General features: G+C 69.9%; 36 protein-coding genes and 2 pseudogenes. 20 read left to right on the top strand and 18 right to left on the bottom strand.

All coding sequences use genetic code 11. From position 1 onward, the window contains the following. Positions 1-207: 207 nt before the first annotated feature. Positions 208-975, bottom strand: coding sequence for a hypothetical protein (locus ACFCY1_RS32495; protein WP_375876897.1), 768 nt, complete (start codon positions 973-975; stop codon positions 208-210). Positions 976-1053: 78 nt separating this feature from the next. Beyond that, positions 1054-8646, bottom strand: coding sequence for a ricin-type beta-trefoil lectin domain protein (locus tag ACFCY1_RS32490; protein WP_375876896.1), 7593 nt, complete (start codon positions 8644-8646; stop codon positions 1054-1056). 371 nt (positions 8647-9017) lie between these two features. Here ACFCY1_RS32490 and ACFCY1_RS32485 point away from each other — a divergent pair, with 371 nt between their 5' ends. Further along, the gene (locus ACFCY1_RS32485; protein WP_375876895.1) at positions 9018-13070 is read left to right on the top strand and encodes a ricin-type beta-trefoil lectin domain protein; all 4053 of its coding nucleotides are present in this window, start codon (positions 9018-9020) and stop codon (positions 13068-13070) included. 193 nt (positions 13071-13263) lie between these two features. On the opposite strand, the gene ACFCY1_RS32480 is transcribed toward ACFCY1_RS32485, so the two are convergent. The 7 genes from ACFCY1_RS32480 to ACFCY1_RS32450 all read right to left on the bottom strand — a co-directional run bounded on the left by ACFCY1_RS32480 (position 13264) and on the right by ACFCY1_RS32450 (position 19443). Further along, positions 13264-13497, bottom strand: a complete 234-nt coding sequence (locus ACFCY1_RS32480; RefSeq protein WP_375876894.1) for a hypothetical protein — start codon at positions 13495-13497, stop codon at positions 13264-13266. Positions 13498-13560: 63 nt separating this feature from the next. Further along, entirely contained in the window at positions 13561-14481 is a 921-nt protein-coding gene (locus ACFCY1_RS32475) for a hypothetical protein (protein ID WP_375876893.1), read from the bottom strand. Between the two features lie 161 nt (positions 14482-14642). Further along, positions 14643-15974, bottom strand: a complete 1332-nt coding sequence (locus ACFCY1_RS32470) for an IS110 family transposase (RefSeq protein ID WP_117486982.1) — start codon at positions 15972-15974, stop codon at positions 14643-14645. A 239-nt stretch (positions 15975-16213) separates the two neighbouring features. Further along, the gene (locus ACFCY1_RS32465; RefSeq protein ID WP_375876892.1) at positions 16214-17296 is read right to left on the bottom strand and encodes an IS110 family transposase; all 1083 of its coding nucleotides are present in this window, start codon (positions 17294-17296) and stop codon (positions 16214-16216) included. Positions 17297-17524: 228 nt separating this feature from the next. Continuing rightward, positions 17525-17953, bottom strand: a complete 429-nt coding sequence (locus tag ACFCY1_RS32460) for a hypothetical protein (protein WP_375876891.1) — start codon at positions 17951-17953, stop codon at positions 17525-17527. A gap of 333 nt (positions 17954-18286) precedes the next feature. Beyond that, on the bottom strand, positions 18287-18706 hold the full coding sequence (locus tag ACFCY1_RS32455; protein ID WP_375876890.1) for a DUF2690 domain-containing protein: 420 nt from the start codon (positions 18704-18706) through the stop codon (positions 18287-18289). Between the two features lie 134 nt (positions 18707-18840). Then, positions 18841-19443: a hypothetical protein gene (locus ACFCY1_RS32450; RefSeq protein ID WP_375876889.1), complete on the bottom strand. Its 603-nt coding sequence runs from the start codon at positions 19441-19443 to the stop codon at positions 18841-18843. A gap of 334 nt (positions 19444-19777) precedes the next feature. On the opposite strand from ACFCY1_RS32450, the gene ACFCY1_RS32445 reads away from it, so the two are divergent. From ACFCY1_RS32445 to ACFCY1_RS32435, 3 genes are all read left to right on the top strand, one after another. After that, a complete protein-coding gene (locus ACFCY1_RS32445; RefSeq protein ID WP_375876888.1) occupies positions 19778-23650 on the top strand; it encodes a helix-turn-helix domain-containing protein in 3873 nt (1290 codons plus the stop codon). 544 nt (positions 23651-24194) lie between these two features. Further along, positions 24195-24470, top strand: a complete 276-nt coding sequence (locus ACFCY1_RS32440; protein WP_375876887.1) for a hypothetical protein — start codon at positions 24195-24197, stop codon at positions 24468-24470. Between the two features lie 4 nt (positions 24471-24474). Next, complete coding sequence (locus ACFCY1_RS32435; RefSeq protein WP_375876886.1) at positions 24475-25338, top strand: hypothetical protein; 864 nt, start codon at positions 24475-24477, stop codon at positions 25336-25338. A 58-nt stretch (positions 25339-25396) separates the two neighbouring features. Here ACFCY1_RS32435 and ACFCY1_RS32430 read toward each other — a convergent pair whose 3' ends face one another. Then, the gene (locus ACFCY1_RS32430; RefSeq protein ID WP_375876885.1) at positions 25397-26008 is read right to left on the bottom strand and encodes a hypothetical protein; all 612 of its coding nucleotides are present in this window, start codon (positions 26006-26008) and stop codon (positions 25397-25399) included. Between the two features lie 439 nt (positions 26009-26447). On the opposite strand from ACFCY1_RS32430, the gene ACFCY1_RS32425 reads away from it, so the two are divergent. Both ACFCY1_RS32425 and ACFCY1_RS32420 read left to right on the top strand, forming a co-directional pair. Continuing rightward, positions 26448-26594 carry a hypothetical protein gene (locus tag ACFCY1_RS32425; RefSeq protein WP_375876884.1) on the top strand — a complete coding sequence of 49 codons (147 nt, stop codon included), beginning with the start codon at positions 26448-26450 and terminating at the stop codon, positions 26592-26594. Between the two features lie 894 nt (positions 26595-27488). Next, complete coding sequence (locus tag ACFCY1_RS32420) at positions 27489-28814, top strand: hypothetical protein (RefSeq protein ID WP_375876883.1); 1326 nt, start codon at positions 27489-27491, stop codon at positions 28812-28814. 152 nt (positions 28815-28966) lie between these two features. Here the strand turns inward: ACFCY1_RS32420 and ACFCY1_RS32415 are convergent, their stop codons facing one another. Together ACFCY1_RS32415 and ACFCY1_RS32410 are read right to left on the bottom strand one after the other, a co-directional pair. Continuing rightward, complete coding sequence (locus tag ACFCY1_RS32415) at positions 28967-29854, bottom strand: serine peptidase (RefSeq protein ID WP_375876882.1); 888 nt, start codon at positions 29852-29854, stop codon at positions 28967-28969. Beyond that, on the bottom strand, positions 29851-34158 hold the full coding sequence (locus tag ACFCY1_RS32410) for a hypothetical protein (protein WP_375876881.1): 4308 nt from the start codon (positions 34156-34158) through the stop codon (positions 29851-29853). The genes ACFCY1_RS32415 and ACFCY1_RS32410 overlap by 4 nt, the downstream gene beginning before the upstream one ends. A gap of 1035 nt (positions 34159-35193) precedes the next feature. Between ACFCY1_RS32410 and ACFCY1_RS32405 the strand changes: the two genes are divergently transcribed. From ACFCY1_RS32405 to cutA, 3 genes are all read left to right on the top strand, one after another. After that, positions 35194-35832, top strand: a complete 639-nt coding sequence (locus ACFCY1_RS32405; RefSeq protein ID WP_375876880.1) for a ParA family protein — start codon at positions 35194-35196, stop codon at positions 35830-35832. 29 nt (positions 35833-35861) lie between these two features. Continuing rightward, entirely contained in the window at positions 35862-37004 is a 1143-nt protein-coding gene (locus tag ACFCY1_RS32400) for a ParB/RepB/Spo0J family partition protein (protein ID WP_375876879.1), read from the top strand. Between the two features lie 382 nt (positions 37005-37386). Beyond that, positions 37387-37716, top strand: coding sequence for a divalent-cation tolerance protein CutA (cutA, locus tag ACFCY1_RS32395; protein ID WP_375876878.1), 330 nt, complete (start codon positions 37387-37389; stop codon positions 37714-37716). Between the two features lie 62 nt (positions 37717-37778). Here the strand turns inward: cutA and ACFCY1_RS32390 are convergent, their stop codons facing one another. After that, positions 37779-39044, bottom strand: a complete 1266-nt coding sequence (locus ACFCY1_RS32390; RefSeq protein WP_375876877.1) for a helix-turn-helix domain-containing protein — start codon at positions 39042-39044, stop codon at positions 37779-37781. A gap of 218 nt (positions 39045-39262) precedes the next feature. Here ACFCY1_RS32390 and ACFCY1_RS32385 point away from each other — a divergent pair, with 218 nt between their 5' ends. The 6 genes from ACFCY1_RS32385 to ACFCY1_RS32360 all read left to right on the top strand — a co-directional run bounded on the left by ACFCY1_RS32385 (position 39263) and on the right by ACFCY1_RS32360 (position 44791). Continuing rightward, positions 39263-39835 (top strand): ATP-binding protein, encoded by a 573-nt coding sequence (locus ACFCY1_RS32385; RefSeq protein ID WP_375876876.1) that lies wholly within the window; start codon positions 39263-39265, stop codon positions 39833-39835. A 362-nt stretch (positions 39836-40197) separates the two neighbouring features. Next, the gene (locus ACFCY1_RS32380) at positions 40198-41148 is read left to right on the top strand and encodes a hypothetical protein (RefSeq protein WP_375876875.1); all 951 of its coding nucleotides are present in this window, start codon (positions 40198-40200) and stop codon (positions 41146-41148) included. Further along, the gene (locus ACFCY1_RS32375) at positions 41145-41417 is read left to right on the top strand and encodes a hypothetical protein (RefSeq protein ID WP_375876874.1); all 273 of its coding nucleotides are present in this window, start codon (positions 41145-41147) and stop codon (positions 41415-41417) included. The genes ACFCY1_RS32380 and ACFCY1_RS32375 overlap by 4 nt, the downstream gene beginning before the upstream one ends. A 19-nt stretch (positions 41418-41436) precedes the next feature. Then, positions 41437-42714, top strand: coding sequence for a hypothetical protein (locus ACFCY1_RS32370; protein WP_375876873.1), 1278 nt, complete (start codon positions 41437-41439; stop codon positions 42712-42714). A gap of 114 nt (positions 42715-42828) precedes the next feature. After that, the gene (locus ACFCY1_RS32365; protein ID WP_375876872.1) at positions 42829-43686 is read left to right on the top strand and encodes a hypothetical protein; all 858 of its coding nucleotides are present in this window, start codon (positions 42829-42831) and stop codon (positions 43684-43686) included. Further along, positions 43640-44791: a B12-binding domain-containing radical SAM protein gene (locus ACFCY1_RS32360; RefSeq protein WP_375876871.1), complete on the top strand. Its 1152-nt coding sequence runs from the start codon at positions 43640-43642 to the stop codon at positions 44789-44791. Before ACFCY1_RS32365 ends, ACFCY1_RS32360 begins: the two co-directional genes overlap by 47 nt. Positions 44792-44906: 115 nt before the next feature. Here the strand turns inward: ACFCY1_RS32360 and ACFCY1_RS32355 are convergent, their stop codons facing one another. The 3 genes and pseudogenes from ACFCY1_RS32355 to ACFCY1_RS32345 form a co-directional block, all read right to left on the bottom strand. Then, on the bottom strand, positions 44907-45539 hold the full coding sequence (locus ACFCY1_RS32355; RefSeq protein WP_375876870.1) for an SMI1/KNR4 family protein: 633 nt from the start codon (positions 45537-45539) through the stop codon (positions 44907-44909). Positions 45540-45602: 63 nt separating this feature from the next. Beyond that, positions 45603-45731, bottom strand: a pseudogene (locus ACFCY1_RS32350) (AAA family ATPase); the annotation flags it as partial. 4 nt (positions 45732-45735) lie between these two features. After that, positions 45736-46302: a hypothetical protein gene (locus ACFCY1_RS32345; protein ID WP_375876869.1), complete on the bottom strand. Its 567-nt coding sequence runs from the start codon at positions 46300-46302 to the stop codon at positions 45736-45738. A gap of 810 nt (positions 46303-47112) precedes the next feature. Here ACFCY1_RS32345 and tgmA point away from each other — a divergent pair. The 3 genes from tgmA to tgmC are packed head-to-tail and all read left to right on the top strand — an operon-like array spanning position 47113 to position 49514. After that, complete coding sequence (tgmA, locus tag ACFCY1_RS32340; RefSeq protein ID WP_375876868.1) at positions 47113-47394, top strand: putative ATP-grasp-modified RiPP; 282 nt, start codon at positions 47113-47115, stop codon at positions 47392-47394. Positions 47395-47397: 3 nt separating this feature from the next. Continuing rightward, positions 47398-48369 carry an ATP-grasp ribosomal peptide maturase gene (gene tgmB / locus ACFCY1_RS32335; protein ID WP_375876867.1) on the top strand — a complete coding sequence of 324 codons (972 nt, stop codon included), beginning with the start codon at positions 47398-47400 and terminating at the stop codon, positions 48367-48369. Beyond that, a complete protein-coding gene (gene tgmC / locus ACFCY1_RS32330; protein WP_375876866.1) occupies positions 48366-49514 on the top strand; it encodes an ATP-grasp peptide maturase system methyltransferase in 1149 nt (382 codons plus the stop codon). Before tgmB ends, tgmC begins: the two co-directional genes overlap by 4 nt. 477 nt (positions 49515-49991) lie before the next feature. Here tgmC and ACFCY1_RS32325 read toward each other — a convergent pair whose 3' ends face one another. Next, on the bottom strand, positions 49992-50402 hold the full coding sequence (locus ACFCY1_RS32325; protein WP_375876865.1) for a hypothetical protein: 411 nt from the start codon (positions 50400-50402) through the stop codon (positions 49992-49994). A gap of 46 nt (positions 50403-50448) precedes the next feature. After that, positions 50449-51270: pseudogene (locus ACFCY1_RS32320) on the bottom strand (IS5 family transposase); the annotation flags it as partial. A gap of 277 nt (positions 51271-51547) precedes the next feature. On the opposite strand from ACFCY1_RS32320, the gene ACFCY1_RS32315 reads away from it, so the two are divergent. Continuing rightward, the gene (locus ACFCY1_RS32315) at positions 51548-52978 is read left to right on the top strand and encodes a hypothetical protein (protein ID WP_375876864.1); all 1431 of its coding nucleotides are present in this window, start codon (positions 51548-51550) and stop codon (positions 52976-52978) included. A 15-nt stretch (positions 52979-52993) separates the two neighbouring features. Further along, positions 52994-55755: hypothetical protein (locus ACFCY1_RS32310; RefSeq protein WP_375876863.1), on the top strand; the 2762-nt coding region annotated here is incomplete at its 3' end.

Raw genomic sequence — 55755 nt, 5'->3', positions numbered from 1 at the left:
GGCCTGCACCACGCGGTGCAGGCCGCCGCCCACATGCACAACCTCGCCCGAACCCCGTGAACCAGCAGGCCAGACCACACACCGACCTGCCCACACCCGACCTTCTGCAACAAGCTTTAGCCTGGCCAGCGCGGCGACCGTTTGGGCCAGGCGGACGGGCCCGGCCGATGGCTTTGAACGAGGCAAGTCCGCGCTGATGGCCAGAAGTCACGAATGGAATCGGACACGGACGATGATGGCGTCCTCCGGCAGGTTGTGGAGGTACTGGTCCGCGAAGTCGAAGTACGCGTTGGCCGCGACCGGTTGCTGCGGCGTGGGGGTGTACTCGAAGCGGTCGATCCACCGGCCGTCGATGGTGACCAGGATATTCGTGGTCTGGACCCGTATCGCGGCTCGATGCATGTACTGTTCACGGCTCACGTCGAAGTGCCCGATGGGGTCTGAGTGTTTCGTCCAGGTGGGCGCGTACGGGTCGGACTGCTGCCAGGCGGCAATGGCCTGGATGAGCGGCTGTTTCCTGAACGCCTGGTAGGCCGAGCCGGCAGCGGAGGACCCGGACGGGCTGCGCTCGGTGATTGTCCGGAGGGAGTGGGCCGGTGGGAACCGGGCAGCGAAGGTGAACCAGGCATCCCACTCGGTGGCAGCTGCGACGGCTGCGGCTGTGCGCTCGGTGTCGAGGTCGAGGAGGCCTCGGGGCCCGCCGTCGCAACGGTGTGCGGGCTGTGCCGGGCGTGGGGAGCCGTCCAGCCAGGTGGGATGACGGATCAGTCGCGGGTCGTTCTCATGGCCCAGACGGACGGCAAGGCCATGCTCGCCGTCGCCTCCGTAGACATGCCACCAGTCCCATTCCCCTTGCCAGCGGTTGTCGACCGGCTGGGCCTCGTGCGCGAAGGGGGCGAGGGAGGCAGTGAGAGCGGCCATGACATTCTCGGCAGGGGTCGCCTCCAGGCAGACCGTGGCGATGTCTCTGGGCATACTTTCTCCTTGTACGGAAGCGGCATTGAGGTGGCCGCTGCCCGCCGTCGACGAGGCGGGCAGCGGCCTGAGCGCGGATCAGGTCATCGGACCTTCAGGCATCGGACACTCCCAGCAAACCTCGAAGTAGTCCTTGACCCCTGAGATGAGGATGGACACATCGCCGAGGATGCCGGCTCCATTGAGAATCTTGCCACCGATTCCACCGCCGCGCGATGTCCTGGCGTTTGTCTCAGGATCCAGCACAGTGCCCTTGTTGCGGGTGAGTTGCGGGTCGTCGCTCTTGCGCAGCGTCCCACCTTTCGCCTTCGCTGCGGCCTGCCGCTGTGCAAAGGATAGTGTCGGGGATGAGTCATATTCGAAATCGAAGCCGATCACTCTGACATTCGGATTCTCTTTGTAGGCCTCGGCTACCATCTTGGCCTGTGCTTCGTCCTTGGCAACGAAGACCACGTTGTCGGTCTGCCCGCCCGCTTTCTTTGTGCTCCCCAGCAACTTGTTGTTGATCGTCCCCTTGATGTTGTCCAAATTGTCCTGTGTGCTTCCCGTGGAATCCCAGGTCTCCACATCGACGATCTTTCCGTCTTTCCAGGTGACCTTGAGTATGTCAGCCGTGGTTCCAGCAACCCTGGTCCGTGCACCGGGATCGCCCGGATCGTCCGAATATTCATGCCGTTCAACCAGTTCGCGGGTCTTGATGTCGTCCTGGAAGAGGTACTCCATGCCGTTTCCGAGACAGTCGCTCTTGCCTTCGCCTGCATTGACTAGGTCCTGATTCAGCTTCTTTAGTGCTATTTGCGTATTGGGGGTGTCGCCGTCCTTGGCGACGATGTGTGGGATGCCGTTGCGGTCGTAGATGGTCCGCTGACCGTTGCTCGTAACGTCATCGAACGGCTTTCCGACGTACATGCTCCACGTGCAGCCGTCGCAGTAGTGATCCAGCGGTATCGGCGGCAAGTCCTCGAAGTCGAATCCCCTAAAGACGGGATCGGCCATCAGGCCGCTCGGGTCGCTCTTGGTGGCCGGGCTGTTCGCGGCGTATGCGTAGCCGCCCATCTGGTTGGGGTCGCCGGCCTGGAACACGGGGTCGACAGCGAGGAAGCGCCCCAGGGACGGGTCGTAGTTGCGGGCGCCCAACAGGTTCAGCCCGCTGCCGCTGTCGACAGGCTTGCCGAGGTAGCCGCGATTGTCGGCCCACGAGGTGGGAACGGCCCCGCGGGGGTTGCCGTAGGGATCGAAGGCCCGCCGAGTGATGCTCCTGGTGGCGGAGTCGATCTGCAGGGTCGAAGTCTTCTGGGGGTTGGTCAGTTCGTAGGTGAGGCTCGCGCTGCCGGAGCGGACGGCGACAGTACCGTCGGGGTTGGCGTAGTAGCGCTTGCCGGTGACGGTGGTGCGATCCGGTGACAGAGTGAGCTGTTCGGCACCGCCGAACAGGTAGACGAAGGTGCCCTCGGGGCCGCGCTGGACGAGCAGTTCCCCGTTGGCGTCGTATAGGTACTGCGAGGTGCTGGTGCCCGCCCCGCTCGGGTTGGTGACGGTCTCGGTGAGGCCCTCGGCATTGTAGGTGAAGGTCTGCGTCGCACCAGTGGTGGGCTGGATGCCTGCGGGGCCCCACTTCTGGTTGGGGCCCTGGTTGCAGGTATAGATCATCACCCGTGTACCGGGATTGCTGCTGGCCCACGGGATGTCCACGCACAGGCCGGACGCCGCGGTGAGCAGCGCGCCGTCGGTGCCGATACGCCACTGCTGGCTGGCGTCGGCACTGTCGCACGCCCACAGTTCGAGCTGGGAGCCGGAGACGGTGTTGCCCCCGACCGGACGCAGGCATGCGCCCAATACGCGTACTGTGCCGTCCTGTCCGACGGTCCACTGCTGGGATGCCCCGTCGTGGCAGGCCCAGGTCTGCACCGCCGTACCGTTGTCACTGCGGCCGCCGACGGCGTCGAGGCACAGCGGGGTGGTACCGGTCGCGACGGCGGACGGAAGGGTGGTGGTGGCGGTCGTGGTGCGGCTGGTGGTGTTTCCCTGTGCGTCGTACTGCGGGGTCAGGGTGCTGGTGTAGGACGGGCCGCTTGGCGCGTTGGCGCTGGAGGTCCAGTGCTGGTTGGCCGCGTTGGTGCCGTTGCAGTAGTAGAGCGCCAGCTGGACGCCAAGGTTGCCGTTACTCCCGGGGATGTCCAGGCAGAGCGAGGAGGCGCTGTGTACGAGGGCGCCGTCTGCTCCGTCCTGCCACTTCTGGTTCTCACTGCCGTCGCAAGTGGCGAGCTCGATGCCCCAGCCGACGAGGCCGGCGGCGGACCGCATGCACTTGCCGAGCGCCCGCACAGTGCCGTCGCCGGGCCGGGTCCAGCGCTGGGCCGGAGTTCCGTTGCAGTTGGTTGTCTCGATGGCGGTGCCGTCGGCAGTCAGGCCGTTGCGGACGTCCAGGCACAGCTGCACGCCACCGGCGCCGGGCATGGCCGACGCGACCGTTGTGGTGGGCTGGCCTGTTCGGGAGGTGGCGCTGGTGGTCGCGTTCGGCCTCGCGGCCTGGACAGTGCCGTTGCCCGGGTAGACGCTGGTCTGGGTCACGTCGCGGTAGGTGTCGCCACCGACGTCGTGCCGGACTGTCTGGGTGCGGTCGCCGAGCAGGTTGTACTGGTAGCTCTGCCAGTACGGGGCCGGCCCTCCGAGGGTCACCCAACTCGGGTTGCTGTTGTTGCAGTGGGAGACTTGACCGGCCCCCGGCGCGCTGACGCCCTGGGTGTCGGTCCAGGCCTCCGCCAGACGGTTCAGTCCGTCGTAGCGGAAGCACTGAGTGTCATAGGTCTGGTCCGTGCCCCCGGAGGACTGCAGCTCGGACGCGCTGGTGAGATTGCCGACCTCGTCGTAGCCGTACCTCGTGAAGGAGATCGGATTGGCGTCGGCTTGTTGGAGTTTGACGCTGCTGCTGGTAAGCCGGCCCGTGGTGTCGTCGTACGTACGGGCCGTACGCACCAGCTCCCCGCGCGTTCCGTACTGCGACAGCAAGAGCTGGCCGAGCGGGTTGTAGTCGGCCAAGTTGAGCAGTTTGGTGTTCTCAGTGCCGGAACCGATGACCTCGCCCATCAGGTCACGGGTGAAGCCCAACCTCTCCGCTGGCAGGCCACGGTCTGCATCGAAGCCGTTGCCGGCGAGCAAGCCGAGGTTGTCGGTGTAGTAGGCGTTCTGGGTGTAGTCGCCGGCCAGTTTGCCCTCGGCGGCCGGGATCGTGGTCGTAGTCGATGTGGGCTGGTAGCGGGTGTTGTAGCCGTTGACCTTCTGCACGTACTTGCTGCCGTCGGCGCCGCCGACATAGCGGGTGGAGGAGGTCGGGTAGCCGTTGGCGAACGTGTCGAAGGTGAAGGAGGCAAGAAGCTTGGACCGGTCGCTGGTGTCGGGGCCTTCGTAGCGGCCCGTCAGCCGACCGAGCAGGTCGTAGGTGAAGGAGAGTTGCTTCCCGCGTCCGTCGGTCGCAGTGGTGACGCGGCCGAGGTCATCGTATTTGGTGCTGGAAGTGCCGGCGTCGGGGTCGGTCTGGGAGACACGGTTGCCCTGGACATCGTAGGTGTAGGACCAGGTGTTGCCAGCGTTGTCGGCCACGGAAGCGAGCTTCCCGCGGGGGTCGTAGGCGGACCGGGTGGTGACGTCACCGATGCCGGTGCCCGCGTGGAGAACGGTGGCGGCGGTGCGGCCGAGCGCGTCAGTGAAGACGGTGCTCGGGATGCCGCCGTTGGGCGGGGTGGTGTCGGTCCGCTCGGTCCCAGGGTAGGAGGTGGTGGTCTGCCAGAGCTGGGTGGCCTTGGCGTAGAGCTTGGCGGCGACGACCCGACCGCTGCCGTCGTAGACGGTCCTGGTCTGGGAGGGGACGGTGTTGTCGTCCTCCTCGAAGAGCGTTGTTCCGGGGTCGGTGGTGGGATCCGACCAGAGGGCGGTGGTCTTGCTGACCTTGCCATGGGAGTCGTACCGGGTCGAACCGACGATGCGGCCGTCCGAACCGTTGGCCGGTGTGGCCTGGGTCTGGCGGGGCTCCAGGAACGCGTCGTAGATGGTGATGTCGGCCCGGTAGGTGCCGTTGTCCAGCTGCGTCATCGTGGTGACGCTCGGCGGATTGGCACGGCTGCCGGGGGCTGTGTCCACGCCGTGTATCTCGTAACCGAAGGTTTTGTCCGCCTTCTTTCCGGCGTCCTTGCTGTTGCCGGGCAGCCAGACGGCGGTACGCCGCCCGAGCGAGTCGAAGGTCGAGTCCGTGACCCGACCGTTCGAGTCGATGGACCGGATGACGCCACCGCGGGCTGGCGACACTGTACTCTTCGCGGCCCAGCCCAACGGGTTCGTGGCGACGATCTCGGTCGGCAGTGTTCCTGAGGCCGGCTGGTATGCGGTTGTCTTGACGGCACCCTCGGTGTCCACACTGCGGACGACCCGGCCGTAGGCGTCGTAGGCCTGGGCCACGACGGTCTTGTAGGTGGCGTTGCCCTGGGCGTCGTAACCCTTGATCGACTGGGTGGCGGTCAAGTAGCCAACGGTGTTGCCGTTCTGGCCGAGGACGCCGACCGCGCCGGGGCTGTTCGGGTCCGCGGTGCCGTCGTAGATAAGGAGGCTGTCGCTGATCGTCGTCTCGGCGGAGGGACGGGTGGCACAGGAACCGGCGACGGTGCGCGTACCGCTGGTATAGGAGAGCATCATCGGATTGCTCGCCGGCGGTGACGCGTAACCCGTCTTGGCGCAAGTACGGCCGGAATCCGTAGTGACGTCGGGCTGAGTGTCGACCGTGTCGAGTCGACCGAGGTCGTCGAAGGTGGTGACGGTCCGCCCGGTACGCCAGGTGACCCCGTCGGACAGCAGCGCGCTGGAGCGACCGGCTGCCGACTGGACCCGGCGGGACTCAAGCGCGGGCAGGGTCGCGAGGGTTGAGCCCTTCTTCGCGCTCCAGGCGATCCGGGGGCGGCTCACCATGGTGCGGACCGTGGGGGCATCAGTGAGCTGCTTGCTGAGGACGGTACCGCCAACCTCCGTGTAGGTGGCGATCTCCTGCACGGTTCCGGCCAACCAGTTGCTGTCGACGGTCTCCTCGCCCAGGGAGTTCTTCGGCTTGCTCATCCTGCGGGTCGTCCGGTCAGCGAGGTAGTCGCCGTCCATGCCCTGAAGGTAGGAGGTGGTGATCCTGCTGACCGGGTCCGGAGACGAACCCGTGGTGGTAGTGATCGTGCGGAAGCCGCGGAAGTCGTTCCATGTGCGGTACTGGTCGTCGGTCAGATCGGAGTCGTCGCGGTGCCAGGCCGCTCCCTGGTAGTCGTAGCTCGTCACCCGAGGCGGTGAGTTTGCCTTGGTGGTGTCCGAGACGGTGACCTTTGAGACCAGGCTCTTGTTGAACCAGTCGGCCATCGGTGCGGCGTACCCGGCCGGGGTCCAGTAGACCGGGTAGCAGGCCATCTGGTTGTTGTCCGCCGAGGCCGGAATCCTGTTCTTGGCTCGGTCGCACTCCGGGTCGCGGTAGGTGACCGCGATCGAGGTGCCGGACTCGGTATTGACCCCGATGATGCGAGGCCGGTACAGCGGCGGGGCGCCGGTGCTGGAGCCGTTGACCCGGTTGTCGAGTTCGGCGCCTGCGAAGGTGACCGGGTCGAGCCTGATCTCGGCGCCGCCGGCAGAGGTGTCCTGCGCAGTGTGCTGGACCTTGGACAGCCACATCACCGACTGGAGACCACCGACGTTCTGCTTGTCGGGCGTCTTGCCGGTGACCGGGTCCATGATCCCTCCGGCCTCCGAGAAGACCTGCGCCAGCTCGTACTTGTCCACAGGCTGCCAGCCGCTCTGCGTGCGCAACTCGGTGCGGATCGCGGTGAGGCGCTTGGTGGACCAGAACGTCGGCGAGGTGGGCCGACAGATGTTGGAGCCGGTGCCGCTGGTCGTCCAACCATCTTGGCAGGCCAGGTCGTACGGGACGTCCTTCCAGTTCAAGGCAGTGGAGGCGTTGAGGTTCTCCGGCTTGCATACGTCCGGGGAAGTCACGCATCGCTCGGCAGTGTCGAAGACGACCCGGGCCGAAGGCTCACGCCCGGCGAGCGCGTCGGCGAGCTGGTAACCGTAGGAGACCCTGGTGAGGTAACCGCCCCGCGTGTAGGCGGTCAAGGTGCCGCTCGCCCCGGTGGCCGCTTGGCCGCCTCCCAGTGCGTAGCGGTTCGCCTCGGCCGCCCAGTCGTAGCGCTGGACGTTGCCGTGCGGGTCCACGACGAAGTCGAGGTTGAAGCGCCAGCCGAGCTGCCGGTCGCACTGGGATTCCTTGCCCTTGGCGGCGTTGTAGCAGGGGTCGCCCGCGTTGGGGTGGTAGACGGGCACGCCCCAGGCGCTGTTGGTAGCGCCGTCGGAGGTGGTGCCGGGCGTGTGGCCCAGGCCCAGGTAGTAGGCCGTGCCGTCCGGGACCGTGACCTTGAAATACTCGCCTTGCCACAGGCCGTTCGAGGCACCGGTCAGCCGCTCGATGCGGGTGCCGTCGTCGTTCTGTAGGTGGAACATACCGTTGTCGTCGCGGACTAGTTCGCCGGTGTGAGATCCGAGCGAGATGGTGGCGTTCCAACTTGCCCAGCACTGGTCGCCGGACTTGTCGATGCCGGCGTTCTGGCAGGACTTGTAGGAGCGTTCGATGAAGCCGGGGCTGTAGGCCCAGCCGTCACCGATCCACGAGGCCTGCGAGTTCCGTGCGGAGGTCTCACCGTCAACGGCTTGCGAGTTGTACGACAGCGCCACCCCGGGCGCAGAGCCGGCCAGGGAAGGAGGGGTGGTGATCGGATAACTGTAGGTGAAACCACCCGAGGCGGTCTGCGACCACGCTCCGGAGGCCGACATGTTGGTCGCGGCATAGGAACCCTGGGAGCCGCTTGGGCCGGCTTCTGCGGCGATCGCCATTCCGCCGCCGGAAGTGGAGGCGATCGAGTCGGTTTTCGCGGCTTGCGCCTCCCCCGCCGACGTCTTGGGCGGCGGCGCAGCACCGTCGCCGGGGACGGCAACGGTGCCGGTGATCTTCTTGGCCACCGGGTCGATGGTGGATTCGAGCGGCTGGCGAGTACGGCACTCGGCAAGCTCGGGAGTGGTCAGCGCACACGCGGGCATGGCAACCAGGTGGAGCCGGGAGGCCCAGCCACCGCCGAAGGCATCGGCTACGGCACCATAGTCGAGCGATACGTCAAGGGCAGCAGCATCGTGGCCGCCGTCGGTCCGCTTCAGGCCAACGAGGAGACCGCCGACAGATGCTTTCTCACTCTGCTCCCGGTCGGCGACCTTCACCTCGATCGATGACAGGGCACTGATCCCGGCGTCCTTGCCGGTTGCGGCCTTGGCATCGGGGCCGACCTGCTCCGGGGCCGCCGCGCGAATCCCGACCGGCGTCGATCCGACCTGTACCTCAGGTTCGCTTGTGCCCTTGTCTGAGGCACTGAGCCGGGACTTCAAGTCGACGGTGACCGTGGATCGGCTTGGCCATTTGGTCGGGCTCGGCTTGCTCGTCTTGAGCTCTCGAGCTCCAGTCGGGTGCGGAAACTCCTTGCGGTCCGGCTTACCGTCCGCGTTGTGTCCGCCAACCCGCGGCAGCTGCGGAAGCTGTTCCTTGACCTTCCCCGCCGCCTGCGCCACGAAGGCCGTCTCCGCTCCGGCGAGTGGAACCACCAATGACATGACGGCAGTTAGCGCGACGACGACCAGGGGATATCGCCGCCTGTCACTTTCCCGTGATCGACCCGTGAGCCATCTATTCTCAAGTCGCATACGTATCCTTGCGTTTCCTTCTCTGTCATAGACCTGCGACCTGCACTGACTCATGGTCGGCGCGGGTCGCAGAAGGACGGCAGGAACCGTATTGTCAGCCAGCCTTCGGAAGCAATAGCGTTCAGAGCCAGCGTGGTGGCCGATTTGATGCTCAGTCAGTCGACGATTAGTCGGATACCAAGCTAGAACTGGACAAAGCCCGCTCTCCATGGAGGCCTGTGCGGCACATTGCACGGCCGTCCATGCGAGATTCATCCCGCCTTGAAAGTGATTGACACGCTATGGGGGAATTCCTTCCCGCCTCTCATCTGCGCCGCCGGAGACTGGCCAGATGCCTGGCCGCCGCATGCGCGCTCGGCCTCCTCATCACCGCCCAGGGCATCGCGGTCGCGGACGACCGGCCGCTCGCCGCGCCGCCCGGCCAGTCGATGGCGGATGTCCCGAAGGCTACCGAGCTCACGCCCGGTGGAGACGTTCAGACAGCCCGCCTGACGGCAAAGAAGTCCGGAAAGCCCGTCACAATAGACGAGTTGACCACCGAGACGTCTCTCACGGTCGCCGAACCCAACGGCAAGCTCACCGTCACCAGTCACCTCCAGCCTGCCCGTGTGAAGAAGCCGAACGGTGGGTGGACGGCGGTGGACGCCACGCTCGTCCGCAACGCGGACGGGACGTACTCGCCGGGTGCCACGCCGTCCGGAGTCGCTCTGTCCGGCGGTGGCCGAAGCCCCTTGGCCACGCTCACCGGCAAGGACGGGCGCAGCTTCGCGCTGACGTTCCCGGCCACCCTGCCCGAGCCCACCATTTCCGGAAGTGCGGCCACCTACACCGAGGTCATGCCCGGGGTCGACCTGCGCGTCACGGTCACGGACCAGGGTGCCGTACGTGAGGTGCTGGTCGTCAGGGACGCTAAGGCGGCTGCCAATCCAGCCCTGAGGACCATCACGCTCGGCACCGGCACCAAGGGCGGCTTGTCGGTCTCCGCCGATGCTGAGGGAAATGTGACCGCCGCGGGTAAGGATGGCAAAGCCGCCTTCCGGGCCCAGGCCCCACTGATGTGGGACTCCGCCGCCACCGCGCCGGTGGAGACGGCCGATGCGTCGTCGGCTCCGGTGACGCCCCCAGCTCCCTCCGCCAAGGACGCAAAGGCTGGGACCTCCCCGGACGCCGCTGACACCCAGCAGGCCAGCCAAATCGATTCCTCACCCGAGGGCCCCGGCCGCGGCGCCCACATCAAGCCGATCGGCGTCGAGGCCCAGGAGGGCAGTCTCACCCTGACCCCGGACGCGGACCTGCTCGGTGGCAAGGAGACCGTCTGGCCGCTGTTCATCGACCCGACGTTCCAGCCCGCCCCGACCATGGGCACCAGCCACTTCGCCCAGGTCATGGAAGGCTGCGCCGGCACCCCCGCCTACGACATCGCCCAGGACAACGGCCAGGGCGCCGGTTTCCAGCACTACAAGACCAACTGCTACGGCATGGAACGCTCGTACTACGAGTTCGGCACCGGCGCCCTGACCCCGCAGATGTACATCGACCACGCCCAGGCTTACTTCGCCGAGACCTACGCCGCTGCCTGGGACTGCAACGCCACCGCGCCGGTCACCCTCAAGTGGACCTGGGGCATCGACACCGGCATCACATGGAACAGTCAGCCCGGCGTGCGCCAGGAGGGTGAGACCAAGTGGGTCAAGAGCTCGTACGGCTCATGCGGCTGGCACAACGTCGACTTCGATGTCACCGGCGCGATCCGGCAGGTCGTCCAGGACGGCCAACCCCTGACGGTCGCCCTCTTCGGTGACGAGAGCCGCTCCACCAGCATCGACCACTTCATGCGGTTCAACACCAACCCGTACGTCATCGCTACGTACGACCTGCCGCCGAACACCCCCGATGCGAACTACACCAGCCCCATGCCGCGGAACCCCGACGGCTATGCCTGCGGTGGCGGCCAGCCCGGCTGGATCGGGAGTACCACGCCGCTGGGCAACGGCGCCGCCGACATCACCCTGCACGCTTGGAGCCGCACGGTAATGCCGGGTACCAACATCATGATTAAGTTCCACGTCTGGGACAACATGGTGGCGGATACCAACGGCAGTCCCACCACCTACTCCTGGGTGGACAGCCAGACCATCAACGGCGCAGGCTGGGGCGAAGCCAACATCGGCGGCCCGGTCCACGACGGTCACCAGTACGGCTGGAACGCATGGGCCACCGACGGGCTGCTCAACAGCGGGGAAAGCCTTCACTGCCACTTCAACGTCGATCTGAGCGCGCCTGACCCCGCGTACATCGCGCCGTCCACCGTCTTCCCGCCGATCGGCAGCGGCATCAAGCCCAGTGGCCACGCCGGTGACCAGACTTCCACCATCCGTGTCAGCAGCATCGACCCGGTCCCGGGCGGCTGCACCCTCAACAGCTGCGTCGCCAGCGGCGTGCGCGAGTTCCAGTACAGCCTGGACGACAACATCCCGCCGACCGGCTACAAGTCCCAGCCCGTCGCCGGCGTGGACGCCAAGGGCAACGCCTACGCGGACATCCCGATCAACCTCAACCCCGACCAGTGGGGCAGCCACCGCCTGTACGTCCGGGCCACGGACAACGCGGGCAACACCCAGCCCCAGGCCGCGACCTACGACTTCTACGCGCCGTGGAACCCGGCCACCAAGGTCGTCGCCGGCGACGTGACCGCGGACAGTACGCCCGACTACCTGGTGCCCGCCTCCGACGGATCGCTGACCCTGCTCCCCGGTAACGCCGACTTCACCGCGCTGCCCGGGACCGCCTCGCCCATGGCAGGAAGCCCCGAGAAGGACAGCTGGAACAACTATCTGATCGCCCACCGCGGGTCGCTCGTCGAGAACAGCGTCGACGACCTGATCGCCTTCGACAAGGCCACCAAGCACCTCTACGTCTACACCAACGACGCCGCCCGCGGCGGCGCCCCTGGGCACTTCTCCAACCGCGCCGGTATCGCGCAGGTCGCCACCAGCACCGGTCTGTGCACTTTCGGCATCGACGGCACTTGGAACCACCTCGACCAGATGACCGCGTTCAGTGAGACACCCAACAGCAAGGGCAAGCCGAACCTGGTTACCATCGAGAGCGGCCACCTGCGCTACTACACTGGCACCCCCCAGGCCAACTGCCGGTTCGCCGAAGGCATCGAGATCGGCGCCGATAATGAGGAATGGAGCGGCTTCACCTTGCTGTCGCCCGGTGTCATCGCCGGTGTGCCGACGTTGTGGGTGCGCGACAGCGTCACCGGTGCGATCAGTACCATTCCGATGCCGCTGACCAACGGCAGACCCGCAGCCAAGTCCTTGCACGCGCCAGCTGGCCGGAACCTGGTCTCCGGCCTCAAGAACGCCGCCGGCGGCAGCATGTGCGCCGACATCAAGGACGGTCGTACCGACAACGTCACCGATGCCCAGCTGGTGGACTGCAACACCAACCCGGGACAGGTGTTTACCTACGCCACGGACGGCACCCTGCACGTGCTCGGCAAGTGCCTCGACATCACCAATGGATTGACCGACAACGGCGCGCCGGTCAATCTGTACGGCTGCCACAGCGGCGCCGCCCAGAAGTGGGTCCCTGGTCCCTACCCAGGCACCCTGCAGAACCCCAACTCCGGCCGCTGCCTTACCGTCCCTAGTGGGAGCAACGTGCCGGGCACCCATCTGATCATCTCGGACTGCCTCGACAACAGCAGCCAGTACTGGCAGGCGCCCACCGCCACCGCGGCCCTCGTCGGAGGCTTCAGCTCGGCCACGTACCCTGTGGTCGACTCTCCCGGTGACATCAACGGTGACGGGTACCCCGACCTGATCATCACCGACAACAACCACAGCCTCGTCCAGTACCTGGGCACCGCACCCGAGGCTGGCCTGCCGCGCTTCGGTGACATCCGCGTCCTGGACACGCCGAAGCCCGCCTCGTACAACATCAACTCCGCCGCCAACCCCAACCGTTGCCTTGACAACTCTGGCGCGAGCAACGGCACCAACCTTCGCTTCTACGACTGCTGGGCCGGCGCCAATCAGAAGTTCACCTTCGGCTCCGACGGCACCCTGCGCACCAGCGGACGCTGCGTCGCCACCAAGAACAACGCCACCAGCTCCGGTACCCAGGTCGTGATCACCGACTGCGTCGGGGCCACCGGTCAGGTCTGGACCCTGCGCGCCGACGGCAGCATCTATAATCCGACCGCCGACCGCTGCCTCGCCCTCCCCGGCGCAATCGACGCCAACGGAACAGTCCTAGCCATCGGGGAGTGTCTCCCTGATCATGCCAACCAGCGTTGGACCATGTACCCGAACAACACCTGACCCCCCACCCTGGGGCCCGCGATGCATCCGGCATTGCGGGCCCCACCCGCGTTTTCTGGGGCCGCCGATCTCCCCGACCGCAGAGCCCTTGCGGTCTGCCCGGCTGATGGAAGTGCAACAACAGATTCGACCGGGTCAGCCGACCGGTCTCCTACGCCTTGCTCGTGTCCCTCGCGACGCCCGAGACCGACCTCTACACCGCCGGGTCAGCGGCGGAAGCCGCGCCCCGGGTTGCGGGCTTGGACGTTGTCGAAGGCGTGAACCAGGCAGCGGGGCGCATGTCGCCGATGCCCATGGCCTGGTTGGCCATGTCGTCGGGGTCTTCGATCCCGTCCAGGTGCGCGCTGAAGAGCATCAGGATGTCGGTGCCCTGGAAGAGGAGGTCGACGCAGGCATTCCAGTCGTAGTCATCGCCGTGGTGGGGCACCGACCGGGCGCCGTGCCGCAGGCCCGCAGTGGCCCCTGCCCTGGGGGTTCCCTGGCCCGGTGACTACTCGAAGGCGGCCGAGTGGCTCGGCCCGGACGCCGGACCTTCGGCGAGGACGGTGTCCGCTTCGCTGAGTATGCGGCGGCGTTCGGCCAGGACGTTGTCGAACGCGGTGGTGTTCTGCTGGATCAGGGTGCGTTGGATGGCGGTCTCGGCTTCGTTCCAGATCCGGACGAGCTGGGTCTGTTGTTTGCAGGCGACGTCGGTGAGGGCGGTCGTCCGCTCTTCGTCGGTGGGTAGTTCGGAGGGCCAGGTGCCGGTCTGCAGCGGTGTCGCGTAGTCGTGGCCGGCCTGCTTCATGCACCGGGACCACGCGGCGACGGCGGCCACGACCTCCGGGTTCTTCGTCGATTGCTCGAAGGACTCCTGGTTGACCGACCGGACCAGGTAGGCGTCTCCGGGGTAGCTGGTGGTGCCGGTGATCCGGCGCGCGGCGGATTCCTGGCAGCCCTGCGGGCCGGTGAGCGCGTTCAGCTGGTCAGGGGAGAGCCGTACCTGTGCCGGGTCCGGGTGGGCGGGCAGGTGGTAGCCGGTGGTGCGGGCCCCGGAGGCGCTGGTGAGTCCGTAGCGCCGTTCGTACCGGCCCAGCACGGGGGTCGGGGCGGTGGCCGGGGCGGGTGGTCGGACTCCGGCGTTACGCAGGCAGTCGGCGACCAGTCGGTCCAGGGCGGTGTGCAGTCGGGCGTTGTCGGCGGGTGGGAGGAAGTACGGGTCCAGGGGCAGGGAGATGACGGTGGGGTCGTCGGCGGGGTCGGGCGCGGTCTTGGTGCTGTCGGCGGAGGTGCCTGCCGGGCCGGGTGGCGTTCCCCTGGTAGAGGTCGGTGCGGTGCCGGTGGTGGTCCCGCTGTTCGTGGAGCAGGAGGCGAGCAGCAGAAGGCAGGTGGTGACGGCCGCGAGCGGGGCGGTGAGCCGTGGTGTGTCCATGGTGTCGAGGGCCTCGTGTCTCCGGTCGGCCGGGCCGTCCGAGGAGTCGGACGGCCCGGCCAGGTCCTGCTGGGATGCTGAACGGAAAATCGAACTTCAGCCGGGCAGGCGGCAGCGTCCGTTGCGCGGAGCGGAACGGACGAACTCGTGAGCGGGTTCCGTCAGGCAGTGGGGGCGAGGGTGACCTGGTGGCCGAGGGCTTGGAGCTGGCGGACGAGGTCGCGGGTTCGGCGGGCGCTGTTCAGGTGGCGTTGGTGCCAGTCCGCGCCGAGGTCCTGGTAGCGGGCGTCGGGGTCGTTGATCAGGTGCCAGGCTATGACGAGGATCGAGCGGGCGACGGCGACCAGCGCCTTGGCGTGGCCCCGGCGTTTGACGATCCGGCGGTAGCGCGAGCCGAGGAAGCTGTCCGTGCGGGCAGCGGCGTTGGCGGCTTCGCCGAGGGCGCCCTTGAGCCAGGGGTTGCCGCGACCGGCCGGGCCGGTGGTGTTCTTCGTCCCGGACTGGATGGTTCTGGGGCAGAGCTTGGCCCAGGAGACCAGGTGCTCCGGGCTGGGGAAGCGGTTCATGTCCAGGCCGATCTCGGCGAGGATGATGTGCGCGGTGGTGGCTCCGACTCCGGGGACGGCGTCGAGGCGCTCGACCAGTTCGGGCCCGGGGCGTCCGACAGCGGTGGTCGGCGCGTCGTCGTGTTCGGCAGCGGCGGCCGGGCCGGCCAGCTCGTTGAGAAGCATGGTGATGTGCCGGTCGAGTTCGCTGATCTGGCGGGTGAAGTGGTCGACGGTCTCCAGCAGGATCCGCAGGAGACGACTGTGGTGCTCCTCGAACTGCCCGGTCAGTGCCTCGACAAGGAGTTCGCGCTTGTTGACCAGGCTGCCTCTGGCCAGCTCCGCGAGCGCGCGCGGGTTGCGCTCGCCGGCGACCAGGGCGTCGAGCATCGCCCGGCCCGAGACGCCGAAGAGGTCGGAGACCACGCTGGAGAGCTTGATCTGGGCGTCTTCGAGGGCCTTCTCGACGCGGTGCTTGTGGCGGGTGCGGTCCTGGGTGAACGCGGTGCGGGTGCGGGTGAGGTCCCGCAGTTGGCGAACCGGCTTGGGCGGCACGAACGAGGCGCGGACCATGCCGCGTTCGGCGAGCTTGGCCAGCCAGACCGCGTCGAGCTTGTCGGTCTTCGGGCGTCCTGGGACGTTCTTCACCTCGCGAGCATTGACCAGCCAGCACTCCAGGCCGCGGGCCTCCAAGAGGTAGAAGAACGGCTTCCAGTAGTTGCCGGTCGCCTCCATCACCACCCGCTGCACGCCTTGGCAGAGCAGCCGGTCGCCGAGTTCCAGGACCGCGTTGGTGGTCGAGGCCACCGTCCAGACCTGCTGCACCCGCCGACCCTCGCGGTCCTCGTGCGGCAGGCGCATGCAGACCACGCCGGACGCCTTCGCGATGTCGATCGCCGCGACCCGCGCCACCGCCCCGTCGGCCTGTTCTTCTCTCGTCTCCTCCACCGGTTGTCCTCCCTTGCTGTCGTGCTCCAGAGCGGGGGCCACCCGGGGGGCCTGAGGGAGGCGGAGAAGCTGAACGGCGTGCTCAAGGCGACAGTGCGTGGTCCCTCGGGCGGCCCCCTCACCAGACTCCTATGCGGACTCGAAGCCCAAACATCATGCGGCGTCAGCGGATGGCCCCCGCACCGATTTTCACGCGGGCAAGGCGTCATCCGCAGGTGAACGGCTGACTCCTATAGACGTCAAGCCGCAGGAGCGAGGTCGGTTTGTGTGACGTGTTGTGCTGGTGTGTTGGTCAGTGCGCGGTAGACCTCGCGTGCGACGAAGCGTTTGAGGCACCGGGTGATGTCCTTCTTTGACATGCCTTCTTTGGTGCGTCGGGCGACGTAGGCGCGGGTGCGCTCGTCGTAGCGCATGCGGACCAGCACGATGGTGTGCAGGGCGTTGTTGGCGGCCCGGTCGCCGCCGCGGTTGAGGCGGTGGCGGTGGGTGCGGCCGGAGGAGGCTGGTATCGGTGCGACTCCGGCCAGGTGCGCGAACGCCACCTCGGAGCGCATCCGTTCGGGATTGTCGCCGGCCGAGGCCAGGAGCTGGCCGGCGGTCTCGGAGCCGATCCCGAACAGGGCGAGGAGCTGCGGGGCGGCCTGCTTGGCCAGCGGGCCGATCTCGGCGTCGAGCTCGGTGATCTCGTCGTTGAGCGCCTGGTGGCGGCGGGCCAGTCGCCGCAGGGCGGCCTTGGTCGCGGCCAGCGGCGCGGACAGGTCCGTGCCGGGCCTCAGCCTGGCGAGCGTATGGATCAGCGCAGCCCGCTCCAGACCCGCGACCTGCTCGCGCAACACGGCCGGTGCGGACACGATCAGGCCGCGGATCTGGTTCATCGCCTGGGTGCGGGCCTTGAACGCGCTGCGGCGTGCACATCGCAGCACCCAAACGGCCTCGACCACGCCGTCGCGGCTCTTGGGGACACCGACGGCGCGGCCGGACACCGCTGTGGCGGCCGCGTAGGCGTCGATCGGGTCGGACTTCCCACGCAGGCGGCGCACCTTGCGGTCCGGCCGGTCCACATCGACGACCCTGACGCCGGCGGCGGTCAGCACGCGCGCGAGCTCGGCGCCGTAGGCGCCAGTGCCCTCCACCCCGACCGCGGCCAGGGTGCCGTGCGAGCGTATCCAGTCCAGCAGGTCCCGGTAGCCGTGGACGGTGGCCGGGAACTCCCGGTCGGCCAGGTGCCGGCCCAGCGGGTCGATCACCGCCGCGTGGTGGGTCAGCCCGTGGGTGTCGACTCCGCCTGTGATCTGCGGGCCGTCGTACATCATGCTGGTCATGTCCGTCCTTGCTGCTTGTCCGAGCCGGGGGCGGCACGCGCCGGTCGGGCGGGTGGACAAGACAGTGACGGGGCCTCTGGCCAGGCTCCTATAAGGTCACAGACGCCCGTCCGGCCGCGTGCGTGGTGACGCCACCGATGAGCCGACAAATCCCAAACAGGACAGTCGAGACGTCAGTCAGCCGAGGGGTCAGACCCACCAACGGCGTCACCACGAACATCATCACTGTCAGCCGTAGACGTAGAACGAGGCGTTTTCGTTCTTCGTCCGCACCAGGTTGATGTTGCCGCAGGCCGGAACGTCGTCCGAGGGCCCGCTCCAGCCGCTGTTGTAGTACACCCTGACGTAGCCGTAGCAGTTGCCGGGGAACTGGTAGGTGGCGGAGGCCGCGTTGTTCTTCACCGCGACGCCCTGTCCGTTGCCGGGGCCCTGGAACGCGCCGGCGTAGGCGAGGTCTTCGAAGCCCTTGAAGCCGGTGAGCAGGTCCCAGCCGGCCACCGAGCCGGACTGGTTGCTGTTGTACCAGAAGCAGAAGGCCCGGGCGCCGCGGCAGTTCCCGTTGTTCGGTGCGGCCTGCGCGGCGGGCGTCACCGCCAGCGTCGCGGTGGCCACCGTCCCCGCCAGCAGCAGGGTCGTGAGGATGCGTCGTGTCTTCATGTTCTTCCTCCTGGTGTCTGCATTCCGGGCCGGGAAGGTCCCGGCCCGACTGCGTGTCGATGCCATGTCCGTTTCGGTGGTGCTGGGCCTTTGGGTCCTGTCCTGGGGGAGCGCTTCGCAACGGGGCCGCTGCAGAACGGCCGTGCCACGGAGTCCTGAGGTTCTCCGATGTCGCATGCCGTGGCCATGGCCCGGGGGTGCGGGGCGCCGAGCGCCGTGGCCGTCGCTCGAACGCGAGCGCGGCGGGTGCTGCCGGAGAGTCAGCCGCCGGCCCGGGGACGGGGGACCAGCGCGAACCGCGCGGCTTCCCGACCCCGGCCGGGCAGAGGAGTCTCAGTGCCAGCCGGTGCAGGGACCGTTGCCGGAGATGCAGGCGCGCGCGCTGCCCGATCCGTCGACCATGTCGCCGTAGCCGGTGGAGCCGATCGCGTTCCAGAACTGGATGTCGGAGCTGTTCTCCACCCAGAACAGCTGTCCGTTCGAGGCACCGGAGATCCTCGCCCAGTTCGCCTTGCACGAGGAGCTGTAGCGGAGTTCGATCGTGCCGTAGGCGGAACTCACCGATTCCACGGTGTAGGCGTCCGCGTTGCAGCCCATCTGGATGGGGTCCCGTCCGCTGCAGGAGGACGCGTAGCAGCCGGCGGTGACCTGGGACGTGGCGGCGGACGCGGCGGGGACGGCGAACCCGGTCAACGCCGTGGTGGCCGCGGCGAGACCGAACAGGATCCCGGTCAACCGGTTCATGCGCTTCATGGGACGTTCCTTCCTGAGGAGAGAAGATCGGCGTTGCCCGGCGGGCAGTACCGTCCGCTGTCGGCGCGACGGTCCTGGAGCCGGTGCGGAACGCGACCTCCTGATGGTGTGGAGCCGGCCTCTTCCTTGGCCGGTCAGTTCCAGGCGGTGCATGCGATGTTGGTGCCCCACCTCGGGTTGCCCCACGGGTCGTTGTCATCCCCCCATGAAGCGCCGCACGCCCGCACCCAGTTGCCCGGCCCGTCATAGACGCTGGCAGTCTCCCGATGTGACTGCCCGCCGACGGTACTCAGGTTCTGGGCCTGCCACGGCCAGTGCCCGTTTCCCGCAGTCTGCGAGACGTCCAGGTACAGCCCGTCCCAGGCATAGTTCAGGTAGGCCTCCGCGTACGCTCGGTCGTGGCCGTCGGAGCCGCTGAACACGTGCATACGCACATCGTTCACCTCTCCGCCCGCGTACGGCGTCCAATGCGCCCACGGCGTTACCCACGACGAGGCCAGGCCCTGCTGCTCAGCGCCGGAGCGCAGCCCCTCGGCAGCCTCAGGGGAGATCTCCTGCACCGCACCGACCACGTGGTAGCGGCCGGAATGCGCGGTCTTCTCGCCTGGCGCCGCATGGGCCGCTCCCGCTGCAGGAAGCACCAGCAGTACCGCTGCCGCCGTGGCCGTGGACAATCGCTTCGCCTTCAGCGTCGGGGTGAGTGCGACCGTTGCGGCACGGATCTTGGCCAATCGCATGGCTGTCTCCTGTCGGTGCGAAACAGAGGGGTGAGGGACGTTGCCCGGCTCGGAATCTCCGCCGCACGTGTACCGCAGCCCACGCGGGCGGCGGTACCGCGGGGCGCGGTCGGGCCGGCGTCAGGGGCGGTGGTGTCGCCTTCCGGCCCTGACACGACCGAGCTTTCACGGCCGACTGGTTGTTGCGCAGCCCTCCTCACCACGTGAAACAAAGTGCCGCTCCGTGGGCCGGAACGACGGATGAAACAGGACAGGCCGTTGGGAAGCCGTTGCCGCGGCTCTCTCCGGTGCGTACGTTGACGGTCCGGGTGCCGCCGAGCGGGGGAGGACACGGATGGGCCGCCAAGAAGGCCCGCTGGATCCGGCCGCAGGACCGGTCCAGCGCTTCGCGTCCGAGTTGCGCCAGCTACGCCGGGAGGCGGGGAACGTCACCTACCGCGCGATGGCCAGTCGTACCCGCTACTCGGTCGCGACGCTGTCGCGGGCGGCCGGCGGGCAGCAGCTCCCTTCACTGCCGGTGGTGCTGGCCTATGTGGAGGCCTGTGGCGGGGACCTCGCGGAGTGGGAGCGGCGTTGGCACGCCGCGGTGCGGGACGTGGCCGCGGAGGACGGTGATGATGCCGATGCGCCGTACCGGGGCCTGGCCCGCTTCGAACCGGGTGACCGGGAGCGGTTCTTCGGCAGGGACAGGCTCGTCGCCGACCTGCTGGGACTGGTGGACTCCCGTCGTCTGGTCGCCGTCGTGGGCGCCTCGGGCAGCGGCAAGTCCTCCTTGCTCCGCGCCGGACTGATCCCAGCGCTCCGGGACCGGGGCGGGACGGGCACGGGTCCGGCCGCCATCCGGATCTTCACTCCGGGCCCGCGGCCCGCCTGCGACCACGCCGCGCTGCTGACGCCCGGGAACGGTACGGGCGACACGGTGCTGGTGGTGGACCAGTTCGAGGAGGCGTTCACGCTGTCCACCGAGCCGGCGGAGCGTGCCGCCTTCATCGGTCTGCTGCTGGCGGCGTGTGAGCCGGAGAGCCGATTACGGGTGGTCCTGGCGGTGCGGGCGGACTTCTTCGGACGCTGCGCGGAGCACCACGGGCTCGCCGTGGCCCTGCGGGACGCCACGCTGCTGGTCGGGCCGATGGGCCCGGCGGAGCTGCGGGAGGCGATCGTCAATCCGGCCGCCGGCGCGGGCCTGATCGTCGAGCGCGCCCTGACCTCGAGGATCATCGAGGAGGTCGACGGCGAGCCGGGCGGGCTCCCGTTGCTGTCGCACGCCCTGCTGGAGACCTGGCGCCGCCGCAAGGGCAGGACACTGACAGAGGCCGCCTATGAAGCCGCCGGAGGTGTGCACGGCGCCATCGCCCGCACCGCGGAACAGACCTACAACCGCCTGACGCCGCAGCAGGCCGCCGTCGCCCGGCGCTTCCTGCTGCGACTGGTCACCCCGGGAGAGGGCGCGCAGGACACCAGCCGACCCGCAGACCGCACCGAACTCGAGTCTCTCGGTACCGGTGACGCCGACACCGCAGCGGTGCTGGAAAGCCTGACCCGCGCCAGGCTGATCACCTTGGACGGAGACACCGTCCACCTGGCGCACGAGGCTCTGATCAGCTGCTGGCCGCGCCTGAGCGCGTGGGTCGAAGACGCCCGCGACAGGCTGCGCCACCACCGGCACCTCACCGAAGCCGCCAAGGCCTGGGAGGAACTGGGCCATGACCCCGGAGCGCTCTACCGGGGCACCCGCCTGGCAGCGGCCGAAGCCACCTTCGCCGGCGCCGGGCACCGCGACGACCTCACCCCGCTGGAGTCCCGCTTCCTCACCGCCGCCCTCACCGCCCGCGACCAGGAGAACCGGAAGACCACGCGCTCCGCCCGGCGGCTGCGCACCCTGCTCGCCACGCTGTCCGCCCTGGTCGTGCTCGTCCTGCTGGCCGGGGTGATCGCGTGGCAGCAGAACCTGACCGGCGAACGCCGCCGTACGGAGGCCGCCGCCCGCCGGGCCGCCGCGGTGGCGGACGGCATGCGCTCGTCCGACCCGGTCACGGCGATGCGGCTGAGCGTCGCCGCGTGGAAGACCGCCGATCTACCCGAGTCACGGTCCGCGCTGCTCGGCGCAGCCGTCCAGCCGGACCAGGACGTCTTCACCGACCCCCCGTCGAGCAAAGCCGTCCCGCAGACCCACTTCCTCAGCGGCGACGGCCGCACCCTGGTCGGTGTCGGCCGGGACGAGGTGGTGAAGTGGGACGTCGGCACGCACCGGCGAGTGGCAACACTCCCCGGCCTGGGGGCCGAGGCCGAGGACGTGGAGGACATGAGCGCCGACACCCGAACACTCGCCGTGTTCGGACTCGATCATGTGAACGTGTGGGACCTGCCGGCGGAGAGTACGGGCGGATCCCCGGTGGCACGCCACCCGTTCGACCCCGGTCTGACCGGAACCGCGGCCCGGCTCGGTCCGAGCGGGCGGACCCTGGTCCTCTTCGCGACCGAGGGCACGGACGACGTGGTCCAGGTCCGGGACAGCCACAGCGGCCGACTCCTGCTCGAACGACGCACCGGGGGCGGCGTACACAGAGCGCCCACCCGCGACGAGACGCGCCGGATACCGGAGGTCAGGCAGCGGCGGATGTGGGGAGAGTGGCCCCGCCTGGAGAACTTCCCGTATCCCGAGGCGTCGGTCAGCCACGACGACCGCCTGATGGCGCTGTGCGTTCCGGGCGGGCCGGTCCAGGTGTGGAACGTGCCCGAGCAGCGCGAGGTCCCGCTCGCCGGGGCTCCCGACGCCACCGCGCAGCAGTGCCTGGACCAGGCCGTCGGGTTCTCACCGGACAGCCGCCGGTTGGCGGTCGTCGACAGCGGCGGCGTCCGGATCTGGGACATCGCCTCGGGAACGGAACTCCCGCGGGTCGAACACGCCGACCTCAGGGAGGCGTCGTTCAGCGCGGACGGAACGCTCATGGTGGCATCGGACGGCAAGGAGGTGCTGCTGTGGCGCCTCGACATCCCGTCGGTCCCGCTCCTGCGGCATCCACTCGCCAACACCGACGCCAGCCAGTTCAGGCTGGATCCGGACGAACACCGGATCCGCTACCAGGAGGGCTCGACCGGAGCCGCGGTACGCACCATCGACCTCACGAACGTCCTCGCCCCGGCCTGGACGAGCCAGCCGATCTCAGCCGCCGTGTTCAGCCCGGACGGCAGCACGCTCGCCACCCTGCTGTCGTCCGCGGGCGACCACACGCACCACATCCGACTGCGGGACCTCCGCGGCGGAGGACACGTCGTCGACCTGCCCGTCCTGTCCTGCCTGCCGCCTCCCGAGGGCAGACGGCTCTCCTTCTCCTGCACCGTTCTCATGGCGTTCCGTCCCGACGGGCGAGCCTTCGCCTACGGCATCGTCGACCACAGGCAGCCGACCTCACCACCCAGAGTGTCCGTCTGGGACGTCTCCGCCGGCCGCACGACCGCGACCCTGGATCTCGCGGCTCCCGAACGGCGTGCGGTGGACGACGTTAATGCGATCGCCTTCACACCGGACGGAAGGTCGCTCCTGGTGTCACGGATACCGCAGCAGGAGGCCCTGGAAGTCTGGGACCTGCCCCAACGGGCCAGGACCCGGGTGCTCTCCGGCCTTGGCGGGGAGCAACTCGCCGTCCGGCCGGACGGACGGCTCCTCGTCACCTCCCACAACCAACTCGCCGACCTGCCGTCAGGCCGAGTGGTCCCTCGTACGCTCACCCAGAACACGACGCACACCGTGGCGTTCAGCCCGGACGGCACGTACCTGGCCACCGGCGACGAAGCCGGCCGCGTCACGCTCTGGGACGGCAACGCCGAGCGGAACCTGGGCGTCCTGCCCGGCAGCTTCAGACCCAACGCCACGGGGGCGTTCGACCCCATCTCCGCATTGGCCTTCTCCCACGACGGCCGCATCCTGGCCGCCGCGGGCACCGACGGCACACTGCGGATGTGGGACCTCGCATCCCACCAGCCACTCGGCCCCGCCGTCCCCACGACAGGAGGCGCCACCCTCTCCCTGTCCTTCGGCCCCGACGACCGCACCCTGCGCATAGCGACCGAGCACGTACCGGCGCACGAGATCACGGTCGCCCCGGACCAGGAAGCCGCCGACATCTGCGAACGAGCCGGAGGCGGACTGCCGCAATTCGACTGGGACACGTACCTCCCCGAGGTGCCCTACCGGAAGGTCTGCTGACCCCGACGGCTTCACCGTCGACGAGCGATGGACGGTCACCGTACGACCAAGCCGGGAGGCGTTGCGTCGGCCTGTGTCAACGGTCACTGAGATGCCCGGGTGGGATGCCGTGGCTTGCCGACATGCGCGAAGTACCGGAGGACCGCGCCGTACGGAGCTTTCTGTCAGCGATCCGCGTCGGCGACCTGTGTGGTGGGGTCGCGTCAGAGGTCACCCGCTCCGGGGTAGCGGTGACGTTGGACGGGTCCCCGGCGAGAGCGTTGGGGTTCGTCGGCTCGTTGGACCTGCCCTGAGGGCGGCCTCGGAGCGAGGATGTGGAGGTCGGTCGGCGGATCACCGCTGAAGTCATCGCCGTCGACCTGCCTGCGACGGTGGACGGGCTGCGGTTCGACACCCCGGTCATCGACGCGAACGACGAGGCCCTGCCCCGGGCAGGAGGACGAAGGCGTCCAGGAACCCGGTCCAGGAGTCCACCCGTCCCCGTCAGCCGTAGGATGACGGTCGCCGGCGGGGCGTGCGCCGTGGCCGGGAAGGGGTCGGGCTGATGGGGACCATCGCCGAGGAGTACTTCGGCTTCATGCAGCCCCAGCACGGCTGCCTCGTCGCCGGCCGGCGCACCGAACAGCTGCTTCAGGTCGACGTGGTCGGGTACATCCGCCAGTACCGGACGCCCTGCGGCGCCTGGCGCTGGGAAGGCCAGGCGCCGCCGCGGTGGCACCGCGACGGCGCCATGGTCTCCTACCGCACCTCCCAGGACGGCTTCGCCACCCCGTCGGCGGTCGCGAAGTGGGTCACCGCCCAACCGTCCGCGGAGGCTTGAGCCGGTGGCCAGTCGCAGCAGCGCGATCCGCTCATTCGTCTTCCAGCTGTCCAAGATCCACCAGTGTGGCATGGACACGGACTACCACGACCACCGACGGAAGTGGGAGATCCGGTGGTACGACGGGCCGACCGAGGCCACAGTGCACGCCGCCGTCGAGCGGCAGCTGCCGGAGTACAAGGAGATCATCTGCACCGACCGGAGTTTCTCCGAGGAGGCGATCGTCCTCGCGGCAATCCGGTGCTTCGTCTCCGGAGAGGACAAGCGGTGGCTCGACCTGCGCTACGCCGCGCAGCGCTCGCTGGAGGATGTGGCGTTCCCGATGCGCACCGCGAGCGCGCGGGAGAACGCCATGGTGGAGCGGGTGCTGAAGGAGTCCGCTCAGGAGCGCGGTCGGGGCCGGGATGCCACCTACGCGCTGGAGCTCCTGAAGGAGCGCCGGGGAATCGGCTGGCTCCTCGCCCCGCCCGTCCCCGCCCAGGACAGCCGTCAGTCAGAGACTGACGCCCCCGTGTCGGCCGCCTTGGAACCGACTCCGGTCGAGTTGCTGACCGCCCGCTACGCCCGGGGCGACCTCGGCGAGGCCTGGCGGCAGCGCGCCGCGCCCATGCCGGCGGCGGAGGCCTTCGCCGCCGCGCTCGTGGACGAGGAGATCGACAAGGAGGCCGCGCTCGCCGCGCTCGCGCTCGTCATGGAGCTGCAGGCCGCCCTGGACGCGAACACCGCCACCCTGATGGCCAAGGCGCGAGGCGCCGGCGGCTCCTGGAACGACGTCGGCCAGGCGCTGGGCGGGATCACCAAGCAGTCCGCCGCGAAGAAGTACCAGGTGCTCACCCGCTCAACCGAGAAGCCGTCAGCCGCAGGCTGACGCTCCCTGCCGCCGGGGCGTCGTGTCGAAGGGCAGTGGCCCGGGCGACGCCGTCAGTCTACGGCTGACGGACTGCGCAGGGCGGGCGCCCGCGCCCCGGCGCCGCGCCGGCACAGCACGTCCGCGCCGAAGGTGTTCCTGCCGGGGCCCGGGGCGTTGCGTCGCATACCGTGTTCACCCGCACGGGTGACCTGTGCCTGTCCGACCGGAGGTCGTCGATAGGCTCCCGCAGAGCGCAGCGGTTGCGGCAGGAAGGCCCGCAGATCAAGCCGACTTCGGGCGGTTCGGCGCATGGCTTCGGCACCTCTAAGCTCGGCCTCATGACAGCAGAGACAGCGCTGATAGACGCGTCCATGCCTTCCTCCGGTCCCTGTGGGGGTGAGACGACATCCAGGTCGAGATGGGTGCCGTCCGCGCAGTAGACCTCGACGCGGAAGAAGAACCGGTTGTCGGCGAGGTCTTGCATGCACCCGTCGCCATGCCGGTTGTACGCCTCGCCGATCGCATGGAGCGCCTGCGCGAGGCCCCTGCAGGCCAGGGAAGGGATGTTGCGGAAGGCGACCGGACGGACTTCCGAACGTCCGCTGATGGCCCAGTCGTTGGGCAGGCCACGGACGTTGATGACGATGCCGGCCGAGCCGGTGGAGATCCGGTGCGCGACGGCGTCCACAGCGGGCCGTGCCGTTCCTCCAGGGCGACCAGTCGACTGCGGGCGGCCTCGCGCAGACCATCCGGCACCCGGTCGTCCTCGGCAACCGCGCGCCCTCAGCTTCTCGTCCATGGCCACTCTTCTCGCAGTGGGCCTCCAGGATGCCGCACAGCAGGGACATCGCCGGGGCGCCATCGGCATCACAGCAGTTCGCACCTGAGGGTCGCTACCTGGTGGCAATCCAGAGAACCGCAGGTCAGCTAATTGATTGCATGCGAAGAGTCATGACTAATGCCCTCAAGTTTTGAAGCCCCGTCAATTGGCTATAGAATCGGCCGCGTCACTGCCATTCGAGGGGGCATCCCCTCGACCCTTCCCGATGATCTTGGGTTCTCTCCGGACCCGGGGGCTCGGGCGTAGCCATATACGCCCACCCATCAAGGAAGGGGAGCAGCGTTCCATGACTGGACAACCGAAGGACCCGAACGCCGGCCGCGAGCCGGAGCAGGAGAAGCCGGACGACCAGCGGGAACGCCGCGTGCAGATGGTGGGCGCGATCGTCATCGAGGCACTCAAGTTGGCGGCGGAGATTTTCCGCCGGCTCTGAGTACGGCTGTGCGGCCCGGGTTGCGCCCCGGGCCGCACAGGTGATGGTGATACGCCGCACTGCGCGCGGTCCGCGGCCGCCCGGTTGCTTCCACTGTGAGGAGCCGGGCGGCTTCACCATGCCTCCGGAGGAATCAATCTCCGGAAGTCAATCTTTAGGTCCTAATCGAAAATAGCCCCGGAGGCCTAATAGCGGACTCCGAACTATCGACTAACGCATTCGATTTTATTTTCCATCCTCAACCGTTATCGAGGCCTGGAAAGTCGGATCCATCAGTCTTTCGATGACCTAAGTCTCAATCTACCACGGCGTGGAAAAGGATTGAGGTCTTCGGTAGTCAGCTGGAGGACCCATGAAGAGTCCTCTGTGCAAGGCATCGATGTGCTTCGCTGGACCGTCTCACGTGAGACGGTCCAGCCACGGGCCCGTCAACAGGGCCTCCGTGGGACCAATTGGTCCCACGGAGGCTGCTCACCGTGACAGCCAGGCGAGCCGCCGGCCGCCGTCCCGTCCTCGTCGCCGGAAGGACCACCTAGGAACGTTCCCAGCAGCGAACCTCCGCCTGACCAAGACCCCTCCTACTCACGTGAGGAGGCCTTGCCGCCGCCCTCGGCCGGGGCCGGCCACCACCTACAAACGTTTGTAGGTACTCGGGCGGAGCGAGCGGGCCTCTACACCCCCGCCTGACCTTCCGTCGCGCGTTAACGATCGTTAGCCTCGTATATCTGGCAATATACGAGGCAACTGCTGTGAGAGGCTTCCTCCGTCAGCAGCCCGTGCGCGCAGGAGAGCCGAGTTGAGTACCGAACCCACACCCGGCGCGCCCGCTGGGCCCGCCACCCACGGATCCGCACAGCTCGGACGGCAGTGGCACCACCTCCACGGCGGGCAGGCATGAGCGACGAACTCGACGTCGTGGAAGCCGAGTTCGTCGACAGCGACGACCAGCGACTGCCCGCCGCCCGCTCCGGCGGGCACGGGATCGACATCGGCGGCTTCGACCGTGACACCGTGCTGGTCGCAGGCCGGCCGCTGCCGGCCGAGTTCACCGCGCCCGAGTACGCGGCCGGGGACTTCGTCATCAGCGAGGAGATCGCGCAGCTCCTCGGCGAGTCGACGGTGCCCAACACCGAGCGCAACCGCCAGGCCCGGATCCGGGTGTTCCAACGCTGGTGCGCCGAGCGCGGACGGGTCGCACTGCCGTGCACCACGGCGACGCTGATCGAGTACGTCGGGTGGATGATCCTCAGCGACGTCTACGACCCCAACACGGTCTCCGACTACCACAGCACCGTGGTCACCTGGCAGGAGCGGGAGACTCCCGGGAACACCCGGCCGGGGACCATCCAGACCAGCAGGATGATCGCCGCCTTCCGCAGGAAGTGGTCCGCGACCAAGACCGAGAGGCAGTCGCCCGCGATCCTGGAGGCCGACCTGGAGGAGATGGTCGCCGACTGCGACCGGGACCACCGCCAGGGCATCGGCCGACGCGACGCCGCCATGCTCACGATGGGCTGGCACCTGCTCAGCCGCCGCATCGAGCTCGCCCACCTGGTACCCGTGCACGCCGAACTGCACCCCGACGGCATCGCCGTCCGCCTCGTCGCCCGCAAGACCCGCAAGGACGGCTCGGTCTTCGAAGCCTGGATCCCGGCCCGCGACGACGCCCCGCACCTGTGCCCGGTACGTCGCCTGCGCGCCTGGCTGGAGTACGCCCGCACCGTCCGCATGCCGCTCGACCAGGCCCTCTTCCGCGCGCTCGACAAGGCCGGCCGCCTCCAGGTCCGGCTCACCCCGCAGACCCGGCCGAAGCACCGGGACGGGCAGCCGAAGGCGGACCACGAGATCGCCGTCGAGGAGTGGGTGGAGCTCTCCTACCTGTCCGGCGACGCAGTCAACACCATCGTCAAGTCCCGTGCCCGGAAGGCGTATCAGCACGTGGCCGACCTCTCGGAACAGCAGCGCGTCGAGTCCGGATACAACGCGCTCCTGCACGAGGCCACCGCCAAGGCCGTCACCGCACACGGCCTCCGGGCCGGCGGGGCCTCCGCGCTGCGCGAGGCCGACGTTCCCGAGGACCAGATCGCCGAAATGGGTGACTGGCGCAAGGACTCCGCCGCGATGCGCCGCTACTTCCGCCGGATCCGGGTCCGGAAGCAGAACCCCTGGGCGACCGCCCGCACCGGCCGACTGGAGGGACGGAACGCACCACCTCTGTAGCCCGGCTGACCGCCCCCGGTGGGAAGGCGACAGGGGAGGGACAGGCGAGCGGAGGGGCAGGGGACTGGCTCCCGCCCCAGGCGACGTCGGCGGGGAGGAGACCGAATCCGTAGGCGGCGGCCGCTCCTTCCCTCAGCGTGCGACGGCGCTCGTCAGCTCGACGAGCCGCCCCCGCCCAGGAACGGGGCGATGGTCGCAGCCACCGCGGCCGACCGGAGGTACGGCGCCACCTTGTGGAAGTCGAACGGGGCGATGCTGTCGACCAGGTCGAGGTCCACGGTGGGGAAGCGTCGTTTCAGCGGTCGGGGGATCGCGACGATGTCGCCGTGGTCGCAGAGGTTGACCCAACGGCGGACCCCTCCCGGTCGCTGCCCGGTGCCGTCGACAGGCGTCGGTGACAGCCGGTCGAAGACCCCGTGGGGAAGCCCCAGCGGCGAGCCAAGGGTCAGGAGGAGGTCGACCTCGAGTTCGGGGTGCGCGTGCAGGGCCTCGTAGGCGACCACGCTCCCGAGCGAGTGGGCGATCACGACCCGTGCCCCTGCCGACGCGATGACGGCGGCCACCTCGTCGCGGGCGGCGATACGGGTGGCATCGTCCCGCTGCCCGAGGTAGAGGGCGACGTCCCGGAAGAACAGGCCGATGAAGGCCCGGGTCAGCCGGCCGTCGAGGCTGAGGCGCTCGGCGATGACCGACACGAGCTGCCGCAGAGGCACGGCCAGACGTCCCTGCGCCGTGACCGCCGGCAGCCCCAGGCCCAGGGACTCGTCCAACGATTCCGCCCAGTCCGTGATCCCGGTGACCGCCTCCGGGTGCTCGCGCACAAGCTGTTCGAGAGCGTCCGCCGCCCCTTGCGCGACCGGCCGGTCGCGGTGCAGGTGGTGGGCGTAGTAGGCGTAGGTCAGTGATATCCGCTCGGGGGCGACGCCGAGTCCGGCGGCGAGGTCCCCGGTCCAGAGCGTCGAGCGGGCAGAGACGACGTCCACGGGGGAGTGGCCGGCCGCGTAGTGCCCGACGCCGTGCACTCCGACGATGGCGGTCATGCGGTCCTCGTTTCTCGTACCGCGGCCGTCCAGGGCCGCAGCGGGGACAGGTGATCGGTCGGCTCCAGGCGGACGATGTCCGGGCCCACGCCTGCGAAGACGGTGCCGTCCTCGGCCACGGCGATGGCGAACACGGTGTCGGGGAACCAAAAGACGTCGCGTTGCCGACCGGTCGTCAGGTCCCACAGTCGCATCGAACGGTCCATGCCGCCGGTGAGGACGTGTGCTCGGCCCTGGAACGTGACCGGTACGACGGTGAAGACCGCACGGGTGTGTCCGACGAGGTCAACCTGCGAGGTGCCGTCGAACGCCGTCAGGCGGAGCGCTCCCGCGTGGTCCCCGCTGATGGCGTGGAGCTGCCCGTCGAGTTCGACCGTGGCCACCGCCCAGACGGCAGTGGGGTGCCGGGTGAGCTCGCGTCCTCCGGACGAACCTCGCAGCGGTGCCGATCGGACGACACCCGAGCGGTACCCGGCGACGATGTGGCCGGCCGAGGCGGCCATGCAGGCCACGTCTCCGGGCAGGTCCAGCTCGCGTTCGCCGGTGGGTGCGCTCGGCCAGTCTCCGTGGCCATGGGGCCAGGCGGCCAGGTAGTCCACACGATCGAGGCTGTAGAGCTTGACGGTCGGGCCCGCGCACGCGATGTGGGGCACGCCGTCGATCACAACCGAGACGATGGCGTCGGTACCGGGCAGGGAACCGTCGACCCGTCCCTCGAGCGTCTCCTCCGCGACGCTCGTGTCCCACAGCGCGAAGTCCTCCCTGGCGCAGGAGGCGACGATCCGCGGGTGCTCTCCGTCCTCCAGCAGTGCGACGCCGGTCGCCTCATCCGATATCAGGTGGCCGTCGTGATCAACGTGGAGGGAGACCTGCCGCCTCTCCCCGGTCTCGGTGTCCCACAACGCCAAGGTCCCGTCAGCGCCGCACGAGACCAGTCGGCCTCCCGGCAGGGCCAGCAGCGCGGTGACGGTGTGGACGTGCCCGGAGTACCGCTGCTGGGTCGTCTCGGCCGTCAAGTCCCAGATCCGGACGGTACCGCCCTCGCTCGCGGTGAGGAGTCGCATGCCGTCGGGGTCGGGAACCACTGCCACGCGAGTGATCTTCGTCGTGTGACTGGCCACCTGACGCGCGCGCCACGGCTCACGCGTCTCGATCAGTCGGGCGGTTCCGTCCGCGCTCGCGCTGACGACGAAGGCGGAGCCCTCCAAGGAGACACGGGCGAGGTCCGTGATGGCATCGGCGTGCGCTTCGTCCAGGAGCTCGTACCCGATCAAGACCATGCCGTCACGGTCACCCGAAACCGGTTCGAGATCGGATCCGCGCTCGATGTACCGCACTCGCGTCGGCCGTTCCGGCACGGTGAGCAGCAGGTCCTCGTCTCCCAGTTCCTCACCGTGCACCGTGAGCACCGAAAGCCAATCGTCGTAGCAGACGGCGACGCAGTCGCCCCGTCCGGGGACCACGACATGGGAGAGCTGCCACACCTCACCGCTGATGGGGGGCGCGTGGAGTGATTGCATCCGGATGTCGGACAGCAGGTCCCCCGAGGACGGGCGCCAGAAGCGGATGACCTTGTCCCTCCCTGCGGTGGCAAACGCCGACGCCCCGCCGTAGGGCATGGCCACCATGGACCGGATCGGACCCGTGTGGGCCTGCCTCGTCCAGAGGCGACGTCCCGTCGTCAGGTCCCAGCCCCTCAGGACTCCGTCCTCACATCCCGTCACCGCGATGTGCGCACCGTCCGCCTCCACAACCGCGACGCAGTTCACCGGCGAGCCGTGACCGGCCAGTTCGTGTGTCGTCTCGGCCGAATCCAGGTCCCACAGGCGCGCCGTACCGTCCCGTCCGGCCGTCAGGGCATGGGGCCGCTCCTGGATCACGAGCGTCGTCATGTCCGAGATCTCGCCGCGATGCCCGGTGAGCGTCCTCAGCAGGCCGGGGTGCAGATCGCGTCCGGCCGTCCAACGGATCCTCCACGCCGTGTCCCGTGACAGCTCGGAACTCAGCTGCCACTGCTGGTGCCGGGCCGCGTCGATGGCGAGAACTGTCCGCCGCTGGTCGGGCGGCCCGTCGTAGTGGGCTCCGTAGGACGTCAGATAGACGGCAGCGCGCGGGCTCCGTTCACCGTGGTACAGCTCGTTCACCAGCGGGGCCGGATCCGCGTGGACGAGGAATTCGGCGTCCTCGAGCAGCTCGTCGAGCCTGCCGGCGGAGGCGCTGTGACGGGCGGCATGGCTCAGCAGGTACGGCACGGCGGTCGACCAGCGGCCCTGCCGGGCACCGGCCGGCCGTACCGTGGCCACGAGCCGCTCCCAGACCGTCGCCGCGTCGAGACCGGGCCGGCCGCGCAGTTCGTCGGCGAGCCCCTGGTGGAAGAGGCGGTACACCGGCGTTCCTTCACGGTCGACGTTCCGGCGCACGTAGAAGCGCGCGATCTGAAGGAGTTCCGCCGCGTCCGCCCGCTCGTCGCTCCCTCCAGCCGACGCGATGTCCGCGACACGGACCAGCAGTTCCTCAGGCATCCCGTCGCCTTCGGCCCACGCCAACGCGGCCAGGAGTTCGCGAAGTCCGGGCCGGGCGAGGACCTCCAGGTCGAGGTCGAGGACCGCACCGAGGGTACGGGGGACGTCCCGGCCCAAGGCCTCGGCTTCGGCCACGTCGACCGGGGGCGCGGCCTGGTCCCGCAGCAGGCGGAGGTAGAGGCCGGCGACGAGGAACTCACCGTACTCCCGTGTGCCGGTGAGCAGCGTGTCCGCCATCGCCCTGCCGAGGCTCTCGGCCGCGGACAGGGAACACCACGCGGGCTCGTCCGCCATGGGGCGCAGCACGCGGCTGACGAAGTTCACGAGGTCCTTGCGCAGCCGGGCCGGGGGGACATGGTCCAGGTCGATCGGATCGCAGTACCGGGCGGTGACCTCGAAGAGGTGCCGAAGGCTCTCCTCGCGACGGGTGGCGATCAGCACCCGGCACAGCGGCTTCATGTCCGCGCGTTCGATCGACAGCAGGGGCAGCAGCAGGGCGGTGACGAGGTCAGCGGGATTCTCGGCCTCGTCCACGGCGTCCACGATCAGGTGGGGAGGTTCGGCTCTGGTGCGCAACGCGGCCACCAGCCGGTCCGTGGTCCACGTGGTCGTGGGGTCTGCTGGTTCCAGGTTCCACTGGGCTGCGAGGGAGGAAAGGATCCTGGCGACGGTCCGCCGTCGCGCGTGGACGACGGCAAGCCCTTCGACGGCGTCGGGAAGGTCGCCGGCCGACGGTCTCCACAACCACTCCGTGGCCTCGCGCAGCAGGGGATGCGCGGTGCAGGCGAGGATGCCGACCAGCGTGGACTTGCCCGCCCCGGGCGCCCCTGTGACGATCCGCACCGGGGGGCCCTCACCCTCCGCCCATGCCGTGAGTTCGCGCAGCTCGGCACTTCGGCCGGTGAAGGTCGACAGACCGCTCTCGGCGGCGGCGCCGTTGCCTCCATGCGCCCGCCCCACGAAATGGCGAGCGTCGGCCACCTCGTCGAGGAAGGCGAAAACCGCCGGGTCGACGCCGACGCGGCCGCGCGGACCGCCGGGCTCGTAGCGCGGGTTGGGGAAGAACCGGAGGTGGGACAGGTCGGTACCGAGCGCGACGAGCGGGCGCTCCACGGCTTGGGAGTAGGAACCCGCACCCTGGTCCTCGACGTGGAGGGCCACTTCGCGGCAGAGGCGGTCGATCGGTATGTGCTCGTGCGACTCGTCGAGTTTCAGGGCGCCTGAGGCGAAGCCCCGGAGCACTTCGTCGAACGCCAGGCTCAAGCGGCCGTCGTAGGCCGACTGGTCGGACTGACAGGCCGCCAGCACCCATACCCGCCGATGTTCCGGCCGGACCAGCGACCGCAGGTGCTCGGTCACCACCGTGCCGGAGTGGCAGAGGTCGAGCACGAGCAGGACGGCGGGCTCGCTGTCCCCTCCCGTCGTCAGGTTCTCAGCCAGGTCGACCCAGCGGGAGAGTGCCTCGGTGAGCTCACCGTCACCTCCGACGACCTGGAGCCCGTGACTGTTGCGGGTGGGCGCCCCGTGCCCGAGCAGGTGGATGACGATGAAGTCGGCCCCGCTCTTGACCGCTGCCGTCAGCGCGTCACTGAGCGCGACCGCGGTGAACGCGGGATCCGGGTCGGGCTCCAGGAGGACGTAGGAGTACTGCTTGCCCAGGACCTCGCGCAACCGTTGCGCGTAGGGAGCCGCGTAGGCGAGCGGCGGCCAGTTCGGAGGCGACTCGTCCGTGAGGCTCGCGGCCGCGCCTCCCACGCCGACCACCAGCGCATGACGGCGCACTTCCGATCCCCGTTCTCGGCTGTTCTGGTGTGATGTTCGGATCCGACCTGACCCGATCCGGAGAGACTACGCCGTTCAGCCGGCCTCGTGACAGGCTGCTAGCACCGGTTCGCCTTCGGCGGCACGCCGTGTCCTGCGGCGGAGGCCTTCAGGAGTCGGGCTCGGAACCATGCCCAGTCGAAGCTTGTGGAGCCAGTGGGCGCTGGTTTCGGCCGGGCCGTTCAGCCTGCCGCCGCCGAGGACCACGCCGGCTCGTCATGGAAGCCGCCCCCGCGCGTGCGGGGCCGACGCCCCGGCCGCCCTGGTGGTCGTCCTCGGAGCGGAGCCATCCCCGCGCGTGCGGGGCCGACACTTTCTGACCTGCTGTGATTTGGCTCAGAGTACGCCAATTAATTCAGTTCGAGTCCACAGCCCCGTCTATGCGGGGTCCAACCTGGCGCTCCGTTCTCTCAACCGAGCAGGGCTACTTCCTCGGTTGGCCGACCCTTGGTGCACCGCTCCGCCACGTCACCCGCACGGGGGAGCACCTCGAGCAGCGGGATCACGGGATCACCGTCGCGCGTCCCGTGCTGCTCCGAGGTGGCGCAGTCGACTGGGCACCACCGTCGTTCACCCTGCCCAGTTCGGGCCCGGAGCCGGCCGTCACCCGGTGGCCGGCTCCGGGCGGGAACCACCGTGCCACGACAGTCGGCCTGCGTCGCAAAAGCCGGCACGCGCACGACGCGCCCTCCCATGCGAATGACCAGTGCTCACAAATTCCCCCCTCCGTCAAACATGCATCACCGCAGGTGAAGACCCTGGAGATTGGACGCCATCTCAGGGAAGAAGGACGGTTCTCCGGAAGTCCGGCCACCGCGATCCAACCCTTTTGTGCTCCATGACACGCGGGTCGTGTCAGGCTCCGGGCTGATCATCTGGAATGCTGTTCCCTGTCCGCCGACCACGGCTTTGAGCGGCGGGCATCCGCAGTACCGGGCAGTCGGCCCGGGAAGCCCACGGAGAGAACGGAACATCATGAAGCCATCCGTGCTTGTCGTGTCCACCGACCCCCAGGGGTCCGCCGTCGTCTGGGCCGAGCGGGTGGGTGACAACCTGCCCTTCGACTTCATGGCTGCACACGACCACGCCGAGCAGCTGATCCACCTGAAGAACACTGGCGCGAAGATCCACGTCATCGCCAACCAGAAGGGCGGCGTGGGCAAGACCACCACCACGGTCAACCTCGCGGCGTGCACCTTCGACGTCCTCGGCGAGAAGGACGAGTACCAGCACATCTTCATTGACACGCCAGGCACCCTGGCGGACGAGGAGATCCTGCGCAGGGCGCTGGAGATCGCGGACGACGTCCTGGTCCCGATGATCACCGAGCCGCTGTGCTTCGACCCGACGGCCCGGACGATCCAGAAGGTCATCGAGCCGATGGACATCCCCTTCCGGATCGTCGTCAACAACTGGGACCCCCGGGACGGCCGCGCCGACCTGGAGGACACCGAGGCGTACATCACGGCGAAGGGGTGGCCCCGCGCCAAGACCGTCCTGCGCCGCTACAAGATCCACTCGCGGGCGGTGGCCGAGGGAACGGTCGTCACCCAGTACAAGGAGAGCGGCACCGCCTACCGGGCCCGCGAGGACTTCTTCCGCCTGTCCCTCGAGCTCGGTTACGGGGGCCGCTGATGGCAGGCCGTCGTGTTTCCTTCGCCTCGATGGCCACCGACCCGGTCGTCGACGCTCCGGGTGTGGACAGCGCCAACGACGCCCCGGTGGCCAAGTGGATCCCCACCGCCAGCTGCCTCCCCAACCCGCGCAACCCCCGTGACGAGCTGGGCGACCTCTCCGACCTGGCGAGCATCAAGGACCGCCAGCTGCAGAGCTGCCTCGCCGTCACCCCGACCGCCTACCTTCGGCTGTGGCCGGAGGACCGGCAGACGCTGAGCGCGGGCGCACAGGACGTTGTCATCGTCAACGGCAACCGCCGGCGGGCCGCCGCGGAGCTGTACGGGCGCGAGCAGCTGCTCGTGGTCGTAGACGACTCGGTGGCGGAGTCCAAGGCGACCCTGCTGCGGGCCGCGCTCGACGAGAACATGGCGCGCAAGGACTTCGACCCGATCGAGGAGGCCAATGCGGTCCTTCTCATCGTGGCGCAGTACCCGACCGCCAAGGAGGCCGCCGAGGCGGAGGGCTGGTCCCAGAGCTGGATCTCGCACCGCAAGAACCTGCTGAAGCTCCACCCCGAGCTGCAGCGCCAGGTGCGGGCCAAGGCTCGCGGCGAGGAGGGCGTCTCCATCAACGTCGCCCGCCGGCTCGGGTCGGTGAAGGGCATCGAGGCGATGTCCCTGGCCGGGCAGACCGCGGAACTGGAGCAACTGCTCCAGGCCGACGCCGACGCCGTGGCCGCCAGGCGCGCCGCGAAGCTGGAGGCCAAGGCCGCCGCCAAGGCGCCTGCTGAGGCTCCCGCGCCGCAACCCGCCGCGACGCCCGCCACCGCATCGCCGGCCCAGTCGGCTGCGGCAGCGGCAGCGGAGACGGCACCGGCCACTGTGAAGGCCCCGGCTCCTGTCACCCCTCGGCCGGAGCCCGCGCCCCACAACCCGGTCGCGAACACCGAGCCCATCCGGAGCACCGAGCGATTTTCCGCGGAAAATTCCGAGCCGCTCCCGATGCCGGAGCAGCGGGCCGTGGCCCCGGTGGACGAGCAGTCGTCGGCCGCCCCGCAGGCGGAGCTCGGTAGCGTCGACTGGCACAACGTGGAGGAGCTGGCGGACGCCATCTGCCGTACCCTCTCGGCCGACGAGGCCTACCGCCTCGCCGACGCCCTGGCCAACCGGCTGCTGACGACCAGCAACTGACCCACCCGTGGTGCCCCGGCTCCGCTGTCCTGGCGGCGGCGCCGGGGCACCACGGCATCGGATTCCTGCGCGACCCGGCGGCGTCACCGGGCAACAGCCCGTTGCGGCGGCTGCAGCCGGGACCGGGCGCCGTTCCGTCTCGACCCCGGCTCGTCGCCGAGGGTCTTCGCCTTCGCGTCAGAGGACGGAACTCGGGGCGGGCCGCTCGTCCAGGACTCCCTGCCCCCGAGCCAGGACGCCGGCCATCAGGGCCGGCACCGGTGCGAAGATCGACTGGTCGAGGTCGCCGACCAACAGTGCGGCGCCGCAGAAACGCGGGTAGGTTCGACCAGTTGACGCGCGCACTCTCGCGGCCCTCCGGGTGCCGAGTAGTGTCGCGGATATGGCTGACTTCTTGATCATGATCACCACGGTCGACAGCGACGCTGCTGGCGCCAGACTGTCCCGGTCCGCGGTCGATGCCGGCTTGGCTGCCTCAGGGCAGGTCACCGGGCCGGTCGCCACGACCTACCGACACCTTGGAGCGGTGTGCGAGGGCATCGAGTGGCAGGTGACCTTCCGTACAACGGATGACCGGGTAGCCGAGTTGGAGGCGCATGTCGTTGCGGAGCATCCGTACGACAACCCGGAGGTGATCGCGGTGCCGATCCTGTCTGGGCCACAGCCCTACCTGGACTGGATCACCCGGGCGACGCGACCTGCGGGCGGCTAGGTCGTGTGGCAGATCCGCGCTACCGGCTGACAGTGGCAGCCCGGACCACACCAAGATCTTCATCAGTCTTCCAGGGGCGCCCCGCTGCGTTCCAGGAGTTCAGCGACCGGTGAGAGCTGGCGGTGCTGCTGAAGTCGGTTGAGGAGAATGCGGGAGCGCCCGGCCGGCCGGGCCGAGGCGAGCCCTTGGGAAAGGTCGAGGATCTTGTTGGTGATCGCGACGGAGTGCTCGATCTCTCCCGCGTCCAGGTATGCCGAGGCCAGCCAGGACAGGTAGAGCGCCTTGTCGCGGGCCATGGTGTCGTCGTAGCGGGACAACGCTGACTCCAGTGCGGGGATTGCCCGCAGCGGCCGGTGGAGCTCGGCCCAACACCGGCCGGTCATGATGGAGATTTCGTCCAAGTCGACCCAGTACACCCAGTCCGGCTCCGGCCGGTCGGCCTCCTCGTGGATGGCTTCTCCGGCGGCAGCGAGAGCGCGCTCGGTGGCGTTGGAATTGCCGTTGGTGGCGTGCTGCCAGGCTAGGCGGTCCCACAGCAGGGCCCGCACCGCCGGTGAGGCGTCGCGGCCGGCCGTCTCGCAGGCCGCAGCCGCGAACTCGATCCCGGAACCGCCTCCGGTGGTCCACTCTAGGTAGGCGAGAAAGGCGTAGGAGTTTCCCGCCAGCGAGCTGTCCCCGGCGGCCTGAGCTGCTGTCATCGCGGTCAGGTAGTGCGAGCGCGCTTTGCCGTAGCGGCCAGCGTCGAACGCTGCCCACCCGGCGAGCTGGGCTTGTTCAGCGATGACACTCCGCAGGCCGGTCCCGGTAATCTCGCTGTAGGCGCCTTCGTCGACCAGGCGGATCGTGTCCTTGAGCTCCTTGCAGTACATGGCGTAGGTGTCCCCACCACCCATGAAGTCGTCCAGTCGCCGCAGCCGTGCGGTACGCGCGCGCAACTGCCGGGGCACATCTGTTCCCAGCCTCCGCCCAAAGTCGAGGTAGTTGATCGCGGGTATCACCGCGATCCCGGCTCCCGCTGCCATGAACTCTCGCCGATTCACGTCCAACTCCTTTGCCGCCTGCTTCTTGTACCGCCTGATCCGTCGGGCCGCGACAACCGCCTTGCGCAGTTCCTCCACCGGTACGTCGTACTCAGCAGCGAGAAGCTGCTGGGACGTCGGGTCGGGTAGGGCCTTCTCAGTCTCCCAGCGGGACACCATTCCCTGTTCCAGCGGGTAACTCCGGCGCTTCGACAGATCGCTGGCCAACTCCTCCTGCGTACGGCCGGTGGCTTCCCGCAGTCTCCGAAGCAGCGGGCCGATGGTCTCCACATCGTCGCGCATGGTCATCCTCGCCGTCCCCCGGACGCGTGCTGAACGTGTCCGACCATAGTCGCCATATTTCTGAGCCATGTCCTAAAAACAGCCATGCCTCCTAGCCGATCCACTCGAACGAGAAGCGGAGTTGACTGGTCATCGGCTCCTCTCTTGGAGACAGCTTCCAGCAGCACGAGTCCCATGCCCGCCGGCCGATGACCGCTCAGGGTTCCTCACTCCGGAGTTCGCCGATGTTCCCGTCCCCTCTTCGAAGTTCCCGTACCACCGCCTTCCCCGCCGAGCTGGCGCAGATCGGTGCCATCCGCCGCTGGGCGAGGACGGTGCTGCCGACGCTCGGCCTGGACGGTCGTCAGCAGGACGCCGTGCTGGACGACGTGCAGCTCGTGCTGAGCGAACTCGGCACGAACGCCGTCGTGCACGGCTGTGGCGGCGAGCGGCCGGACGTGATGCTGACCGCCTGCCTGCGATACGACACGGGTGTGCTGCGGGTGTCCGTGACCGACCCGGGGCTCGGCCGCCCCGAGTACCGGTCGGCCACCAACGAGGCGACCTGCGGACGCGGGCTGATGCTGGTCACGGCGGTCGTGTCCCGCTTCGGCGTCGAGGAGCTCCCCCAGGGCGGCAAGGAGATCTGGGCGGAGATCGGGCTTCCCGAGCAGGTGCGTCCGGCGGCCGCCGTGGGCGAGCAGGTCAGCCTGCGGGTCGCGGCGCCACGCGCGGACGCACTCGTGCGGGAGTTCCGGCCTCGGCCCGCCGTGGGCCGGCCGCCTGGGCAGCCGGCGCCCGACCGAATACCGGCGTGACCGGCGCCTCGTAGGCCTCCGGTGGCACGTGTTGCCACCGGACTCCGGAACACCCGCCCCGGGAACGCCGCGGCGGCGGGTGGCGGAAGAGCACCGCCCCGCCTGCATGGGGCGCGCACGCTCACCGCGTCCAAGGCCACGTTCCTCACTGCAACCGGGAGAGTGCAGGCCCGGACACCCGCAGGGCCCCGCATGAGGGGTGGGCCCTGCGGCTCTGGATGGCGCCGTTCCCGCAGACGGTGCCACCCGGTGTGCGGGCCCGGCCGTGAGAACCCGGCCGGGTCCACACAGGGGCCGAACCGTCCCTGGGCAGAGTCCCCTCCCCCCATCCATCCGATTCGTTCGTATTCGAGGACTGTGCCGTGAGCGTCGGAACCCGCACCAAGACGCTGCTCAAGACCGTCAGCCCCGCCCGCAGACTGGACATCGCGGCCTCCTACGAGGCCCTGACGCAGGCCTGCGTGGCCACCGGCGACGACCCCGCGAAGGCCGAGCTGGTCAGCGACAGCCCGAACCACCTGTGGTCGCTGCCCGACTCCCGTGCACTCGCCATCGTCCACCCCGACCTGGACGAGGCCTGGGCCCTGGTCAGAGGTGCGCAGTTCCTCCGGCAGCACCGGCTGCCCGTCGTCCGCCCGTACTACACCGAGGTCCGCGCGGCCGCCGACGGCCGGGCCGTGACCTTCTGGCAGAACCCCGGGAGGCCGAGCACCGACACGTCCCTGTCCGCGTGGGTGACCGCCCTCACCCACCGCATCGACCCCGGGACGGCGTCCTGGCTGCGGGAGCACGACCCGTTCGCCTCCCTGCTGGACGGCCTGGACGACACCCCGCTGGACGAGACCGCCCGCCGGTTCCTGCGCGAACGCGCGGCCCAGCTGCGCGAGGAGTGGGGCTACCTCGACTGGCCAACCCCGGACACCGTCGTCCTCGGAGCCCTCGGCATGGTCCCCGTCCACGACGACGGCACCCACGTCGGACTCCTCCTGCGCCGCCCGCTGACCCGCGGCCACCGCGAGTGGGACCTCGTAGCCGCCCGCTGGCGCTCCGAACTGCTCGCCGGCCCGCGTCAGGACCACCGGACCTACGCCGACACCTACCTCTCCTACGAATGCGAAGACCACGCCGTGGCCCACCCCTACATCGGCGCCTGGTCCGGCTACCAGACCGTACGCGACACCGTCGTCCTCACCGCGGTCATGGACACGGTCCGCCGCGCCCGGCTCGACCCCGGCGCCCGCCGGCAGGCTGCCCACCGCCTCGCGTGCCTGCGCGGCGCCCACCCCGCCCCGTGGAACTGGGGACCGCGATGACGGCCGCCCGCGCGAACGCCCTCCCGCTGCCGGAAGTCCACGAGCCCCGGGTCGTGCGGTGCGGCCACCACGTCACCGAGGAGATCACCGAGCCCGAGGCCCTGGCCTTGAGTCACCTGGTCACCGACCTGAACGCGATCGAGGTCGCGGCCGCCGTCAACGCCCTGACCGAACGCCGGGGCACCGCCCGCGAACGCGCCCGGGCTGTCCTGCCCGAGCCTGAGCCCGAACCCGCCGGGCAGAGCCCCCATCGGCCGGCCACCCACTGAACACGAGGACACCACCACCATGCCCATGGCCCCGTCGCAGAGCACCGACCTCGCCAACCTCGCCGGCTTGGCCGACCTGGACCCGAACACCCTGACCGCCCACCCCGAGCAGCTGGTCACCGACGCCTGGCTCGCCCCCGCCACCGAGCTGGCCCTGCACCTGCTCGACCAAGCCGACCCCCTTGCCCTCGCCGCCGGCTCCCACACCGCCGCCGGCCACACCATGCTCCTGCTCGCCGCGCCCCGCGACGGCCACCCGGCGATCCACCTGCGCCTGCCCGACGGCACCGCCGCCGCCGAGCCCCGGCCCGCCGACCGAGCCGCCACCGTCCTCCCGCTCGTCGGCGTCCTGGACCTCGCCCTCTACCGCGACCGGGACGACGTCGACCACGACCGGCCGCAGTACCTGCGCACCCTGGACGCCGGTCAGCTCTGCCTCCTCCACACCGGTGCCACGACCCGGCTCACGGGCTGCCCCGACAGTGCGCAGCTCGTCGCGTCCCACGTCCCGGTCGACGTTCCGGGCACCGTACGGCTGAACCCCGGCGAGTACCGGGCCGCCGCCGACGACGCCCGTACCCGTCTGACCAGAAGCCGCCCGACCGGTGCGGGGCGGACCGCCGGCCCCGGCCTGGAGGACGTCCCCGATCTGCGCACGGCCGACCTGCCGCGTATCCACGCCCAGTCCGGCGTCCTCCACCGCCTCGCCGCCGACCGCGGCCGCCTGTCCTACCTGGTCACCACCACCGTCCTCTCCGCCGAACGGTACGAGGCCTCCCATACCACCCCGCCACTGGACCGGCTCGTCCTGTCCAAGGCGGACGACCTCGGGTACGAGATCCGCCTCAACGCCAACCCGCGCCCCGGCAACCAGCTGCTCCCGCACGACCACGCCTACCCGTTCGCCGCCCGGGTCCTGGCCGGCGGCTGCCTCCACACCGTCTTCCTGCACACCGGCGGCCGCGCCGACGGCTGCGCCGGCGGACCGTTCAGCTCCCGCGGCCTGCGCCCAGCCGTCACGACCACCGAGCTCCCCGGCAGTGCCTACACCCTGGCGCCCACCCTCGTGCACCGGGCCGTCATGCTGCCCAGCACCACCACCCTCGTCCTGCGCGGCCCGTACACCGCCGCCGCCCACGCCGCCACCGACCTGATCCCGCCGGTCTCCGCCTGGCCCGTGCCCGCCGGCGGCGAGGCCTCGGTGCACTCGCGCCGGATGACCGACGCCGAGCATCAGGCGCTCTATCGAAGCCTCGCCGCCACCGGCGTGATCGACCTCCTGCCCGGACGCCTCTGAACGGCACCCGACCCGGCACCCCGGGCCACCGTCCCCGGCCGAACCGGCCCCGGCACCCGCCCGGAGTTGGCAAGCTGGGGCGGCCACTTCGGCACCCGAGGCAAGGAGCGTCCCGTGCACACCGTCCTGACGACCGACCACCCCGCCTGGCAGGAGAACCCCACCACCGGCCACCGGCAGCGCCCCCTGCGCACCGCCGACGGCCGCTGGCTGGCCACCCTCACCCCCGACGGCCTCGACCTGGCCTGCGTGGACGGCACGGAGGACACCAAGCCCACCCTCGTCACCACCGACCCGGCGTCGCTGCCCGGCACCGTCCCGGCCGCACTCCTCACCGGCCTGCGCGGCCTCGGGCCGAGCGTGCGCGTGGCCAACCCGTGGCTGTGGGACGCGATCACCACCGCCGTCCTGCGCCAGGTCGTCCGCGCCGACCAGGCCCGCCGCCTCTACCGCGGCTGGTGCGCGACCCACGGCACCGCTCTGCCGGGCACCGACCCAGCCCTCCGCACCGCACCAACGCCCGAAACTGTCCTCGCCCTGACCGACGAACAGTTCGCCGCCGTCGGCACCACGTTCCACCGCACCGCCCTGCGCGCGGCCGCCGGCGCCTACCAGGAGCACCGCACTCGCTGGGAACAGCTCGACGCGCCGGCCCTGGCCGCCGTGCTCGTCGCCGTGCCGCGGATCGGGCCCTGGACGGCGGCCGCGGCGGCCGCCGACTTCACCGGCGACTTCTCCGTGTACCCGCACGCCGACCTCGCGGTCCGCACCTGGGCCGCCCGCATCGCCCCCGACCACCCCTGGCCCGCCGCCGACAAGCCGAAGAGGACCGAGGCCCTGTTCGGCGCGCACTGGCACCGCCTGGCCGGCGGAGAACCGCGCCACCTGCACACCCTCACCCTGTCGACACTCACCTGGGGGGCCCATGCCCGCACCGATCAGCTCGGAGGAACAGACCCGCACCGCCCGTGACCTGGTCGCCGGAGCCGACCCGCACCGCTCCCTCGACTGCCTGTTCGTCAACGCCCCGCTGCGCGACTACGGCCTGCGCCCGCGCGTCAACGACTACACACTGCCGGTCCTCGGCATGGGCTACATCGCCACCCACGCCGCCGCGCACGGCTTCAACGTCGGGATCCTGGACGCCGAGGCCCACGGACTCGGCGTCCGGCGCACCATCGACACCGTCAACGCGCTGCGGCCGCGCTGGGCCGCGTTCAACCTCCTCGCCCCGACCTACGAACTGACGGCGCGGATCGCCGCCGCCCTGGACCCGGCGATCGCGCTGATGGCCGGCGGCCACCACGCCAAGGCCGACCCGCGGCACGTCCTGGACGACCCACGCTTCGCCCGCCTGGAGGCCCTGGTGATCGGCGAGGGCGAGACCCGGGTCACCGCCCTGCTCGGCGACCTCCACCGGCGCCGCGAACTGCCGAAGGTGATGTGGCGCGACCGCCTGCTCGGCACCACCGCCTGCGGCATCCCGCAACGCGGCGACACCGCCCGCTGGCTCGCCCCCGACATCAACGCCCTCGCCCTCGACCGCCGCTTCCTCACCCAGGACCCGCACCGGGCGGCCGACGGCCGCATCGAGGCCAACCTGGTGTGCTCGCGCGGCTGCCCCTACGAGCGCGGGTTCTGCGGCGCCGCCGCCTCCATGAACCCCGAGGTCAGCATCCGCACCCGCACCCCCGAGAACATCGTCGCCGAGATGCACCGGCTCCACGCCGACCTCGGCTGCACCGCCTTCCGCGCGGTGGACGACCTCTTCCTCGGCGCCCGCCGCGTCATCCACCCCGCCCTGGACGCCTTCGCCGCCGAACGCGTCGGCGAGAGGTACGTGTGGGACGCCACCGGCCGCATCAACGTCCTCGACCGCGAAAGCGACACCGTCCTGGAACGGCTGCGCGCCAACGGACTGCGCGAGGTCGCACTCGGCATCGAATCCGGCTCCGCCCGGGTCCTGGAGGCCATGGACAAGCGGATCACCCCCGCGATGACCCTCACCGTCGCCCGCCGCCTGCTGGAGAAGGGCATCGGCGTGAAGGGGTACTTCATCCTCGGCTTGGCTGCGTAGGTGAGAACGAAGAGCGATTGTTGGTGAGAGCTGGCAGCGCGAGGTGCTGTGACCGCGTCTCGGTGTCGGTGAGAAGTAAGAGCAGCGGGGGTGGATTCGAGTCTGTGACTAACAGTCAGGACAGCCCGATCGGGGCGGGTGTCAGCGGCTGACCTTCCAGCTCGTGGCAGTTCTCCTCGTCCCACCACAGCTCGCCCTGTGCGGTGAGGTAAGGGTGCAGTCCGCGGACATCTCCACCGCTGTGGAACGCTCGCGCGACGGCGTGAAGCAGTCCTGCCAGGCCGGGCCAGGAGTCGGTGAAGTCGCCCCCGCCGCCGTGGCCGGCCCAGCCGAGTCGCCCCTCGTCCGGGCCGGGACGCTGGTCGATCACCTGTGAGCCGCCGTCGGAGCTCTCGGCCCAGGGCACCCAGAACGGGTGCCACCAGGGTTCGTCGTCCCAGGGGCGGGTGGTCAGACCGTCGTTCTCGGTCGCGATGTCCATGCAGGTCTGCCAGCGGTCCACGATGCCGCTCACCGACAGAGGAGACTGCTCGGGCAGGACGGTCGCCCAGGTGCTCAGCCCGTTGTGGCACCGCAGGGAATCAGCGAGATCGCCGGGCAACGGGATGCCGAGGGTCTGTTCGGCGTCCTGAAGTTCGCTGGGTGTTGCTGGCGGGTTCAGCAACGCCAGGCCGGAGGGAGTGTGCGTCGCCAGCCAGGAATCGATCCAGCGCCATGACTCCGACGGGGGCAATGTCTGCTGGGGCATGGCGTCATCCTGCCGCACACGTCCGTCAAGGTGGGCCGGGGGCCTGACCAGGTGGGAGCGGGGTTAGCCGACCGCCTGCTGCTGTTCGGCTCGGGCGCGGGTGCTGGCGAGGCGGTAGGAGTCGGTGCCGGTCTCGATGACGGTGCTGTTGAAGGTGGGGCGGTCGACGATGGCCGCGCAGAGGCGGGGGTCGGCCTCAGGTGTGAACGGCGCGGACGTGGTCGGCTGACAGGTGAAGTTCGTACGGCAGGCAGCAGTCGGAGCAAAGGGTCGCCACAAGGGTTCCACAGGCGCACCGCTGGTTCATGCCGCCGTTCGGGGTCGCTCCGCAGCAGGCGGCGGACGCGTGCCGCAATTCGAGGCCGCGGGCGTCGTCCGGGTTGATGACGAAGTTGCCTCGGGGGCCCTTCGACACCAGCGGCTTGCCGTCCGCGTTGTAGTGGACGCCGTGGCGCGGCATTACTGGGCCGGGCACGTCGGCGACGACCAGGGGCGCGCCGTACGGCTCGGTCTCGACCGCATAGTGGCCTGACGGCACGGTCGCCGGCGATGGACCGGGTTCGTCGGCGTCCCACCACGCGTAAAACGGTGCCTCGGGAACCGCTGGCAGCCGTGTGAGCGGCCCCGTCAGTGGGACACCACACGTCGCGCAGACGAATACCACCGCTTCGGCCTTGGCGCTCGCGTCGGTGACATCGGCAGGCGCGGTGTGCCCGCGGTTCTCCTCGCCGTCGACCTGTCCCTGGTCTCGCTGTTCGTGCATGAGCTGACCGTACGCGGCACGCACTCGGACGCAGCGTCCACCCCCGCGCGGGCAGTATCCGACAACCGTCCAGAGTCAAGCATCCAGGTGCTGCTGAAACTCGGCGACACCGTCTTCGCACGTAGTGGGGCGCACCACCGCGGCCCGCCGGGAGGTGACCGCGTGAACGGCCTGCTGCTCACCGTGGACGGGCCCAGCGGCCTGGGCAAGTCCACTGCCGTCGCCGCCACCGCCCGCGCCCTGCGGGAGGCCGGACACACCGTCCACACCGCCACCCCCTACGGCCAGGCCGTACGCGCCGCCGCCGCGACGATGCGCGGCCGCGCCCTCGCCCTGGCCCTCGCCGCCGACCGCCTCCACCAGCTCGACACCGACCTCCGCCCCCGCCGCACCGCCGGCACCACCAGGACCCGGCGACCCTGCGCCTCGGACTGTTCTGCCTCGCCACCGCGTGGGAGGGGGAGCCCGTCAACCGCGAACCGGAGAAGTGCCTGGACCTGCGCTGGTTCGCCGAGGACGACCTGCCCGACGACCTCATCCCCTACCCCGCCGCCGGCATCCACGACACCCTCACCGACCCCGGCGGCCTGGCGCACCACGGCTGGCCGGCCGCATAGCAGTCGGCCGCTCGAACTCCTTGGCACACCCGTCCTCGCCCTCTGCCCATCGCCGCCCCCAGGGGCATGCCCGGGGCGTCTCTGAAGGGCAGTTCGGCAAAACGCCACCCAGCGGGTCCCGCCGACCGGCATGATGACCGATGGTCACCAATCGCATCGCCAGCGTCACGTATCAGGTGCAGGAGAGATCAGGATGCCCAACGCCGTCACCGCCCCGTGGGGCACCACCCGGATGCGCCCGTACTCCGACACGCCGCCCTGGCCCGCCCTGACACCGGTCATCGACCCGGACACCCAGGTCGCGGTCTTCCACGACGAGCAGGGCCGCACCGTCGAGCTGGGCAAGCACGGGACCAGCACGGACCAGACCGGCCCGACGAGCACCGGCGGCGGTGGCGGGGACGGGCAGAGCGGTGGCCAGGCCCAGCCGACCGACGTCGACACCGTGACGTCCAACGACCAGGACCAGAGCTGAACCGTGGCGGGTGACCGGCAGGCGGCGGTCCTGGTGCTGACCTGCGCCTACGACCCGACGGCCGACATCGTGCTACGGATCCTGGCCGAACGGCAGGTGCCGGTCGTGCGCGCGGATCCCGGCGCCGACCTCCACCAGGGCGCCGTGCTGACCGCCCGCTACAGCGCGGCCGGCCGACGCGGCACCCTCGCCACCGCCAGCCGCGCCCTCGACCTCGACCGGGTCCGCGCGGTCTGGTACCGGCGTCCCTCGGGCTGGGCCACACCGGCCGGTATGGACGGACAGAACGCCGAGTTCGCCCGCGCCCAGGCCCAGTGGGGAGTCGGTGGCGTCCTCGCCTCGCTGCCCGGCGCCCGCTACGTGAACCACCCCTGGCGGATCCGGGCCGCCGAACACAAGCCCGCCCAGCTCGACGCCGCGCTCGCGGCCGGCTTCGCCGTCCCCGACACGATCGTCACCACCGATCCCGAGCAGGCGCGCGCCTTCTGCGCCGAGCAGCCCGGCGGGGCGGTCTACAAGCCATTGTGGAACTCCCCCTACACGGATGAGGACGGCCGGCCGGTGCAGGCCTGGGTCGCCGAGGTCTCCCCGGACGAGATCACCGACGCCGTCGCCGCCTGCCCGCACCTGTTCCAGGCACGCCTGGCCAAGGACCACGACGTACGGCTGACCGCGGTGGGCCGCGAGCTCTTCGCCGTCCGCATCGACAGCCCCGACCTGGACTGGCGCCGCCGCCAGGACCTGGTCACCCACACCCCGATCGACGTCCCACCCCCCGTGCGCCGGTCCGTGGCCCGCTACCTGGAGCACTTCCGGCTCGTCTACGGCGCCTTCGACTTCGCCGTCACCACCGACGGCTGCTGGCACTTCCTCGAATGCAACAGCAACGGGCAGTGGGCGTTCTTCCCGCCTCCGACCACCGACGCCATCGCCACGGCGATAGCCGACCAGCTCCAGAAGGGCCCTGCCGCATGACCACCACCGCAGCCGCCGCGGACCTGCGCGCAGCCCTCGTCCGGCAGCTCACCGCCGACGAAGGCCTCACCGACCCGCTCTGGCGCGCCGCCGCGACGGCCGTACCGCGCGAGGCCTTCATCGGCGACTACTTCCGCGAAGTCCCCGGTTCCTTCCCCACCTCCTACGAACCGGTCCGTGAGAACGGCGACGGCTGGCTGAAGGCCGTCTACACCAACCAGACCCTCGTCACCCAGCTCGACGGCCACGTCCACCCCGCCGACACCGACCAACCGGTCGCCGGATCCCCGTCCTCCTCGTCCACCCTGCCCTCCCTGGTCCTGCGCATGTGGCAGCAACTCGACGTGCACGACGGCCACCGCATCCTGGAAATCGGCACCGGCACCGGCTACTCCACCGCGCTCGGCGCCCACCGCCTCGGCGACGAGAACATCGTCAGCATCGAAGTCGACCCCAACCTCGCCGAACGCGCCGCCACCTCCCTCAAAGCCGCCGGCTACACCCCGCACCTGGCCATCGGCGACGGCCTCGCCGGCCACAAGCCCGCCGCCCCGTACGACCGGCTCATCGCCACCTGCGCGGTGCGCACCCTGCCCTACCCCTGGCTGCACCAGGTCAGGCCCGGCGGAAAGATCCTCGTCACCTTCTCCGGCTGGCAGTACGGCTACGCCCTCGCCCTGCTGACCGTCACCGACCCCGGCGAGGCAACCGGCCGCTTCCTGCCCGGCTGGACCAGCTTCATGATCGCCCGCCCCCACGACCGCCTCCCGCGCCAGAACCCCACCCTGCTGCCCGGCGACCGACGCCCCACTCGCGTCGACCCCGCCACCATCACCACCTGGACCGGCACCTGGGTCGCCCAACTCGCCGCCCCCTCCGCCGAACGCATCGACGCCGGCGACCAGCAGATCCTCATCGACCACGCCACCGGCTCCCAAGCCCGCACCCAACCCGATGGCCACGGCGGATGGATCGTCACCCAGCGCGGCCCGCTGCGCCTGTGGGACCAGGTCGAGGACGCGGTCGAGACCTGGCAGGCGGCGGGCGCACCGCACCAGGAGCGGTTCGGCATCACCGTTGACGGCGACGGACAACGGGTCTGGCTCGGCGACGAGGACGGACCCGTCTGGCACCTGCCGGTGTGATCGCGCTGCCTACGCGGGGTCCGTGTCGGAGGAGGGCGACGTGTCGGGAACGGAAGCAGCCTCGGCGCGGCAACGCCTGGGACACTGGTGGCGGTTAGCGACCACGGCATCCGGAGGGCCGGCCACGCGCAAGCTCACCAGAGAAGCGCAGGGCGACTCGACGCGGTGGCGTCCGGACGGCGGATCTCGACCGCGCTGCGGATGGAGGTTCGCTCCGCCGACGCGGTGCTTCCGGTATTCAGCTTCTCCGTGTTTGCGAGCACGTTGGTCGGCTTCGCCGTGTTCGTCCTCGAAGTCAAGGTCGTGAAGCGAACGCACGTCATCGAGCAGCTGCTCGCGCTCCAGAGCACGATCTTCGCGATGCTGGCGGCATCGATCCTCTACAGCATGCTCTTCGTCGCACTGCGGGCCGCCATGTGGTGCGCACACGAGGCGGCCAAGGCACTGAGAGGGTGTTCTGTGAGGCTTCGCCGGAGTTCAGGTCTGGGTGGCCGGTGTCGGGTTGGTAAGGGTAAACAGGCCGGGCTCGGGTTCGGTGAGGATGCCGCGGCTGACCAGGCGTTTGAGCTTGGCGCGGGTGCCTTCGATATGCCGTGGCTCGGGGGCGAGGCCGATCGCCTGGCAGACGTCTTTGGCCCGGAGTCCTTCCTCCGATGCCTCGATGACCGCCAGGATCGCGCGGTATCCGGGCGGCAGCGACTCCGGCGGCTCTGTGCCGGTCTCGGCCGCCAGTTCCAGGATGGTCTCCCGGGTGATCTCAAGACGCTTCAAGGTGTCTTCGGCGGCCGCGAGTTGTTCGGTGAGACGGGCGATCCGCTCACGCAGTTGTTCGACTGTCTCGCGGATGAGCCGCTGCCGGGACTCGATTTTGTCCAGGAGTTCCCTCATCGATGCTCCTGCCGGTCACAGGTGGCGGATGCCACGGTGGCGGGTCACGCCAGGTCAAGGTGGCGGCGCGGGTGAGCCGCCGGAGCATCACGTCGGTCATGGACCAGTGGATCGCCGCCACCGAGCTGGCCGGCTTCGCCTCGTAGTCACGTGCGAGCCTGCGATGGAGCATGAGAGTGCCCAGGGTCTGCTCGACCACCCACCGTCTGGGCTCGGGTGTGAACCCGCGTGCGCCGGGATCACGCCGGACGATCTCCACATCGATGCCAAGGGCGGCGCCGTGCTCGACCACGGCGTTCTTGAACCCGGCGTCCGCCCATGCCCTGGTCACGGTCGGCGCGCTCTGGGCGACCTTGTCCAGCAGCGCGATGCCGATCGCGTTGTCGTGGACGCTCGCCGCGACCACGACGGCGGCGATGACCAGGCCGAGTACATCGGTGGCGATGCCCCGTTTGCGCCCCGGGCTCTTATTGCCGGGATCCAGTCCGGTCGTCTCCTTCGGCGCGTTCGTCGAGGCCCGCACGGTCTGGGAGTCCAGGACGACCGCGGTGGGGTCCTCGTGTCGCCTGCGGCTTTCGCGGACCTGCCAGCGCAGCAGGTCGTGGATGGTCTCGGCGGTCCCGTCGTCACGCCATGTACCGAAGTAGTAGTACACCGCGCTCTTGGGTGGCAGGTCGTGGGGCAGATAGCGCCACTGGCATCCGGTGCGGGCCTGGTAGAGGATCGCGTTAACGATCTCCCGCATCTCGTACCGGCCCGCATGGCCGCTGACCGAGGGATGCCTCGCCTTCCACGCGGTGAGGACCGGCCGGATCAGCCCCCAGGCTTCATCCGACAGGTCGTTCGGGTACGCAGGACGCTCACCCACATCCGTCAGCACACCGCGCCGACGGCCCGCCATGAAGTACCGGAACCGGACAACTTGCCTTCAAGGACTACGAGAACCGCCCAAGACTCGCAGAACACCCTCTGAGGCCCTTTCCAGCGAAGCCGACGCCGCCAGCCAGTGTGCTCCACTATCGTCAAGTGGCATGGGAGCTATGGGGGATGAACCCAGCTGGCGCCTTGGTGTCGTGCCGCACACCGGGATGCCACGGGTCTTCGACGACCGGACTAGGGACGCCTGCATCGTGGTGCCGGGAATCATGGGCAGTGTCCTTGAGGACACCGCGACGGGCCGTCCGCTGTGGGGCGCGGACCCGAAGGTGCTCACCGACCGGCCGGCGGGCACGGGGCTGCTGGACGCGCTGCACGCCGAACCGCAGGAGCAGGCCGCCGACGCCGCCACCGCCCGGCGGGGCCCACTGACCCGCATCCGCGCCACCGCGCTGCTGACCGTGCCGTGGTGGCTTCCCGTCCTCAAGGGCATCGAGCCCTACACCGACGTGCGCAAGACTCTGCAGAACGTCACCCTGGCCCCGGACGCGGTCTTGCCGTTCCCGTACGACTGGCGCCTGGCCGTCGCCTACAACGGGGCCCTCCTGGCCCGGCGGGCCCGCGCGCACCTGACCTGGTGGCGGGAGCAGGTGACGGCCCGGCCCGAGTGGCGCGCGGCGGGCGAGCGCCAGCCCAGGCTGCTGTTCGCCGCCCACTCCATGGGAGGGCTGGTGGTGCGGGCCGCCCTGGAGCAGGACCCGGAGCTGGCCGCCGACACCCGGGCGGTGATCACCGTCGGAACCCCGTTCCTCGGCTCGGCCAATTGCGTCCTCACGCTCAACCTGCTGCAATCCTCGTCGAAGCCCGGCTGGCTGGCGCGACGCCTCCAGGCGCTGGCGGCGACGCTCCCGGGCGTCCACGACCTGCTGCCCGGCTACCGCTGCCTTGACCGAGGACTCGACGTCGACCGGCTCACCCCCAGGGACGTCGCCCGGTTCGGCGGCGACGAGAACCTGGCCGCGCGCTCCCTCGCCGAGCACGCGCGCTACCGCGAGCACGGATTCACCCTGCCCGGACACCGGGCGATCATCGGCGAGGCCCAGCCCACCGTGCAGGCGCTGGACGAGATGGAGCGCGCCGGCCGCGTGGTCGCGGTGGGCCGCCGGCACTCCTTCGACATCGGCGACGACCGCGAACTCCTGCGCCACCCGAACACCGGTATCCCGGTCCGGCGCGACGCCTCCGGCGACGGCACCGTCCACGTTCCGTCCGCCCGCCTGGGCACCGAGGCCGTCACCTACGTGTTCGGCCAGCACAGCATGCTGATGCGCCACGACGAGGTCCTACGACAGATCCGCCGTACCGCCCTGGAACGCCCGCAGGGCGCCCATCTCGCCGGCGCCGGCGAGGGCGACGGGCCCGGCCTGGAAACCCCCCACCTCGGCGGGACCGTCGGCGAGGCGCTCGCCCTCCACGTCACCGGCCTGGCCACCCCGGCGGGCGTGCGCCTGACCGTCCACAGCGCCACCACCGGCCGCCCCGGCCACCCCCTCACCCTCAGGCGCGACCCCGACCGCACCGACGGCGCCCTGTCAGCCCGCTTCACCCCCGACACGCCGGACCTGTACCGCGTTGTCCTCGACACCGGCGCCCACGTGCCCCTCACCCAGCTCGTCCTCGCCGGCCCGCCCGACGCCTGAACCCGGATCCCCGCCATGACCGCCCCCGACGCCCCGGCCGACCCACCCCTCACGTCCGCACAGCACGCAGGGGCGCCCGCCGGCGATGACGGCACCGGCCTGGGGGCGGTCGAGCTGTTTCCGGTCAACTTCACCGCCTACCGCCACCACCCCGACCTGGACACCGAGACGCACGTGCGGGCCGTCGCCGACCTGCTCGCCCCCTACGGCCTACGCCTCAAGACCTGGACGGTCCCGGACGACGAGCGCCACCGGCAGGCCGTCGAAGACCGGCTCGGCACCTGGAGCGGCGCGAGTGAGCCCCCGCACGCCGGCAACACGATGCTCTACTGGCTCGGCCACGGAAGCGCCAACAGCCTCGCCCACTGCCGCACCCAGGCCCTGAACAGCAGCGGCGTCTCCCCCTACGACATCGCCCACGCCATCGGAGAGCGCCAGCTCCACCCCGACAACGCCGACAACTGGGCCATCGTCGTCCTCGACGCCTGCTACTCCCGCAGCTTCGCCCAGGCCGTCCACATCGAACTCCTCACCAGATACCCCGACACCCGGCGCTACCTGCTGCTGTCCACCGCCGCCAAGGGCTACGCCGAACTCGGGGCCTTCACCCATGCCCTCGAACGGGCCCTGACCGTCACCTTCCGCGGACAGCGGTCCATCGGCCTCGCCACCCTCGGCATCGCCCTCGCCCGGGAACTGGGCGGCTACCGCGCGGACACCGTCGACGAGGACCACGACCGACTTGTTCGTTTGCTCCCCGATGCCGCCACCGCCGTGTCGGCCCCGCTGGACCAGCTCGCCGAACTCCAGGCCGTCATCGACCAGCTGCCGGTCGACGAGCAACGCCACTTCCTGCCCAAGGCATCCGGCGCGGAACTCGGCGAACTCGCCTGGTACTTCCACGGCCGCACCATCGAACGCGACCAGATCCTCCACTGGCTGACCACCGCCACCCGCGGCGCCCTGGTCGTCACCGGCCCCGCCGGGGCCGGCAAGTCCGCCCTCCTCGGCCATGTCCTCCTCCACACCCGAACCGGTCTGCGCGAGGTCCTGGTCCGCCACGGCCACCTGTCCCCGCTGCCGGCCGGAACACCGTGCCCGGACGATCCCTTCGACCTTGTCGCCCATCTCTCGGGGCTCACCCCCGCCCACGTCGTCCACCTCATCGCATCGGCAGTGGGCCTCCCCGACCTTGCCCGGCAGGCTTTCGGTGGCCTGCCTCCCGGTGACCTCGCCACCCGGCTCGTCGAACAGCTCCGTACCCGCCAGGCCCCGCTGACCCTGCTGTTCGACGCCCTCGACGAAGCCGAGCAGCCCCTGGTCATCGCCGACACCCTCCTACGGCCCCTCGCCGCACTGCCGGGTGTGCGCCTGATCGTCGGCACCCGCCGTTCCACCCGTGAAGGCCCCGACCAGCCGGTCCCTACCGACACGGACATCCTCGTCGCCCTCCGGCCCCGGCCGAACGGTCCGGACGCCTGGGAGGACGCGCGCATTGAGTGCGTCGACGTGGCGCAGGACCGGGAGGCCCTAGCCGGATACCTGCGCGCCAAACTCGACACCGCCAGGCGCCGCGGAACCCTGCACGCCGACGACGTGCACATCGCCGCGGCCGTCCGCCGCCTCGTCGCCGACCACCAGCAGACCGGAGCCCAGCCGCAGCAGTTCCTCTACGCCCGCCTCGCCGCCCACGAACTCCTCAACGACCCCCGCCTGATCACCGACCCCACGCCGCTGATCGGCCGCACCCACCGCGAGCTCTTCACCCGCGCCCTCAAACGCCTCCACCGCACCAACCCCCACTACATCCCGCTTCTGCACGCACTCGGCCTCGCCCAGGGCCGCGGCCTGCCCGACCAGGACGGCATCTGGGCCCGCACCGCCGACGCCCTCACCACCACCCCGCACGGCATCAGCGAAAGCATCCCCGGCCTGGTTCGCCACGCCGCCCCCTACCTCGTCCTCGACCAGGAACACGGCCAGGCGGTCTACCGCCTCGCCCACCGCACCTTCGCCGAGCACTTCATCACCGCCCCCTACACCGCCCCTGACCACGCCGCCATCACGACCAACCTCACCCGCCACGCCTTGCGCACCCGAGACTGCGGCGCCCCCACCCGGCCACCGAAGCTCAGCCCGTACATCCGCTACCACCTGGCCGCCCACGCCCGCCTCGGCCACACCGCCGGAGCCTTCGAGACCCTCGCCGACCACCCGGACGTCCTCGACGCCCTCGACCTAGCCAGCATCACCACCGCGGCCTTCAACTACGGCCTGCCCAGCCGCGCACTGCCGACCGCCATCGCCGGCACCGTCTTCTTCCAGCACGAAGCCCACCGTGCGAGCGGCACCGACCAACCCGCCACCAACAGAGCGTGGCGCCGGTGGTGGCGCCGACTTGGCAGCACCTACATCCAGGGCACCCCACCCCCCGGCGAAACCAGCGCCCACGATCCCGGGAAATGGCCACTCACCCTGATCGCCGGTACTGTCCAGCGACGACAGCTCCATTTGCAACTCACCGGCCACACCGGCAAGGTGCGGGCGGTGGCGGTGTTCACTGCCCCTGACGGCTCCCCTCGCCTCGCCACCACTGGCGACGACGGAACGGTGCGGATCTGGGACCCCGCCACCGGCGCGCAGGTCGGCGACCCCCTCACCGGCCACACCGGCGACGTGAACGCGGTGGCGGTGTTCACTGCCCCTGACGGCTCCCCTCGCCTCGCCACCACTGGCGACGACGGAACGGTGCGGATCTGGGACCCCGCCACCGGCGC

This window comes from Kitasatospora sp. NPDC056273, from assembly GCF_042268845.1.
GTDB lineage: Bacteria > Actinomycetota > Actinomycetes > Streptomycetales > Streptomycetaceae > Kitasatospora.
The sequence above is the reverse complement of the archived record's forward strand: the minus strand, read 5'-3'. Positions and strand labels throughout refer to the sequence as shown.

Excerpts from the sequence above, each read along its gene's own strand:
- ACFCY1_RS32495 (WP_375876897.1), bottom strand. The coding sequence starts at position 975 with ATGCCCAGAGACATCGCCACGGTCTGCCTGGAGGCGACCCCTGCCGAG.
- ACFCY1_RS32490 (WP_375876896.1), bottom strand. The coding sequence starts at position 8,646 with ATGTCATTGGTGGTTCCACTCGCCGGAGCGGAGACGGCCTTCGTGGCG.
- ACFCY1_RS32485 (WP_375876895.1), top strand. The coding sequence starts at position 9,018 with ATGGGGGAATTCCTTCCCGCCTCTCATCTGCGCCGCCGGAGACTGGCC.
- ACFCY1_RS32475 (WP_375876893.1), bottom strand. The coding sequence starts at position 14,481 with ATGGACACACCACGGCTCACCGCCCCGCTCGCGGCCGTCACCACCTGC.
- ACFCY1_RS32465 (WP_375876892.1), bottom strand. The coding sequence starts at position 17,296 with ATGACCAGCATGATGTACGACGGCCCGCAGATCACAGGCGGAGTCGAC.
- ACFCY1_RS32460 (WP_375876891.1), bottom strand. The coding sequence starts at position 17,953 with ATGAAGACACGACGCATCCTCACGACCCTGCTGCTGGCGGGGACGGTG.
- ACFCY1_RS32455 (WP_375876890.1), bottom strand. The coding sequence starts at position 18,706 with ATGAAGCGCATGAACCGGTTGACCGGGATCCTGTTCGGTCTCGCCGCG.
- ACFCY1_RS32450 (WP_375876889.1), bottom strand. The coding sequence starts at position 19,443 with ATGCGATTGGCCAAGATCCGTGCCGCAACGGTCGCACTCACCCCGACG.
- ACFCY1_RS32445 (WP_375876888.1), top strand. The coding sequence starts at position 19,778 with ATGGGCCGCCAAGAAGGCCCGCTGGATCCGGCCGCAGGACCGGTCCAG.
- ACFCY1_RS32440 (WP_375876887.1), top strand. The coding sequence starts at position 24,195 with ATGGGGACCATCGCCGAGGAGTACTTCGGCTTCATGCAGCCCCAGCAC.
- ACFCY1_RS32425 (WP_375876884.1), top strand. The coding sequence starts at position 26,448 with ATGACTGGACAACCGAAGGACCCGAACGCCGGCCGCGAGCCGGAGCAG.
- ACFCY1_RS32420 (WP_375876883.1), top strand. The coding sequence starts at position 27,489 with ATGAGCGACGAACTCGACGTCGTGGAAGCCGAGTTCGTCGACAGCGAC.
- ACFCY1_RS32415 (WP_375876882.1), bottom strand. The coding sequence starts at position 29,854 with ATGACCGCCATCGTCGGAGTGCACGGCGTCGGGCACTACGCGGCCGGC.
- ACFCY1_RS32400 (WP_375876879.1), top strand. The coding sequence starts at position 35,862 with ATGGCCACCGACCCGGTCGTCGACGCTCCGGGTGTGGACAGCGCCAAC.
- cutA (WP_375876878.1), top strand. The coding sequence starts at position 37,387 with ATGGCTGACTTCTTGATCATGATCACCACGGTCGACAGCGACGCTGCT.
- ACFCY1_RS32390 (WP_375876877.1), bottom strand. The coding sequence starts at position 39,044 with ATGACCATGCGCGACGATGTGGAGACCATCGGCCCGCTGCTTCGGAGA.
- ACFCY1_RS32385 (WP_375876876.1), top strand. The coding sequence starts at position 39,263 with ATGTTCCCGTCCCCTCTTCGAAGTTCCCGTACCACCGCCTTCCCCGCC.
- ACFCY1_RS32375 (WP_375876874.1), top strand. The coding sequence starts at position 41,145 with ATGACGGCCGCCCGCGCGAACGCCCTCCCGCTGCCGGAAGTCCACGAG.
- ACFCY1_RS32370 (WP_375876873.1), top strand. The coding sequence starts at position 41,437 with ATGCCCATGGCCCCGTCGCAGAGCACCGACCTCGCCAACCTCGCCGGC.
- ACFCY1_RS32360 (WP_375876871.1), top strand. The coding sequence starts at position 43,640 with ATGCCCGCACCGATCAGCTCGGAGGAACAGACCCGCACCGCCCGTGAC.
- ACFCY1_RS32355 (WP_375876870.1), bottom strand. The coding sequence starts at position 45,539 with ATGCCCCAGCAGACATTGCCCCCGTCGGAGTCATGGCGCTGGATCGAT.
- ACFCY1_RS32345 (WP_375876869.1), bottom strand. The coding sequence starts at position 46,302 with ATGCACGAACAGCGAGACCAGGGACAGGTCGACGGCGAGGAGAACCGC.
- tgmA (WP_375876868.1), top strand. The coding sequence starts at position 47,113 with ATGCCCAACGCCGTCACCGCCCCGTGGGGCACCACCCGGATGCGCCCG.
- tgmC (WP_375876866.1), top strand. The coding sequence starts at position 48,366 with ATGACCACCACCGCAGCCGCCGCGGACCTGCGCGCAGCCCTCGTCCGG.
- ACFCY1_RS32325 (WP_375876865.1), bottom strand. The coding sequence starts at position 50,402 with ATGAGGGAACTCCTGGACAAAATCGAGTCCCGGCAGCGGCTCATCCGC.
- ACFCY1_RS32315 (WP_375876864.1), top strand. The coding sequence starts at position 51,548 with ATGGGCAGTGTCCTTGAGGACACCGCGACGGGCCGTCCGCTGTGGGGC.